Origin of the sequence: Bradyrhizobium sp. WSM2793, assembly GCF_000379585.1 — a bacterium.
Taxonomy (GTDB): Bacteria; Pseudomonadota; Alphaproteobacteria; order Rhizobiales; family Xanthobacteraceae; genus Bradyrhizobium.
Genome location: NZ_KB902778.1, coordinates 1 through 57,671, shown reverse-complemented (window position 1 = coordinate 57,671; position 57,671 = coordinate 1). Strand labels below are relative to the sequence as shown.

Below are 57,671 nucleotides of genomic sequence, written 5' to 3'. Positions count from 1 at the left end.
CGGCGCGATCAGCTCTATTCGGCGGACGTCGGTCTGAAGTATAATTTTGCGAGCAATGTGTCGCTCACGACGACCGTGCTGTACGAGGCGCGAACGTCGAACGTGCCGCTACGGCGATATAGGGACGTTCGCATCGGCCCTCGTCTGGACTTCGCATTCTGAGAGGTATCCGATCAATGCACGCAAGAAGCTTGTCGCTGTTGATCGGCATTGTTGTGGGCATCGCGGCGGCATCCGTTGCCGCCGCCGATCCGCGTGACGCCGTCGATCGAAGCCAGCGTCTTGATACCGATGCGCTTCGGGACGATGCCGCGACAAACCGTCTGACGCCGCCATCGCATCCTCTGCAGATTGCACCGCCTCCAACGGCTCCGAAAGCAAGGACGGAACGCAGGAGGAAGTCCGGCGCAAATGGTGGCGGCAGCCGCTAGCGTCATCGGTACGTTGGTAGGCATGGCCGCCTATCGGCGCGGGAGTTCGTTGTCTCGGAACTCCGCTGTCTCCGAACTCCGCTGTCTCGGAACTCCGCATTTTTAATCTCTGTTGCGCCAAATTCGAACGCGCAGAACCGCTTTCGTCGCGCAGCGCAGACGTCGCGTCGGGGATTCAAGATTTTAATCCCATGGAAATGCTACCTCTTGTTGTGGGTCAATTCCAGGGTGTATAGTCGGATCGGCTCCAAGGCGCGTCCGCGAGCCGGCGAGGGGAGATGTCCCCGAACAGGCGAGCGGACACAGGCGATGCTGTTGTCAGCGTCGCGATGTCGCCGGAGAAGAGTGAGTGCGTATCGTGAAGGTACATGTCTCCCCCGCCAGCGAGTCGCATCGAACCGGCCTCGGGAACTGGCTGCGGACAGGTTCGGAACAATCAATCGAAGCCCTCTATTGGACGTTTTCGGCTGATCTCCTCTTCGTCGTGCGTCCGTCTCCTGAAGGGCGCTTCGTCTATGAGGCGATCAATCCGGAGTTTGGGTCCCGGCTCGGTCTCTCGCCGGGAGACGTCTACGACATGGATGTGTTCGATTGCATGAACGCGGACGACGCTAGAATCGTCTGCCAGGCGCTGGGGGCGTGCGTTGCGGAAGGAGCGGAAATCAGGATCCGGCAGCGTCTCGCGTTCGGCGGCTCGCCCCGGAACGTCGAAACGGTAGTAACTCCGGTCGTTCAATCTTCGTGTGGTGGTGCGGTTCGCTTGATCGGCAGCCACCGCGCCCTGCGCAGCCGCGCGTTCGAGAGCGGGGTCGGACAGGGCAACGGGCTCGACGTGAATCTCGGCCTGGTATCGATCCAGGAAGGCATCCAGCAACGGATAGCGTCCGATCTCCATGATTCGACCTGTCAGCACCTGATTGCCGCGAGTCTCGGTCTCATGCGGATCCGAAGCAGCATCGGCGAACCGGACTTGGCCGAGCGGCTCTGCGACGAGATCGATGCATCAATCGATGAAGCCCTCCGGGAAATCCGCGCCTTTGCCTATCTGCTGCATCCCCGGAACCTCGCCGGTGAGGGCCTGAAGGCTGCGATCGAGCGGTACGCGGAGGGATTTGCGGCGCGCACGTCGTTGCGCGCGAGTGTCGACATCGTGCCGGATGTGGATCGGTTGCCTTACGAGACGAAACGAACGTTGCTGCGGGTCGTTCAGGAAGCACTGACGAACGTCTTCCGTCATGCGAACGCGACCGAGGTGGCCATCGTCATCGATACCGCGGACGGCCGGTTTCACCTGACGCTCAGCGACAATGGAATTGGGCTCCCGCCGGGTTTCGGCAGGAGCGCCGTCTCTGTTGGTGTCGGAATTCCGGCGATGCAAGCGCGGCTGCACGAGATCGGAGGTACGCTCGACATCCAATCCAGTCGCGCGCCGCGGCATGCCGGCACGGTGCTGTGTGCAGTATTTCCCTATGCTCCCCCGGCGAACAGGGCCAATCGCCGCGGGGCCACGACAAATGCAAGGGCCCGCGCAGGCGCACAATCAGCGAAAAAACACTAACCGCGGGGCGGCGGGCCGGGGTCACGGCCCAACGCCGATGCGGATTCGGAGTGCTCTGCCATGAAGCGAATTCTCATCGCGGATGATCATGAGGCGGTACGGTCGGGCTTGCGGGCGGTGCTCGAGCAACGCGTGGATTGGGAGGTGGTCGCCGAGGTGAATGACGGCGGCATGGCGGTAGCAGCCGCGATCGAAAGCCGGCCCCATGTCGCCATCGTCGACTTCTCGATGCCGCGCATGACCGGTGTCGAGGTGGCGCGGCGGATCAGAGAGTATCCGCTGCAGACGGAGGTGCTGATCTTCACGGTGCACAATTCGGGCTTGCTTGCCCAGCAAGCATTCGAGGCGGGGGCGCGTGCATTCCTGGTGAAGTCCGACGCCAACAAGCTGCTTGTCGCAGCTGTCGAAGCCTTGTTGCTGCACCGGCCATTCTGGCCCCGGAAGACCGAACTCGACCATGCGCCGCGGACCAACGGCGAGCGGCATCACGAACTCACGGCCCGCGAGCAACTGGTCGTCAAGCTGGTCGCGGAAGGATACAGCAACAAGGGCATCAGTGCGATCCTCGACCTCAGCGTCAAGACCACCGAGGCCCATCGGGCAGCCGCGATGCGCAAGCTGGAAGTGAACTCGACGGCGGGGCTGGTCCGGTACGCCGTTCGGACCGGGCTGGTCGAGGCTTGAAACGGCGATATTGGCGAGCAATACGGGCGTCGGTACCTTCGCCCGGAGATATCAGGGTTTTGTGGGATAACGATTCCATCCACGCTCCCTATGATCGTTCGACTGTGCTGCCGGTTTGCTGCCGGTATCGGCCCGGAAGCGCAAAGGTCGGCCAACGGGAACGACACGGTGAAACGCATCTTGATTGCGGATGATCATGAAGTTGTGCGTTCCGGGCTGCGTGCAATCATCGAAGCGCATTCCAGCTGGATCGTGAGCGGCGTGGCGACCGATGGCGAGCAGGCGGTCGCGCTGGCGCTCGAGACCAGGCCGGACATCGTGATCGTCGATTATTCCATGCCGGTCATGAACGGGTTGGAGGTCAGTCGCCGCCTCAAGGCACTCCACCTTGGCGCGCAGGTCCTGATCCTGACGATGCACGAGAGCGAAGAGCTTCTGACCGAAGCCATTCTGGCCGGGGTACGCGGGTTTCTGTTCAAGTCAGACGCACGCAAGCACCTCATTTCCGCCATCGAGGCCCTGCTGGACGGCAGGCCTTACTTCACCAGCATCCTGTTGGAGAGGCTGCTGCACGACTACCAGGGCAACAAGGAGAATCGGACCGACATGCTGCTGACTTCGCGCGAGCAGAGCGTGGTCCAGCTGATCGCGGAGGGGCATACCAACAGGTCGATCAGCTCCATCCTGAAATTGAGTGTGAAGACCGTCGAGACCCATCGCGCCTCGGCCATGCGCAAGCTCAGGATGTCGTCCACCGCTGAGCTCGTCCGCTATGCGATCCGCAAGAAGTTGGTCTTGCCCTGAACAGATGCTGATGTCGGCAGTCGCCAAAGGCGCCGGAGTTTGCGCCTCGACAAAGTGGTCGTGACTGCAACTGCTTACCTTTTCGGGTGCTGACACAGGTTTCGTGTCGCACGCGATGGGAAGCAAGCCGTGACTGGAACCAGCCTCTGTAGATGGGCCATCAGTTACTTCGCGGTCGCAATCGTATGGCTGCTGCTTGCGGAAGTGCTTGTTGTCGCCGGGTTCGGTTTTCCGAACCACGACATCGGCGGCCCGGACACGCTCGTCATCGTGCACATCGTCAGCATCGGCTGGTTGAGCACGGTCCTGTGTGGCGCGCTGTTCCAGTTCGTGCCGGTGCTGGTCGCAAGGCCGCTCTATGCGGAGCGCTGGACACTGCCGGCTCTGGCGCTGCTGACGCTTGGGCTGACCATCCTGCTCGCGGGCTTCCTGACGCTTGGCGGGCACTTCACCGGGCCGCCCTGGCTGCTTCCGGTCGGCGCGAGCCTGCTGATTGCTGGTTTCGCGTTGGTCGTTGCCAATCTCGGCATGACGCTCTGGTCGGCCCGTCCGCTGCTGGGGCCGGCGCGGTTCGTCGCAGCCGGGCTTGCCTGCATCTGTGTCACGGCGGCATTCGGCGGCATGTTCTCTCTGGTGCTGTCCGGAACCGCCGTCGGCACGCAATGGCCGGACCTGCTGGTGTCCGGCGTTCCGATCCACGCGATTGCCGGGCTTGGCGGATGGCTGACATTCACGGCCATGGGCGTCAGCTATCGCCTGCTGGCGATGTTCATGCTCGCGCCCGACGGCGATGCGCGGCTGGGCCGGCTGGCCTGGCTTGCCGGCGTTGGCGCGCTGGCCGTCGGAGCTGTCGGCGGCGTGCTCGCACTCTGGCGCGCGACCGGGGTGAATTTGGCACTTCTGCTGGCAGGAGTTGCGGCGCTGCTGTCGCTAATCGCCTACGGCCGCGACATGCTCGGCCTGTACAGAGCCCGCAAGCGCCGCGCGCTCGAGCTCAATACGCGCATGAGCCTCGTTGCGCTGGCGAGCCTGGTTGCGGTCGCAATCCTCGGCGCCGCGTTCGTCGCGACCGGTTCTCTCCCGTCGCATGTCGGAGCGCTCGCCTTTCTCGGCGCGTTCGGCTGGCTCACTGGCCTCGTGCTCGCCAATCTCTACAAGATCGTCCCGTTCCTGACCTGGCTCGAGACCTACGGTCCGGTGATGGGCAGAGTGCCGACGCCCCGCGTGCAGGATCTCGTTGACGAGCGCCGCGCGTTGAAATGGTTCGTGCTGTTCTTTGCCGGAAGCTGGGCGGCAACCTTGATGCTCCTGGTCGACGCGGCACTCGGCTTCCGCGTCGCCGTCGCGGTCGTGACGCTTGCGACGCTCGGCCTGGGCGAGGAGCTCATCAGGGCCCGGCGGCTTGCGGACGTGGCGGAGCCGCTGCGTCTGCCGACCGGAGCAGTCGTGCCCCAACTGTTGGTCTCGCGCAATTGAAAGGAGACTGCAATGACCGAATTCATCGACATTGATGTCCGGCCGATCCTGCGTGCAGGCGGCGAGCCGTTCTCGATCATCATGGCCGCGCTCGCGCGGCTCGCGCCCGGGGAGGGGTTGCGGCTCTATGCCCCCTTCAAGCCGGTACCCCTGTTCGACGTTATGGCGAGCAAGGGCTTTGCGCATCGGGAGGCCGAGCTCGAAGGCGGCGAATGGGAGATCCGCTTCATGCCGGACGACGGCTTGCCCGATGCGGCCGAACCGGCGCGCGCGGAGTTGAGCGGTGGCGATTGGCCGGAGCCTGTGGTTCACCTCGACAACCGCGACCTCGATCCGCCGGAGCCGATGGTCCTGATTCTGGTTGCAGTGGAGCGGCTCGCCCCCGGGCAGACGCTCGGCGCCTTGCTCAGTCGTGAGCCGGTCTTCCTGTTTCGGGAGCTGACCAAGCGCGGCCATCAGTGGCGCGGCGGCTTCACGCCGCAGAAGGATTCCTATCAACTGACCGTGAGGGTGCGCGCATGAATTTCAACGATGATGATCTCGTGGAGCAGATCAGGCAGGCGCTGAAGGTTGTGATCGACCCCGAGCTCGGCCACAACATCGTCGATCTCGGCTTCGTCTATGATGTGTCGATCGACGACGGCGCGGCGCACATCACCATGACGGCGACGACACCGGGTTGTCCCGCCGCATCATTTCTCAAGGAGGGCGTCGCCAACAGCGCGTGCCTGGTTCCTGGCGTGCGATCGGTCGACGTCACCATGACGTTCGAGCCACCTTGGCAACCCTGGATGATCGCGCCGGGCGTCAAGGCGTCGCTCGGATTTGCCGAGGTGAACTGATCCGCCGAGGCGGCCGGCTAGACGCCTTCGGCGCCCGGGCCGGACCAGATCCTTGCCGGTATTCGAAGCTTTGCAAGGTCGAGCAGGTTGATCGCCCGGGCGGCGATCTGGTCGATCACCTCATCCAGCGATTGTGGTTTCAGATAGAAGGCCGGCATCGGCGGGGCGATGATCGCGCCGATCTCGGTCGCCTGCAGCATCGCTCTGAGATGGCCGAGATGCAGCGGGCTTTCGCGGACCAGCAACACCAGCCGGCGCCGTTCCTTGAGCTGCACGTCGGCCGCGCGCGTCAGAAGGTTGTCGAGCTGCCCCCAGGCGATGGCCGAGAGCGTACGGATCGAGCACGGCGCCACGATCATGCCCGCGACCGGATACGAGCCGCTGGCGATCGCGGCGCCGATATCGGAATGAAGATGATGGCGGAAGGCGAGGGCGCGCAGCCGCGCGAGCGCATCGCTTCCCACTTCCTCGCTCAGCGTACGCTCTGCCGCGGGCGAAACCACGAGGTGCACCGCGTAGTGTGGATCATCGGCCAGAAGCTCGACGATGCGCATGCCGATCGCAGCACCCGAGGCGCCGCTGATGCCGACGATGATGCCTTGCCGCCCGCTCATGCGAGGACCGGAGCGCGCGCCGGCATGCCCGACAGGCCGAGGCTCGACCACATCGCATCGACCCGCGCGACCACGGCGGGATCCATGGCCAGCGGAACGCCCCATTCGCGATCCGTCTCCGGCGGAATCTTCGTGGTGGCGTCGATGCCGAGCTTGCCGCCGAGACCGGATTTCGGCGAGGCGAAGTCGAGATAGTCGATCGGCGTGTCGGTAAGCGTCACGAGATCGCGCGAGGAATCGCTGCGCGTCGAGACGGCCCACATCACCGCGCGCCAGTCGCGGATGTCGATGTCGTCGTCGACCACGATGAGGAGCTTCGTGTAGCTGAACTGCGGCAGCATCGACCACAGGCCCAGCATCAGCCGCCGCGCCTGGCCGGGATAGCGTTTCTTGATCGCCGCAATCGCGACGCGGTAGGAGCAGGCCTCCGGTGGCAGCCAGCAGTCGGTCACTTCAGGGAATTGCTGCCGGATCAGCGGCACGAACAGCTGGTTGAGCGCCTCGCCGATCCGCGACGGCTCGTCCGGGGGGCGGCCGGTGAAGGTCGAGAGATAGACGGGCTGACGTCGGCTGGTGATCGCGGTCACGCGCATCACGGGGAACTGTTCGACGGAATTATAGTACCCGGTGTGATCGCCATAGGGCCCCTCGGGCGCGGTTTCGGTCGCGGAGACGAAGCCCTCGATGACGATTTCGGCCTCGGCCGGGATCGCGAGCGGAACGGTGAGGCATGGTGCGAGGTCAGGCCGCTCGCCGCGCAGGATGCCGGAAAAGCGCAGCTCGGACAGCGTTTCGGGCAGGGGCAGCACTGCGGCCAGGATGGTGGCGGGATCGGCGCCGATGACGATCGCGACCGGCATGTCGCGTCCGATCGCCTTCCATTGCTGGTGATGCCGGGCGCCGCCGCGATGCGCCAGCCAGCGGATGATGGCGCGGTCGCGGCCGAGCACCTGCATGCGGTAGACGCCGACATTCTCCTCCTGGTCGGCCGTCGCGGAGCCCGGTGGCACGGTGATCACGAGTGGCCAGGTGATCAGCGGTGCCGGCTCGCCGGGCCAGCAGATCTGGACCGGCAATCTCGCAAGATCGATGTCGGGCCCCATCGCGACGCAGTCCTGGGCCGGTGCCGCCGCCCGTGTGCGTGGGCGCGTCGCCAGCGCTGCGCGGGCGAGCGGGATCTTGTCGAAGGCATCCCTGATGCCGTGCGGCGGTCGCGGCGCGCGGAGCTCGGCCATCAGCGCGCCCAGCTCTCCGAGACGGTCGGGCGTGATGCCCATTCCCCATGCGATCCGCTCGACCGTTCCAAATAAATTGGTGAGGAGCGGCATCTCCGAGGGCCGGCCGTCGGCCTTGACGGGCTGCTCGAACAATAGTGCCGGTCCGTGTGCCTCGAGCACACGCCGGTGAATTTCCGTGATCTCGTGGACGACGGAGACCTTCTCGCGAATGCGTCGCAACTGTCCCCGGCCTTCGATGAAGCGCAGGAAGTCGGACAAGTCGCGAAAGCGCGGCACATCACGTTGCAACTGGACAAGCTCCTAAAAAATGAGAGCTAGCCGGGTTGTTTTCGGTCTTCATTGTTCCCGCTCAAATACAGCGGCGTGCAATCCGTCCAGATGTGTGGCCATGAATGATCCGTCCGCCGCATCGCCCGGCCCGTTGCCGACGATTCCGCCGCTTGTCGCATTGGCCATGCGTCCGCTGCCTCTGCTGCCGCTGCAGCTCGCTCTGGGCGGTGTCCTGCAGCGGATCCATCGGCGCAACCCCGCAATATTCGACAGGCTCGGGGATCACGCGCGCGCGCGGTTCGGTATCAAGCCGATCGATCTGCCGTTCGCCTTCGTGGTCGAGGCCAGGCCGCCGCGCCTGTCGGTGGTGCGTGACTTGCCGCGTGGTCTGGATGCGCGGATCTCGGCTTCGCTCGCCAATCTTCTGGCGCTGCTCGAAGGCAGGGTCGATGGCGATGCCCTGATGTTCTCGCGTGAGCTCGTGGTCGAGGGCGATGTCGAGGCGGTGCTGGCGCTGCGCAATGCGATCGACGACGCCCAGCTCGATCTGGCCGAAGAGCTGTCCTCGCTGTTCGGTCCGCTGGGCGCGCCGGCGAGGCGGGCCTTCGAGGCTACCCGTGGCCGCGTGATCGCCTCATCCGGCCATGGCGGGCAATCGAGATGATGGAGCTGATCTGTCCCGCCGGCACGCCGGCGGCGTTGAAGAGCGCCATCGATGCCGGCGCCGATGCGATCTATTGCGGCTTCAACGACGAGACCAACGCGCGCAATTTTCCGGGGCTGAATTTCAGCCGCGACGAGCTGCGCAAGGGGATCGCGCTGGCGCATGGCCGCGGCGCGAAGATCCTGGTGGCCATCAACACCTTCCCGCGCGCCTCCGCGGTCGACATCTGGCATCGCGCGGTGGACGATGCGGCGAGCGCGGGGGCCGATGCGCTGATCCTCGCCGATATCGGATTGATGGACTACGCCGCGCGGCGCCATCCGAACCAGCGCTTGCACGTCTCGGTTCAGGCCGCGGCCGCAAATCCCGATGCTATCGCCTTCTACGCCGAGAATTTCGGGGCGCGGCGCGTCGTGCTGCCCCGCGTCCTGAGTGTGCCGGAGATCGCCGAGATCACCCGGGAATCGGCCTGCGAGACCGAAGTCTTCGTGTTCGGCGGCCTCTGCGTGATGGCCGAGGGGCGCTGTTCGCTGTCGTCCTATGCAACCGGCAAGTCACCGAACATGCAGGGCGTCTGCTCGCCGCCGAGCCATGTGACCTACGAACAGACTGCGGATGGGACGAAGTCCAGTCTGGGCGGCTTCACCATCAACCGGTTCGGGTCGAGCGAGCCTGCGGGCTATCCGACGCTGTGCAAGGGGCGCTTCTCGACCGCGCAGGGCGCCGGCTATATTTTCGAGGACCCCGTCAGCCTGGATGCCACGACGCTGCTCAAAGGCTTGCGCGATGCCGGCGTGACCGCGCTCAAGATCGAGGGCCGCCAGCGCGGCCGTGCCTATGTCGAGAGCGTGGTGCGCCATTTCCGCTATGCGCTCGCCGCGCTCGAGAGCGGCAGTGAGGCAGACATCGCAAGCCTGAAGCCGTTCACCGAAGGGCAGGCCTCCACGGTCGGCGCCTATCGCAAGACCTGGCGCTAATCTTTTCGAATAGGTGAGGTCCGGAAGATGCAACTCAGCCTCGGTCCCGTTCTGTACAATTGGGCGCCGGAACGCTGGCGCGACTTCTATTTCCGGATCGCCGACGAAGCGCCGGTCGACGTCGTATCCGTCGGCGAGATCGTCTGCTCGAAGCGCTCGCCGTTCTTCGCAGACTTCATTCCGGGCGTGGTCGAACGGCTGCAGAGCGCGGGCAAGCAGGTGTTGCTGGGTTCGCTGATCCTGGTTTCGCTGCGGCGTGAGCGCCGCCAGACCGAGGAGCTTGCGGCGGCCGAAGGCGTGCTGGTCGAGGTCAATGACCTGACCTGTCTCAGGGCGCTCGCAGGCCGGCCGCACGCGATCGGGCCGTTCGTCAACATCTACAACGAGGCGAGCGCGGCCTTTCACGCCGCGCGCGGGGCGAGGCGCATCTGCCTGCCGCCGGAGCTGCCGCTGGCCTCGGTGGCGACCATCGCAAGGGCTGTTCCCGATGCCACGATCGAAGTGTTCGCGTTCGGCAGGGTGCCGCTGGCCATCTCGGCCCGTTGCTATCATGCGCGCCTGCACAAGCTCGCCAAGGACAATTGCCGCTTCGTCTGTGAGAAGGACCCGGATGGTCTCCTTCTGAACACGCTGGAGCAGCAGGATTTTCTGACCATCAACGGGGTGCAGACCCTGTCGCACACCTGCGCCAATCTGCTGGGCGAGGCCGGCATCTTGCACGAGAGCAACGTCGGCTCACTTCGCCTGTCGCCGCAGGATTGCGACATGGTCGTCGTCGCCAGGACCTTTCGCGACGTGCTGAACGGCCGTGACGATGTCGAGGGCGGCAACCGCCGGCTTGCGGCGGCCTATCCTGGTGTGCCGTTCTCGAATGGGTTTCTGTGGGCAGAGCCCGGGCACGTCTATCGTCAGGCCCGATCAGGCGACGCGCAAGGCTCAGCGCAAATCGGGCCTCTCTGAACGGGTTCGGCGTTGGCGGGCGCTCAGAAATTCGCGGCCATTGCGGCCAGACGTCGATGGGCCCTTTCCCGCGCAGCGTCGATCGGCTGCTGCGGTCCCGTGGTTGGCCCGATCGGCACGAAGCGGACATTGTCGATACCGATGAAGCGCAGGATGTCTCGCAGGTAAGGCGTTGCCATGTCGATGCGGCCGCGGTTCATGCCGGTGGCAAAGTCGCTGCCGCTGGCGAGAATCACCAGCGTCGGCCGGTCCTTGAGCAGTGGCAGATAGCCCTGTGACGGGTCGTACCGGAACGTCAGCCCGGGCTGAACGATGATGTCGAACCACTGCTTGAGCTTGTAGGGAATGCTGAAGTTCCACATCGGCGTCGAGATCAGCACCCGATCGGCCAACGAAAACCGCAGCGCCATGCGCTCGGCCTCGGCAAAGCTGTCGCGTTGCGTGTCGTTGAAGGCTTGCCCGTTCATCCGTGCATATTTGGCCTCGGCGATGGGGCCCGAGAATTCCGGCATCCGCTCCCGCCAGAGGTCCACGACATCGAGGTCCCAGTCCGGCCGGACCTGGCGAAAGCCGTCAAGAAAGACGCGCGCGCCGGCACTTGACTCGGAGTCAGGACGTGGCGAGCAGGAGAGGTGCAAAATCTTTGCCACCGCTCATCCCAACGCCCTGATGACGGCATCTGCCCTCGTGACGATCGCGACGTTCTGCATGGCGAAATTGATCGACGCGTGGTGCCAGTCGGCGTTCATGGTCGAGCAGCAATCTTCGGGGACGATCATGAAGTAGCCCTTGTCCGCCCCGGTGCGGGCGGTGTGCTCGACCGACATGTTGGTCCAGGCGCCGGTGTTGATGATCATGTCGCGCCCGGTCGCCTTGAGGATCGTCTCCAGCCGAGTGCCCTCCCACGCGCTCATCCGCATCTTCTCGACGACGAAATCGCCGGGCCGGGGTTCGAGGCCGGAGACGGGCGCCGCGCCCCAGCTTCCGCGCACCATCGCCTTGCTGTCGACGAGGCCTTCGAACAGCGGTGCGTTCAGCGTGACGCCGGGCGCGCCCGGCTCGACGACAAACCAGACATGAATGATCGCAACGCCCCGTGCCCGCGCGGTCTCCGCGAGACGGCGGACATTCTCGACAACATGCTGCTGCTTCGCATGTCCCGGCGCACCGGAGTCGGCGAACGCGCCGCCGTCCATGACGACGTCGTTCTGGAGGTCCTGGATGATCATGGCACAGCGCTGCGGATCGAGCCGCATGTCGCCGTCAGCAAGGATAGGCGCCGCCGGCGAGGCGCTTGGCGTCGCGCCGCCGCCGCTTCGCCGGCCGCTCATGTAAGGTTCGTGCCGCGGACCGACCTTGGTCGGAATGGCATAGACCGAATGTGTCGAGGTCAGATAAAGCGTACGGAAATCCGGCCCGCCCCAGGCGAGGTTGGCGACCATCTCGGGCACCCGGACCTTGCCGAGCAGCTCGCCGCGCGGCGAATAGACCCAGACGCCGCCGGGCGCGGTGACCCAGACATTGCCGTGCTGGTCGCACTTCATGCCGTCGGGCAGGCCGGCCTCGAGCTCGGAGCGGATGCCGCTTGCGAACACCCGCGCATTCGACAGCGAGCCGTCGGCGTTGACGTCGAAGACGCGGATCAGCGCCTGCACGGTGTCGTTGACATAGAGCAGCTTCTCGTCCGGCGAGAAGCACAGCCCATTCGGCTGGTCGAACAGATTGCGCTCGACCACGAGCTTCGGTTCGCCGCCGGGCACGAGGCGATAGACGCCCTGGAAGCCGAGCTGACGCGGCCGCTCGACGCCATAGACCGGCATGCGGCCGTACCAGGGGTCGGAGAAATAGATCGCGCCGGAGGAGTGCACGCAGACGTCGTTCGGGCTGTTCAGCTCCTGGCCCTGGAAGTGCGAAGCCAGCACCTCGCGCCGCCCGTCCGGCCGCTCGCGGATCAGCGACGATGTCGCGTGCTCGCAGACGATCAGATTGAGCTCGGCATCATAGGTCATGCCGTTGCACTTGTTCGAGGGACGCTTGACCTCGACCACGCCGCGCCGCGCATCCCAGCGCCGGCGCACGTCACCCGGCATGTCCGAGAACAGCAGATAGTGATCGACCGGATGCCAGATCGGCCCCTCCGTGAAGTCAAAGCCGGTGCCGACCTGCGCGACCGGCGCATAGGGGTCGATCAGGGTTTCGAATTCGCTTCGCAAGGTGACGTGCGTCATCGGTCGATCCCCAAGATCATCTCAAGCCGGGAACCAGTTGCGTGCGGGCAGGGACTGCACGATCGGTCCGGGGACCTGATCGTGCAGGCGCCCGACGACGTTGCCGCCTTCGATCTTGGCGGGACGGTCGTGCACCGGCAGCAGATAGCGCGAATTGCTCAGCAGCTTCTTGATCGAGGCCTTCTCGGCGCGCTTGCTGGTGCCGTGGTTGCCCGTCGTGCGCGGCTCCCAATCGTGGATCTCGTTGAAGGGCGTCACGATCTGGTCGTTGAAATCGTAGATCACGTCGCCGCAGATGGTCGCAATCCCGTCGGCCGTCTCGACGATGACGTTCATCGAGCCCTCCGTATGCGCATTGGCGGCGTCGCAATAGACGCCGGGCATCAGCTCGATCGGACCGGTGATCTCGAGGTCGAGGAAGCGCAGCGCGCTCTTGGTGTGCAGCCGGTCGATCAGGTGCTTGATGTCGGGCGCCGGATATTGCGGATGCATCAGGCCGGAGACGGAATATTCGAGCTCCTTGCGGTTGAGCACGACGGTCGTGTTCATCGGAAACAGATCGTCCTTGCCGGCATGGTCGATGTGCAGATGGGTGTGGCAGACGAAGCGGACGTCGCCCATGCGCACTCCGTGGCGCGCGAGCTGGTTCTCGATCATGTTCTCGTGGTACTGCAGGCCGCGCATGCCCAGCGTCTCCATGATCTGGTTGGAGCGGTAGCCGGTGTCGACCACGACCGGATATTTCCCCCCGAGGATCAGGAAGCCGAGGGTGAGGACGCGGCGGGTGCGACCGCAGTCGCGGCCGAGAACCAGAAAGCTCGATTCCAGCTCGATATCGCCATAGTCCAGGATCTTGATCTCCAGCGCCATTCGTTGCCCTCCCTCATCTGTCTCTTGTCTGTCAAAGCCGGTAGACGCGCGTCGCCGTCGTCCTGAAGATGGCGTCCTGCTGCTCCGCGCTGAACGGCGCCGCGGCCGTGCGAAAGGCGCCGACGAGCTCGCGATAGCTGGTCCACAATTTCTCGATCGGGAAATTGGAGCCGAACAGGCAGCGCTCGGCGCCGAAGATCGCGACGGTATCCGCGAGTACGGCAGCGATGTGTGCGGGATCGTTGCGATGGATGAAAGTGCCAAGCCCGGAGAGCTTTGAGACCACGTTCGGGCAGGCCGCGAGCCGGGCCATGCCGCCGCGCCAGGCGGCGCGGCCTGCCGGCGAGAGATCCTCCAGCATGCCGGCATGCTGAAGGATGAAGGTCACGTCGGGGCAGGCCTTGGCCAGCGCTGCGGCGTCCGGCATCTGCGGGGTGAACACCTGCAAATCGAAGCTCCAGCCATAATCGGCGAGACGCGCGACGTTGCGGCGGATCATCGGATCGGCGCAGAGATCCGCCCGGGCCGCAAAGCGGTACAGCGGGTTCTCGTGCCAGTGCAGCTGCATGCGCACGCCGCGCACCAGCTTGTAACGCTTCAGGCGATCGAGTTGCGGCCGGACGTCGTCGACGGCAAAATTGGCATAGGCGACGATCGCGTGCGGCCAGCCGTGTTCGTCGGCTGTCTCTTGCAGCCAGGCGGCCTCGTCCTCGAAGCGGTCATTGGCCCAGTTGGTCTGCACATAGACCGAGCGCGTGACGCCGGTACCCTTGAGGTCGTCGAAATATTCCTGGATCGGGTAGTCGCGCCGGATCGGTTCGTAAGGTCCGAAGATGCGCGGCTGCATGGGGCCGGTCAGCCAGGGCAGGTCGGCCTGCCGCCAGATGTGATGATGGCCGTCGACAATATCGGTCACGCCGCTCTCCTTCGTCCCAGCGCCAGAATATGCGCGACGATCGACGCGCTCGAACCGCCATCCACGAGGTCATCGACGAAGCGCTCGATGGCGACGAGCGCTTCGGTCTGCGGGCGGAAGCCGGGGCTTGTCGCCAGCGGCGTCAGCCAGCTCAAGCGCCAGGCCCGCCGCGACAATTTCGCGACGGCGTCGCGAAGTGCGTCGGTCTCACCGCGCTCGAGTCCATCGGAGACGATCACCACCGCGGCGCCGCGCGCATAGCCGCCGAAGCGGGGCACGGCGAGGAAGGCCTGGAGCGCGTCGCCGATGCGGGTGCCACCGTCCCAGTCGCTGACCAGGTGCGCGGCGGCGTTCATGGCCTGCTCGCGGCGCTTCAGCCGCAGCGGGCGGGTGATGCGGGTCAGCCGCGTGCCGAAGGTGAAGACCTCGACACCAGGCGCGGCCTGCAGCAGCGCATGCGCGAGCTTCATGTTCTCCTCGGTGCGACTCTTCATCGAGCCGGAGACGTCGATCAGCAGCAGCATCTTGCGCGGACGCTGGCGCCGCTTCATGTGACGGAGCCGCAGGATCTCGCCGTCGCTGCGGACAGAGTCGCGTAAAGTGCGGCGGAGATCGGCAAACGATCCGCGACGTGCGCGCATGCGGCGATGGCCGCGCCGTCGCGGCAGGCGGCGCGGGGCCTCGCGCGCCAGGCGGCGTAGGGCGTCGGCGGTTGAGGTCATCCGAAAGTGGCGCTCGACCAGCGCCTCGCTTCGGCTCGCGGCGAGGCCTGACTCGTTGGTCTCGTCGGAGAGCAGGGGCGCCTCGTCGCCGCGGCCCTCCTCCTGGAGGCGGACTGTCTCGTCATCCTCGCCCTCGTCGTCTCGTGCGATGGCCTCGCTGCCGCGGAAGTGGAGATCGAACAGCCGGTCGAAGGTCGCGCGGCGTTCGGGCGGCGGAGCCAGCGTCGCCAGGGCGGCCTGCCTGACGTGCTCGATGTCGCGCGGGCCGAGCAGCTCGATCGCGGCGAGGAACGTCGTGGTCTGCTCCGGCGCCACCGCAAAGCCGTTCGCGCGCAGTAGCGGGACGAACGCGACGAAGATGCGCGCGGCGCGCGGAAGCTGCGGCTCGGGGTTCATGCCGTCGCCTCCGCGAGCATGGCATCGAGCCGCGGCGAGATGAAATGCAGGTCCTCTTCGTCCTTCAGCGCCACGCCGATCGAGCGCTTGAACGCGTCCGGCCAGCGCGCGCCGCCCTTGTGCAGGAGCGTCGCGGCCTCGGCCCAATCGACGGCCTCGGCAATGCCGGGCGCCTTGCTCAGGGGCTCGCGCCGCAACTTCTCCACGGCTGCGACGACGGCACGTGCGGTGGCCTCGGCGACGCTGGACGCGCGCATCATGATGATCCGCGCCTCGCGCTCCGCGGTCGGATAGTCGATCCAGTGATAGACGCAGCGCCGGCGGAGGGCCTCATGCAGATCGCGCGTCCGGTTCGAGGTCAGCACGACCACGGGGCGTTCGGCCGCGCGCACCGTGCCGCGCTCGGGAATCGAGATCTGGAAGTCGGACAGGAACTCGAGCAGGAAGGCCTCGAACTCCTGGTCGGCGCGGTCGATTTCGTCGATCAGCAGCACGGTGGAATCGGGCGCGCGGAGCGCGGCCAGCATTGGCCGCTCGATCAGGAAGGTCTCGCCATAGATGTCGATGCTCTCGTCGCCGGCCTGGCGGATCGCCAGCATCTGGCGCGGATAATTCCACTCATAGAGTGCGGCGGAGGCGTCGATGCCCTCGTAGCATTGCAGGCGGATCAGGCGCCGGCCGAGCACGGCCGCGATCGCCTTGGCGGCCTCGGTCTTGCCGACGCCGGGCGCGCCCTCCAACAGCAGGGGCTTGCCGAGCGCGAGGCCGAGATAGGCTGATGTCGCAAGGCCTTCGTCGGCAAGGTAATAGGCCGCCCGAAGCGCTCTCTCCAGCGCCTCCGGACTGTCGATGCCGACGATGTTGCTGCGAACCGCCACGACCGATCCTCTAGCGCCGCGCCTGCGGCCGCGCGCCGCCCTGGGCCTTGATTGCGCGCAACACCTTTTCGGGCGTGATCGGCAGGTCGTCGATGCGTACGCCGACGGCGTTGAAGATCGCATTCGCGACGGCCGGCAGCACCGGATTGGCGCACATCTCGCCGGGACCTTTGGCGCCGAACGGACCGTCGGGAGCGGGCCGTTCCAGCACGGCGATATCGTGCGGGCAGATGTCGCCGGGGCCGGGCATCAGATATTCGACGAAGTCGCGCGGGCCGTGAACGGGATCGGGATAATAGGGCTCCGGGGTTTCGTAGAGCGCGTGGCTGACGCCCATCCAGGCGCCGCCGACCAGCTGCTGCTCGACCAGACGGGGGTTCAGCGCCCGACCGAGCTCATAGGCAGAGTCCATGCGCACCATCGCGACATCGCCGGTCTCGTCGTCGACCTCGACTTCCGCGACGAGACAGGCATGGGCGTAGCATGTGGCCGGCGACATCTCGCCGGTCTCCGGATCGACGTTGGAGAGCGGGACGAGAAAGATGCCGCGGCCCGAAATGGTCTTGCCCTGCTTGAACTGCGCGGCAATCGCGACATCCTTGGTCGAGATCGAGCGATGCGGCGCGCCCTTGACGTGGATATTGCCGCGGCCGTCGGTTTCGAGATCGGCGGCATTGACCTCGAGTTCCTCGGCTGCCGCCTCCATCATCACCCCGCGGGCCTCTCGCGCCGCGGCCATCACGGCGTTGCCGACCCGGTGGGTGCCGCGCGAAGCGAACGAGCCCATGCAATGCGGGCCGGTGTCGGAATCCGCCGTGTCGACATAGACGTCCTCGACCGGCACGCCCAGCGTCTCGGCGCAGATCTGCCGCGTCACCGACTTCATGCCCTGGCCGAGGTCGATCGACGACAGCGCCACCGTGAACTTGCCGCTGGGATTGGAGTGCACCAGGGCCTGGCTCGGGTCGCCGCCGAGATTCATGCCGATGGGATAGTTGATCGACGCCATGCCGCGTCCGCGATGCCTGGTCATGTCAGCGTCTCCTGGTGCCGAACACGGATGAGAACCGCGTCGCGCCATGCGATGGCGAGGCCGGGCGCGGCGGGGGAGGCGGCGGCGTCGGCGGAGGCGGCTCGCGCGGCGGTTCCCGCGTCGCGGTCACCGGCGCGCGGTCATAGCTCGTGCGCTGCTGTGCAGGCGCAGCCGGACGCACACGCGACTCCGTCGGTGTCGGCGGGATCGCGGCGCGGCTGCCGCCGCCGTCCTTGCGCGAGGAGGCGCGCCTGAAATCGTCGCGGATCGGCCATTTGGCCTTTTCGGCAGCGACCTGAACGCATTCGATCAGGGCGGTGTTCTTGGCCTCGCGCCGGTGCGCCTTCATGTCGCCGTCGCGATAGGCATTGAGAATGCGAAACTCCATCGGGTCCATGCCGACGAGGTTTGCGAGCTTGTCCATCTGGCATTCGATCGCAAAGTCCATCGCGGTGACGCCGAAGCCGCGCATCGCGGTCGCGGGCGTGCGATTGGTGAAGACGCAATAGACGTCGCCATAGACGTTCGGGATGGTGTAGGGGCCCGGCAGATGCGCGGCGCATTTCACGGCGGCGTAGCTCGACAGCCGCGTATAGGCGCCGCTGTCGAAAAACGCGCGGATCTTGCGCGCGACGATGCGGCCGTCGCGCATGACGCCGTCCTTTATGTAAATGCGTTCAGCACCGCGCGGCGGGCCGTACTGCATCTCCTCCTCACGGCCGAACACGTAGCGGACCGGCCGTCCCGTCAGCATGGCGCCGAGGATGGCGAGCGGCTCGGTCAAGGTGTCGACCTTGCCGCCGAAGCCGCCGCCGACGGTGCCGCCGATGAAGTGGAACGTGTTGGAGGGCACGTCCAGAATCTTGGCGCAGGTATCGACCGAGAAGAACAGCGCCTGGGTCGAGGTGTAGACGACGTAACGGCCATTGGTGTCGGGTGCCGCAATGGCGCCGTTGGTCTCGGTGGGCGCGTGCTCGATCGGAGACATCTGGTAGCGCTGCTCCAGCACGTGGTCGGCGCTCGCGAGCGCCGCGTCGGCATCGCCGAAGCGCAGGCGCTGGTGATCGTAGACGTCGTGATAGATGAAGGCATTCTTCGGATAGGTCTCGTTGACCACGGGTGCGCCGGGCTTCAGCGCATCCTCGACGTCGAACACAGCCGGGAGTGGCTCGTAGTCGACCTTGACCTTTGCGATGGCCTCGAACGCCTCGCGCTCGCTGTCGGCGACGATGGCGAGGATCGGCTCGCCCTTGTAGCGGACCTTGTCGACCGCCAGCGACGGCTCGTCATCCTTGCCGAAGTTGATCAGGCTGAGAAGCGTGTTGAGATTGACCGGCACGTCGGTGCCGCGAATGATCCGGCGAACGCCGGCCGAACGTTCGGCCTCGGTGGTATCGATGCGACGGATCCTTGCATGGGCCTGCGTCGAGCGTACGACCTTCAGGTGCAGCATGCCCTGCAGCTTGTGATCGTTGAAGTAGCTCGACGTGCCCGTGACATGGCCGAGCATGTCCTGACGCTGGGTGCCCTTGCCGATTTCTTTTAAGTTATCGTCGCGCTCGTCAGCGAAGATATCTTTGCGCAGTTCCAGCATGGTCGCGTTCCCTTACGCGCTGACCCGGCCGCCGGCGGCGGCGAGGATGGCATTGATGATCGGCTCATAGCCGGTGCAGCGGCAGATGTTGCCGGAGATCGCCTCAATGACCTCGTCGCGGCTCGGCGAGGGATTGCGGTCGAGCAGCGCCTTGGCGGCCATCAGCATGCCTGGGGTGCAATAGCCGCACTGGGCCGCGAAATGGTCGGCGAAGGCGCGCTGCAGCGGGTGCAGGTTCGGGCCCTGCTTCATGCCGTCGAGCGTCTCGATGGAACGGCCGGCTACCGTCTCCGCCAGCGTCAGGCAGGAGAGATGAAGCTCGCCATCGATGAGCACGCTGCAGGTGCCGCAGCCGCCCTGGCCACAGCCGAATTTTGGCGTCATGTCGCCGATCAGCTCGCGCAGCGCCACCAGGAGATTGGTGCCGCCGTCGACGAAGATCGCGACATCGCGGCCGTTGTGACGAAACTGCAGGGGGATTTTTGACATGGCGATCTATTCCTGGCCTGACAGCAGGCGCCGCAGATGGACGCCGACGATCTCGCGGCGATACCAGGCGCTGCCGAGCGCGTTGTCGAAAGGCGATGTTCCCTCGGTCGCCGCGGATGCGGCGGCCGCGATGGTCGCGGCATCGAGCGAGCGGCCCTCCAGCGCGCGCTCGGCGGCACGGGCGCGGATCTGGGTCGGCGCCATCGATCCCAGCGCGATCCGGGCGCCCGCAATCCGTCCGCCGCTGATCGGCAGATGCGCCGCGAGTGTGACGACCGAGCCGCCCTTCGGCTTGATGCGCGCGATCTTGCGGTAGCGGAACGCGTCGCTGCTCGCCGGCCGGGTGCAGGAGACCGACAGCACCAGGGTTCCGGCCTGCCGTTCGCGCGCCTGCAGGAACTCTTCGATCGGGATATCGCGCGCGCCAAAGCCGCCCGCGACGGCGACGGTCGCGTCGAGCGCCAACAGCGCCACGGTGAAATCGCCGTAAGGACTCGGCGCGAAAAGATTGCCGCCGACCGTGCCCATGTTGCGCACGGCGGGACCCCCGATCGAACGGGCGGGCGCGTGCAGGAAGGCAAGGTCCCGTTCGGCAAGGATGCGCGCGAAGGTGACGCCGGCGCCGAGCGTGATGCGCGGCCCCGACGCGTCGATCCGGGTCAGCGCCTGGTCCTGGGCGCGGACCACGGTCGAGATCGCGACATCGCCTTCGTTCAGCGCGCGCATCACCAGCGTGCCGCCGCCGAGATACCGCGCGGTGCGGTCCGAGGACAGCGCCCCCGCCGCCTCGCTGGCGCTTGCAAACGTCTTCACTGTCACGGCCATGACTATGCGGCCTCCCTCAGATGCCGGCGGATTGCCTCGAACCCGGCCTGGTAAATGTCTTCCGCGACCATGTGGGTGATGCGGTCGCGATCTTCCGGCTTGGTGGTGAAGCGGGACTCCCAGTGCCAGAAGGTGCGGTCGCCGTCGGTGACCGGCAGCAGCCGGACATGGGCGACGTAGTTGAACATCGGCACCGGCGTATCGAGCAGGCAATAGCTGAAGGACTGTTCCAGGTCCGACAGTGCCAGCAATTGCTCGCGCAGCTCGGAGCCGTCGTTGAGCTTGAACCGCCTGATGCAACCGATCTTGTCGGAAGACTGCGCGCGCTCGATCGAGGACGTCGCGACAACCGGATGCCAACGATCGTGTCCGTTGAAATCGCGCAGCACGGTCCACACCGCATCGGTCGGTGCGTCCAGGATCGTGCTCTTGACGATATGCGGCACGGTCAGCCTCCGAAAACGCGCTTGAGCGCATCAAATCCGCCCTGGAACACGCCGCCGCCGATATTGCTGACGAGCTCGGTCTCGCGCTCCGGCGCGCAATCGAATTCGGCGGTCCATTCCATGAAGGTCTGGTCGCCGTCGGTGACGGGGGTCAGCCGCAGGGTTGCGACATAGTTCTCGACGCCCATCGGAGATTCCAGGATCGAATAGGTGCAGAACATGTCGTAGTCGGAGAGGCCGAGCAGCTTCTCGCGGATGCGGTCGCCGTTGCGCAGGCGGAAATCCCTGACGCAGCCGATCTTGTCGGCGGGCTCGCCGCCCTCGATGCGGCTTTCGGCGATGGCCGGATGCCAGTTCGGCAGGCCGTTGAAATCGCGCACCCGCGCCCAGACGCGGTCGTTGCGGGCATTGACGACAGTGGAGACGTAAACGCGGGCCATGGCGCGACCTCAGCTCTTCTTCCGCGGCCCGCGCTCCGCCGGCGGCTCGCCGCCCTCGGCCGCGGGCGGGGCGGCCGCCGGCTTGTCGCCGCCACCTCCGCCACCACCGCTCTTGCGGGCGGAGTCCTTGATGCCCTGCATGTCGCGGGCTTCGCGGATCAGGCCCGGCATCTTGGCGAGGCTGCCGCCTTCGACGCCGATGTCGGACAGGATGGAATCGATCAGCGGCGCTTGGACGCGATAGCGTAGCGCCGAGTCGATGACCTCGTCGGTGGCGCTGCGGCCGCCATTGCCACCATGGCCGTTGCCGTTGAGGCCGTCGACCTGGAGGATGCGGATGCCCTCGATCTTCTCCATCGGCTTGACGCTCTCGCGGACGATGCCCTCGATCCGGTCGAGCAGCTTGCGGCGGAACAGCGAGTAGCGCGCCTGATCGGTCAGCACGTTCTCGGCCTCGTTCAGCATCCGCTGCGCTTCCGCCTCGACGGCCGCGCGAACGCGCTCAGCTTCCGCGGCGATCCGGGTCTCCTCGGCCTGTTTCTCGGCGAGCAGCACCTCGACCGTCTTGCGCCGTTTGGCGATCTCGCTCTCGCGCGCGGTGATGACGCGCTCGGTGGCTTCGGTCGCGCGCATCCGCGCTTCCTCGGCGGCAGCGCGGGCCGCGGACTCTTCCAGCGATTTCTGATGGATGGCGATGGCCTTTTCCATCAGCACAGTCTCGACGTCCTTTTCGCGGTTGACCTCGAGCTTGCGTAGCTCGCGCTCACGGCCGACGCGGGCCTCGTCGAGGCCGCGATCGGAGGCGATGCGGGCGCGCTCGACTTCCTCGCGGGAGGCGATCTCGGCTTCCTGCAGGGACTGCACGCGGGCGACCTCGAGCTGCTCGATGGCGCGGCGGCGCTCGATGCGGGCGGCCTCCAGCGCCTGCTCGCGCGAGACGTCGGTGGTCTCGACCTCCTTGCGCGCGACGATCTCGGCCTGCCGGACCTGGCGGTCGGCGTCGATCCGCTCGGACTTCTTGGTCGACAGCGCGATGACGCGGTCTTCGTCGGCGATCTCGATCGCCTTCTTCTGCTCGATGTTGAGCACTTCGCGCTTCTTGGAGGAGTTGATGCGCTCGGCCTCGAGCGCCAGGTCGACCGTGATGCGCTGGCGCTCGATGGCGTCGCGCCGCTTCAGCTCGGCCGCCTCCAGCACGCCGGTGCGCTCGATTTCGAGCGAACGGGTGTCGCGCTCGGCCTGGATCCGCTCGGCCGCGACCGCCTTCTCCTGGGCGATGCGGGCCGCCTCGATCGCCTCGCGCGAGGCGATGTCGGCCTCCTCGACGGCGCGGTTGCGGGCGATCTCCAGCGAGCGCACGCGCTCCTCCTGAGCGATCCGGCTGGCCTCCGTGGTCTCGCGCGCGGCGATGCCGGCGACGTCGAGCGCCTGGTTGCGCTCGATCTCCAGCTGCCGCGTGTTCTGCTCGGCGGCGATGCGTTCGGCGGCGAGCGTCCGCTCCCGGGCGATGCGGGCGGCCTCGACCGCGCGCTGGGCCTCGATCTCGGCCTCCTGGATGGTGCGCACCTGCTGGATCTCCAGCGCGCGGGTGCGCTCGTCGGAAGAGATGCGCTCGACATTGACGATCAGCGTCTGGGCGATGCGGGCTTTCTCGGTCGCCTCACGGGCAGCGATCTCGGCCTCGTCGACGGCACGCGTGCGCTCGATCTCGCGGCGCCTGGTTTCCTCCTCGTTGGCGATGCGGGCGTCGGTGACGACGCGGTCCTGCTGGATCCGCGCCTTCTCGATGGCTTCGCGGGCGGCGATCTCGGCTTCCTCGACCGTCCGCATCCGCTCGATCTCGCGCTGACGCACGTCGCGCTCGGATGCGATGCGGGTGGTGTCGATCGAGCGCTGGTTGGCGATCCTGGTCTTCTCGATCTCCTCGCGCGCCAGCAGCTCCTTCTCCTCGATGGTGCGGGTCCGCTCGATCTCCTTCTGGCGGGTTTCGCGCTCCGAGGCGATGCGGGCTTCCGCGATCGCCTGGTCGTTGGCGATGCGGGCGCGCTCGATGGCTTCGCGCGCGGAGATCTGCGCCTGCTCGGCCTCGGTCTCGCGCAGCGCCCGTTCGCGGGCCACTTCCGTGCGCTGAAGCGCACGGCGCATCTCGATGTCGCGTTCCTGCTCCAGGCGTGCTGTCTCGCTCTCGCGCTCGATCTCCAGCGCCTGCCGCTCGGCCTCCAGATTGCGCGCGCGGATCTTGATCATCGAATCCTGCTCGATGTCGTTGCGCAGCTTCCGCTTGGCCTCGATGTCCTGCATCAGCTGGGTCAGGCCTTCGGCGTCGAACCGGTTCGACGGGTTGAAGAATTCGAGATCGGTCTGGTCGAGATCGGTGATGGCGACCGATTCCAGCTCGAGGCCGTTCTGAGCGAGGGCCTCTGCCGCGTTGGTCTTGACCCGCACGACATAGTCGCCGCGCCGCTCGTGCATCTCCTCCATGGTCATCTCGGAGGCGACCGAACGGATCGCGGAGATGAACTTGCCGGCCAGCAGCGCATGGAGCTGCCCGGGCTCCATGGTGCGGCGGCCGAGCGTGGCAGCCGCGATCGAGACGGCCTCGCGGGTCGGCTGCACCCGGACATAGAAATCGGCTTCGATGTCGACGCGCATGCGGTCGCGGGTGATCACGGCGTCCTGCCTGGAGCGGACGATGCCCATCGGCAGCACGTTCATGTTGACGGGCGTGTAATCGTGGATGAACGGCAGCACGAAGGCGCCGCCATTGATCACCACGCGCTCACCGAGGAAGCCGGTCCGGACGAACGAGGTCTCCTTGGAGGAGCGATGGTAGAGCCAGTTCACAATATAGACGCCGACCACGATCACGACGACCGCGACGATCAGCCAGAGGATCAATTCACCGACCAACATCCCCGACATCTTTTCCTCCCTCGAACCTTCAGGCGTTACCGCGCGCCGATCGCCTTGAATTGACGTACCTGCTCCGTCAGCGCCCGCTCCACGGGAAGCCGCTCCATCGAGGAGGCCCCGTAGAAGCCGTGGCAATGGCGGGTGTTCTTCATGATGAAATCGGCATCGGCGGGATCAGCGATCGGGCCGCCATGCGCCAGCACCAGGATATCCGGGTTGACGCTGAGCGCGGCGGAGGCCCAGGTGTCGATCTGCGCCGGACAATCCTTCAGCCTCAACGCGGTCTGCGCGCCGATCGACCCGCCGGTCGTCAGCCCCATGTGGCAGACGACGATGTCGGCGCCGGCGATCGCCATCGCGGCCGCTTCCTTCTCGCTGAACACATAGGGCGTCGTCAGCATGTCCTTGTCGTGGGCCTTGGCGATCATGTCGATCTCGAGCGCGTAGGACATCCCGGTCTCTTCGAGATTAGCTCGGAACGTGCCGTCGATCAGGCCGACGGTCGGAAAGTTCTGCACCCCGGCAAATCCGAGCGCCTTCAGCTGGTCGAGAAACGCGTCCATGTCGCGGAACGGATCGGTGCCGTTGACGCCCGCGAGCACCGGCGTCTTCGTGACTACGGGCAGCACCTCGCCGGCCATGTCCAGCACGATGGCGTTGGCGTCGCCGTAAGCCATCAGGCCCGCGAGCGAGCCGCGCCCGGCCATGCGGTAGCGTCCGGAATTGTAGATCACGATGAGATCGACGCCGCCGGCCTCCTCGCATTTGGCTGACAGCCCGGTGCCGGCGCCGCCGCCGACGATCGGCTCGCCGCGCTTCGCCATCTCGCGGAACCGCCTCAGGAGTGCTGCGCGTTCAAACCTTGGCATCGCTCACCTCGCTAGTCTCCGCCGCGTGCCGGTGCGGCCGAACAGGGTTCGGAACGCACCGACGATGGCGGCGGCGAAGTCGGGATCGTTGATGTTCTTGGGCGTGCGGATGAGCTGCCGATTGCCGGTCTGCCGCACGGTGCGCTCCAGCGTGCGGAACAGCGCGGCATCGGCGTCCGGATCCCAGAACGGCTGGCCCCGCGCATCGAGTGCGGAGACGCCGCCCTCGGGCAGGAAGAAGCGCACCGGGCCGTCCATCTGGTTGAGGCGCTCGCCGATCCACCGGCCGATGCGCTCGTTCTCTTCCACGCTCGTCCGCATCAACGTCACCTGCGGATTGTGGACGTGGAATTTGCGGCCGCGATAGCGCTCGGGAATGGTGTCGGGCGCGCCGAAATTGACCATGTCGAGTGCGCCGACCGAGCCGACATAGGGGATACGCGTGCGGATGATCGCACCGAAGCGATCCTCGGTTGCCGGAAACACGCCGCCCATCAGAAGATCGCAGACCTCCGTCGTGGTGAGGTCGATGACGCCGGCGAGCTGGCCGGATTCGACGAGTTTCTCCATGGAGCGGCCGCCGACGCCGGTGGCATGGAAGACCAGGCACTCGAAATCGTCGCGCAGATCGGCGGCGATCTTCTGCACCGCCGGCGTCGTCACGCCGAACATGGTGATGCCGACCGCAGGCAGGCCGCCGGCCTCCCGCGCCGTCGCGGCCCGCACATCCAGCCGCGCCTTGACCATGCCGGCGAGCGCATTGGCACCGTTGGCGAGCACCGCGCGCGAGATCGAGTTCAGCCCCTGCACGTCGGTGACCGAGTGCATCATCGTGATGTCGGCCGGACCGACATAGGGCCCCACATCGCCGGCGGCGACGGAGGAGATGATCAGCTTCGGCACGCCGACGGGAAGCGCGCGCATGCCCGGGGCAACCAGCGACGCCGCGCCCGAGCCGCCGGCCGAGATCACGCCGGCGACATTGCCCTGGCGCCGCAGCCAGCTGGCGAACGCGTCGGCCATCGCGGTCACGGCAGCGCCGCGGTCGGGGCCGAACACCGCGGCACCGCCGCGGCCGTGGTTGAGCGCGATCTCCTGCGCGGAGACATCGCAGCTGGAATGCTTGCCACTGGTCGAGACGTCGACCAGCCGCGTGCGCAGGCCGGTTTCGGCGATGATGTCGCGGATGAAGCGCAGCTCGAGGCCCTTGGTGTCGAGCGTGCCGACGACCAGCACGACGGGCGGGCCGGCGGTCTGCGCCGCCAGCGGCTCGCGCTTGCGCCGCGCGGTCTCGTCGAGCCGCGCGACCTGGGTCGAGAGTGTGCGCGCCGCCGCCTCGATGCGGGCGATCGGCACCGGCTGCGACCATCGCGTCGGCAGCGTTGGGTTGGAGACGTAGATGCGGATCGGCCCGTCGCGGCGCGGCGCCGGCACCGGTTTTGTGTCCGGGCCGGACACTGAGATCTCGAGATCCGGCTCGAGCTCGGCGTGGAGCCCGACGCCGAGCAGGCGCTGCTGGAGCTCGCGGTCGGCGGCGAGCCGCGCGGAGTCGATGATGCGATTGATGCGGCCATTGACCATGATCGCGACGTTGCGCGAGATCGCGGTGGCGACGCCGATGTTCTGCTCGATCACCAGCACGGACATGTCGCCGTCCTCACCGAGCCGCAGCAGCATCTCCTCGACCTGCGCCACGATGACGGGCGCAAGCCCCTCGGTCGGCTCGTCCATGATCAACAGATGCGGATTGGTGAGCAGCGCGCGCGAGATCGCCAGCATCTGCTGCTCGCCGCCGGAGAGCTGGCCGCCGCCGTGGTCCCTACGCTCGGCGAGGCGCGGGAAGGTGTCGTAGATGCGCTCGACGGTCCAGGCGCCGGAGCGCATGCCGCCGGCCAGCCGCAGATGCTCGTCGACGCTGAGCGAGCGCCACAGGCGGCGGCCCTGCGGCACGTAGCCGACGCCGAGCCGCGCAATCTGGGCGGAAGGCCGCCGCGTGATGTCCTCGCCGCGAACACGGATCGATCCGCCGCTGACGCCGACCAGTCCCATGATCGCCTTGCACAGCGTGGTCTTGCCCATGCCGTTGCGGCCGACGACGGAGAACACGCCGCTCTCCAGCGTCAGGTCGACGCCCTGCAGGGCGTGCGAGTGACCGTAATAGACGTCGAGCCCGCGGACCTCGAGCGCGGCGGCGGAGCGGCGGGCCTCATTCATGGCCGCCTCCGAGATAAAGCTCCTGAACCTCGGGGTCGGACTGGATCTCTTCCGGCAGGCCCTCCTTGAAGATGCGGCCGTTGTGCATCATCGTGACGCTCTCGACGACGCGCAAGGCGACGTCCATGTCGTGCTCGATGATGATGTAGCCGATATGCGCCGGCAGCGAGGTCAGGATCTCGATCAGCTCGGCCCGTTCGGTCGGCGACAGGCCCGCGGCCGGCTCGTCGAACAGGACGAAGCGCGGGGCGCCGGCGAGCGCGAGCGCGATCTCGAGCTGGCGCTGCTGGCCGTGCGCGAGCTCGGCGACGCGCTGGTCCTTCACGGCGGCCAGATGCACGGCCTGGACGAGGTTGTCGGCCGCATGCATCAGGGCATCGTTCTGTCCCGGACGCAGAAACGAGAAGCGCCCGCGCGAGACGCCGCGGCAGGCGAGATAGACATTGTCCTGCACGGTGAGGCCGGGGAACAACGCTGAGATCTGGTAGGTCCGGCGCAGCCCGCGGCGGATGCGTTCATAGGGCGGGAAGTGGGTGACGTCCTCGCCGAAGAAGCGGATGGTGCCGGAGGAGGGCGCGAAGTCGCCGGTGATGCAGTTGAACAGCGTGGTCTTGCCTGCGCCGTTGGAGCCGAGCACGGCGCGGCGTTCGCCGGGCCGCACGGTGATGGTGACGTCGGTCAGCGCCGCGAGCGCGCCAAACAGCCTTGTCACGCCGCGCAGCTCCAGCGCGGCACCGGCGCCGACGGCCGAGAGGCGCTGCGCGACGCTATCCATGACCGCGTCCTCCGCTTTGGCGGTCGGTGCGGGAGCGTTGGCTCTGGCGCCAGCGCTGCCATAGGCCGATGACGCCGTCCGAGGACCAGAACACGATGGCGAGGAACCCGAGCCCGATCAGCAGCCGGAAGCGGTTGCCGTCGAGGCCGAGCCTGACCAGGAAGTCGAGCGCGAAGGTGCGCAGCAGCACGAAGATCAGCGCGCCGATGAAGGGGCCGATCGGACGCGTGATGCCGCCGACGACGGCGATGATCAGCACGTCGATGCAGGCCCCGACGCTGACCGAGCCCGGCGAGATCTGGCGGTAGTTCCAGACCTGGAGCACGCCGGCAAGTGCGGCCACGAAGGAGGCGAAGGCATAGGCGGCGACACGGTGCGCATTGACGTTGAAGCCGAGCGCCGCCATGCGGCGCGGATTGTCGCGTACGCCCTGCAGCGCAAGGCCGAAGGGGGCACGCGAGATATATTCGACCGCGAAATAGCAGAGCGCGGCAACCGCGAGCACGACATAATAGAAGGGAATGTCGGCGCGCCAGTTCACGCCCCAGAAGTGCGGCGTGGCCACGGTGTTGATGCCGGTATGGCCGTTGAAGATCGCCCAGTTCTGGTTGGTGAAATAATAGAAGGCAGCTCCAATCGCGAGCGTGATCATGATGGTGTAGATGCCTTCGGTGCGCACCGCGAGCGCACCGCCGAGCGTGCCGAAGGCGGTCGCCAGCGCCAGCGCCATGGGCACCGCGAGCCACCACGGCCAGCCCAGGCTGATATTGGCGTTGCCGCTGACGCCGAACACGGCGACCATGTAGGCCGAGAAACCCGCGATCGTGAGCTGCATCAGGCTGACCATGCCGCCATAGCCGGCGAGGAACATCAGGCTGAGCGCCATGATGCCGAGGATCAGCGTGGTCGCGAAGATCTCGATCAGGAAGAAGCCGCTCGCGATCAGCGGCATGATCAGGAGAATGATCGCGACGATCCAGGCGGCGGGATTGTTGATCTCCGGCCATGTCCGCGCGGGGCGCTGCGCGACATCGGCGGGACGAACGGCAATGCGGGCATCGTGGGTGAGCGACATGTCAGCGCCTCGCCAACAGGCCTTGCGGCCGGATCGCCAGCACCAGCACCATGATCAGGAAGGTCACGACGATGGCATAGGTCGGGATGTAGACCGAGCCGAGCTGCTCGGCGAGGCCGATGATCAGCGCGCCCAGCGCCGCGCCGGGGATCGAGCCCATGCCGCCCACGATCACGACGACGAGGGAGGCGAGCAGGAAGCGGATGTCCTCGCCCGGGGATAATGACTGGAAGGTGCCGCCGACGACGCCGGCAATGCCCGCAAGTCCCGCACCGAACGCGAACACCGCCACGAAAACGAGCTGGATGCGCACCCCGGTCGCGGCGAGGATATCGCGGTCGTCGACGCCAGCGCGGATGATCATGCCGGCGCGGGTGCGATTGAGCGCGAGCCACATCACCACGCCGATCACGACGGAGGCGGCGAAGATCACCAGCCGCACCAGGGGATACCGGAGATAGACCGGCTCGCCCGATGATTTGATCGCCGTGACCAGCGGCAGCTCGATGGGGCCGATCAGCCAGTTCGGCGTCTGGATCTGGTAGAAGTCGCCGCCACAGGCCCAAAGCATGAGATCGGCGAACACGATCGAGAGCCCGATCGTCACCATGGTCTGCCTGAGGTCCTGGCCCTCCATCCGGCGGAATACGATCAACTGGAGCAGGACACCGACCAGGGCGGTGAGGATGAAGGCGACGATGAAGCTGAGCAGCCAGGAGCCGGTCGCCGTGCTGATGGCGTAGCCGACATAGCCGCCGAACAGATAGAGCGAGCCGTGCGCGAGGTTGACGTTGCGCATCAGGCCGAAGATCAGCGTGAATCCGCTGGCGACGAGGAAGTAGAGTCCGCCGAGCGTGATGCCGTTGAAGACCGCGTTGAGGAAGACGCGCTTGCGGCCGATGGCCTCTTCGAGGCCGGGCGGCCAGACCGCGAAGACCAGCCAGAGCGCGACGGCAATGGCAATGATCGAGATCAGCGCCCAGGCCGGGTGGCGTTCGACAAAGCGGCTCATGTGCGCCACCCGCTTGGCCAGGGCGCATCCCGAAGGCCCACCAAATACAGGTCAGGCAGCCTTGCGCCGGCCGCTAGCCTCGCCATGAACGTGCGCTCCCGTCGGTCGCGACCCTCTTTCGGGATCGCGTTGCCCGCATCCTAGCGGGGCTGCGAGGACGACGTTTGATTGTGAGTATCTTTTCGTGGCCCGCTCAGGCGCGCAAAATCTTGGCCGCGCGACGATAATCGGTCGGGGCCATTCCCACATTGGCGGCGAAGAAGCGGGTGAAGCCGCTCTGCGACGAGAAGCCGAGATCGAAGCCGATATCGGCGATCGGCGTCTCGCTCGCCACCAGCGCTTCGAGCGCATGTTCCATGATCAGCGTGTTGAGATAAAGGTTCGGCGTCACGCCGGTCTGGACGCGGAACAGCCGGTAGAAATGCGGTCGCGACAGTCCTGATTCCCGCGCGATCGTATCGAGCTCGATCTCGGCGCCGGGGCTCTCCGACATCATCTTGATGCATTTGCGCACGCGGAAATCGGTGACGGAGCCGTTTGCGCGTGGATCGCGCGCGATCTCCGCCTGCTGCCAGCTTTCGTCGTAACAGATGTCGATCAGCCGCCGCAGCTCGGAATCCAGGCTGGAGAGTGATGGTGCGCCGCACACGAGCGCGGCCGTCCGCCTGATGTGCTTGTCCAGCGCCGGCGTGCGCCGGAACTGGGTGCGGCCGAAACGCATCCGGTGGGTGCCGGAGGCATCAGGCGCAAACCATTCGGCGTTGACATAGAGCACGAAGAAGATCGCGCCGCCGTCGAGATCGGCGGGCAGGAAATTGTGCGGCTCCCAGGGATTGACCGCGACGACGGACGTCTCGTTGAGATCGTGGTGTCCGTCGGAGACGTCGATGCATGCGGGCATGCCGCCAACATGGAAGATCAGATGACCTTCACGATGGGCGTGAATATTGAAAGGGCGGTTCAACTGATAAACCGTCGCCCGGCCGAACCGGCCGTGGAAGACGGCGAGCGCACGGCTCATGCCTTCCCCTCCCGAATGTTCTTGTCTTTTCGCTCAGCGTTCAACAACGCCGACGAGATTGCAAGAGCGGAGAGCGACCGCGTCAGCAAGTCGCTCCCCGGGTTGCGCATCGCAGGGGTGATGCGTCAGTATTTCTTACATTCCGGCACGGTGCGGCTCGGCAGCCCGATCTTGGAGAATACGGCCGGGTCGTAGCCGAGTGTCTGGTTCACGTTTGGGATCACCTTCACGACCTTGCTGAACAGCGCGCCCTTGCCGTCGTCGACCACCTCGGTGACGAAGTTGGTGCCGATCGCTTGGCGGTTGGAGTCGAGCTTGATCTTGCCGTTCGGCGCATCGATCTCGATCTTGGCGAGGGCTTCCTTGTACTTGGCCTGGTTGTTGGAGAGATCGCCATTGACCTGACGCAGCGCCAGGATCAGCGCCATGGTCGAGTCATAATAGTTGGTGGCGAGCAGCGACGGGCTCGGGAAGCGTTTGTTGGGCGGGAAAGCGTCCTGATAGGCCTTCACGAATTTCTGCCAGCCCGGATCCTCCCAGGTATCGGCCTGGCCGCTCGCCGCGATGGTGCCGACCAGGGCGTTCTTGGCGTTGCCCTTCGACGACAGGATGGTCTGGTCGATCATGATGGAACCGCCCATCAGATGCGCCTTGCCGCCGGCCTGCTGGTACTGGTTGAGGAAGTTGACGGCATCGGCGCCGCCAAGCCCGAGATAGATCGCGTCGACATCGTCCGGCAGTGCGGCGATCACCGAGGCGAAATCCTTGGTGCCGAGCGGCACCCATTGCCGGTTGGTGACCTGTCCGCCGGCGCCGCAGAACTCGAGCACGAGGCCGAATACCTGCGTGTAGATGAACGAATAGTCCTCGCCCACGGTTGCGATCTTGCGATACTTCTTTTCCTCATAGGCATATTTGCCGAGGCCGACCTGCCACTGCGCGCCGTCCATGTTGTAGCGGAAGAAGTTCGGGGCGGGATCGACATAGGTCGTTTCCTGCGCGCCGGAGGCCGCGTTGATGAAGGTCAGCTCGGGATGGGTTTTCGCAAAGTTCTTCACCGCGATGCCCTCGTCGCCGGAGAGCGGCGAGAGCAGGATCTGCACCTTGTCCTGCTCGATCAGCTTGCGCACGGCGCGTACCGCGCTGTCCGGCGTCGCGTCGGTCGAGGCGACGATGAATTCGAGTTCCTTGTCGCCGACCTTCTTGCCAAGGACGTTGAGGGCCGTCTGGTGGCCGCGCATGCCGTCCTCGCCGAGCACCGTGTACGTGCCTTCGAGGGTTGCGGTCACGCCCACCTTGATTTTTTCCTGGGCGATCGCTGCGCTTGAAAGAAACAAGCTGCTCAGCGCGAGCAGTCCCACACTGCATTTCGACATTGTGCTCCTCCCTGTGTGTCGTCTTTTGTCGCCGCGTGGCTCTCCGCCCGCGGCTTTGATGGGAAAGCTAACCGAAGTCGGATGCGGTGCATGCGTTGGCGCCCCCTTTGGTTTGACGGGCAGTCTCATTTTTGAATGGTGCGGCGCAAATGGTTTCGCGGTGCAACAGACGGTCACAGGAACGCTTCCGGCGGGGCTCCGTTAGCGGAGCAAATTGCTGGAGTTGTCCATGATCGAATACCCCAAGCCGCCTTATCCTTCGCAACAGCAGCCGATGCCCGGTTCGACGCGTGCGATGAATCCACGTCCCGATCATGGCGAGGAGAGTTACAAGGGCGCCGGACGCCTGGCCGGGAAAAAGGCGCTGATCACCGGAGGCGACAGCGGAATCGGCCGCGCGGTTGCGATCGCCTATGCCCGAGAGGGCGCCGACATCGTCATCTCCTATTTGAACGAGGACGAGGATGCAGCCGAGGTCAAGGCGCTGGTGGAGCAGGCCGGACGCAAGGTCGTCCTGATTCCCGGCGACATCAGCAATCCCGAGCACTGCCGCGGCATCGTGCGTCGCACCGTCGACGAGCTCGGCGGCATCGATATCGTCGTCAACAATGCGGCCCATCAGGCCACGTTCAAGGACATCGCCGACATCAGCGACGAGGAGTGGCAGCGTACGTTCGCGACCAACATCCACGCCATGTTCTATCTGACCAAGGCTGCGGTCCCTCATATGAAGCCGGGAGCTGCGATCATCAACACGGCGTCGGTGAACTCGGACATGCCCAACCCGACGCTGCTGGCCTATGCCACGACCAAGGGCGCCATCCAGAATTTCACGGGTGGGCTGGCGCAGATGCTCGCCGAGAAGGGCATTCGGGTCAACGCCGTCGCTCCAGGTCCGATCTGGACGCCGCTGATCCCGTCGACGATGTCGGAGGAAAGGGTCAAGAATTTCGGCAAGCAGGTCCCGATGCAGCGCGCCGGCCAGCCGGCCGAGCTCGCAACCGCCTACGTCATGCTGGCCGATCCGCTCTCGAGCTACACGTCGGGGGCCACGTTGGCCGTCACCGGCGGGAAGCCGTTCATCTGATTGGATGCGCCTCGTCAGCGTCTGCGACGTTGAGAGCAGCGCAAGAACCGTGGCGGCGCCGGAGGCCGGGCCCCCACGTCCTGGCCAGCAGATCGATCAGGCGGCGTTGGACGCCTTGGCGTTGACTCCCTTGCGGAGCGCCACCGTGTTCAGCTTGGTGTTGGCCGCCTTCTCTTCGTTCAAATTGGTCGTGAGGAAGCGCACGATGTCGTCGTGGCCGAGCTCTTCCGCCCAGGCGATCAACGTGCCGTAGCGGCAAATCTCGTAGTGCTCCACGGCCTGCGCGTTGGCCACGATCGCGGCATCGAGCACCGCCTTGTCCTCGATCTCGCCGGCGGTCGCGTCGGCTTCCTCGATCAGGCCGTCAATGGCCGGACACTGCGTGCCGCTGGGCTCCTTGCCGAGCTTGGCGAACACCTTGTCGAGCCGTTCGACCTGCTTGTTGGTCTCGTCCAGATGAGCCTTCAGGCCGGCGGCGAGATCCCTGTTGGTCGCCTTGTCGATCATCTTCGGCAGCGCCTTCAGGATCTGCTGCTCCGCGTAATAGATGTCCTGCAGCCCGTGCAGCAGCAGGTCTTCCATCGATTTGATGTCCTTAGTGAAGAATCCCATAAAAGACGCCTCCTTTTCACAATGATGACACTGGAACGCTGCGCGGCCGCAGCTGTTCCATTCCCGTGTGCAGATCGGGAGAGCCGAATGAGCGATGGAATTGATCATCTTGCAGGCCTGCTCGGACGTGCGGCGATGGACGTGTGGGGCGACATGCCTCGCGACATCCAGGAAGCGCTGTTCGAGTCCGCCATGAAGGGACGCGAGAGCGAGCGCGAGGAGCTCGCACGGCTGCTGCACGAGCGCCATCCGCGCACGCTTCATCCGGCCCGGCCGGGATGATGCAGCGGGTGGAACGATCGTACGCGCCGCTGATTGGTAAACTGAGTGACGCGTCGCCGAATGGTTCGCATGGGGCCGCGGGAGGCGCATCGCTCGACCGTTGGAAAATTTGTGAGTCGATCGCCGTGACTGAGGTAAACATCGGAAAATGGTACGACCCGATCTCGGAACGGTGGATCGTGCCGCGTGAAGCGCGCGCCATCGCCGGCTATGGTCGGTCCGGCGCCGAGAAGGTGCCGGAAAGCCACGAGAGACGCGAGGCGCAGCGGATCTGGGAGCTGTTGGTGGATTGCTGCGCAGGGGAGTGATGCCGAGCCTCAGGCGGATTTGGGCCGAAGCCAAACTGTCGTGGTCCCCCCTTTAATCGAATAGTTGTGGTCAGATCGATCCCGGGCGCTCCGCGGCACCTTTGAAACCGCTGAGCCTTTCGTTCCTCGCGGTGCGGCCGATAGCTCCGGGCTTGGGCGAACGCCTCCTGCAACGACCTCTGGCATCGCGGGGCAGCCCAGCGTTTCCGTCATCGCTGATCTCGACGACCTCACGATCGGATCGGTATATTACCACCCCGATTACCAGGCCGGACGCCGGAACAAGGATCACGCGATGGACGATACTATTGGCTTTCCCGATCCCGGTCTCGACCTGTCGGATGGCTTCAAGCCGCACACCTCGCATTGGGGCGTGTTTTCCGCGCGTCAGGGCGCGGCCGGGCTTGAGGTCAGGGCCTATGCGGGCGACCCCGATCCGAACGGCATCATCGACAATTTCCCTGGTGCTCTCCGCCATCAGGCGCGCATATCCCAGCCGGCGATCCGCCGCGGCTGGCTCGAGCGCGGGCCGGGTCCCGACGATCGCCGCGGCCGCGACGAATTCGTCTCCGTGAGCTGGGAGAAGGCGCTTGACCTGCTCGGCGACGAGCTGTCGCGCATCCGCGATACAAGCGGGCCTGGCGCTGTGTTCGGCGGTTCCTATGGCTGGTCGAGCGCCGGCCGCTTTCATCACGCCCAGAGCCAGGTGCATCGCTTCCTCAACATCGCGATGGGCGGCTATGTGCGCTCGGTGAACTCCTATTCCTCCGGCGCGTCCTCGGTGCTGCTGCCGCAAATCCTCGCCGGCTACGAGGACATCACCAAGCGCAACGTCACCTGGGAGCAGATCGCCGATCACACCGACATCGTGCTGGCCTTCGGCGGCATGGCGCTGAAGAACTCGATGGTGGCCGGCGGCTCGATCAGCAAGCATGTCGAGCGCGGCGCCATGGCGGCGGCCCGCAGGCGCGGCTGCGAGTTCATCCTGGTCAGCCCGCTTCGCGAAGACCTGCCCGTCGAGGCCGGCGCGGAGTGGATGACCTGCGTGCCGAGCACCGACACCGCCTTGATGCTCGGCCTCGTCCACACGCTGGTCAGCGAAGGCCTGCACGACCAGGCCTTCCTCGATCGTTACACGGAGGGATGGCCGGTCTTCCTGCGCTATCTCACCGGCGAGAGCGACGGGCAGGCAAAGCATGCCGAGTGGGCCGCCGCGATCTCAGGCGTCGAGGCGGAGACGATCCGCAAGCTGGCGCGCCGGCTCGCCGGAAAGCGCGCACTGATCACCGTCTCTCATTCGCTGCAGCGCGCCGAGCATGGCGAGCAGCCGGTATGGATGGGCATGGTGCTGGCGGCGGCGCTCGGCCAGATCGGCCTTCCCGGCGGCGGCTACGCCTATTCGCTCGGAGCGATCGGCTATTACGGCCGCCGCGTCAACGACGTGCCGGGGCCGACGCTGGGGCAGGGCCGCAACGGCGTCGCCGATTTCATTCCGGTGGCGCGCATCGCTGACATGCTGCTCAAGCCGGGCAGCACCTATCGCTACAATGGCGAGACGCGGACCTATCCGGACATCCGCATGGTCTACTGGGCCGGCGGCAACCCCTTCCATCATCACCAGGACATCAATCGCCTGCGCAAGGCATTTGCGAAACTCGATACGTTTGTCGTGCATGAGCTTGCCTGGACCGCCACCGCCCGTCATGCCGACATCGTGCTGCCGTCGACGATGACGCTCGAGCGCGAGGACATCGGCTATTCCAGCAACGACCCCCTCATGGTGGCCATGCACCGGATCGCCGAGCCGTTCGGGCTTTCGCGCGACGACTACGGCATCTTTGCCGATCTCGCCGATCGTTTGGGGGCCCGCGAGCCCTTCACCGAGGGACGCACCTCGCGGCAATGGCTCGAGCATCTCTACGAGCCGACCCGCGCCTCGCTCGCCAAGCGTGGCCTGGAAGCCCCTCACTTCGACGAGTTCTGGGCGCGCGGCAGCCTGGTCGTTCCGCAGCAGCCCGATGACGGCGGACGGCTGCGCCGCTTCCGTGAAGATCCGGTCAATCACGCGCTGCCGACGCCGAGCGGGCGCATCGAGATTTTCTCGCAGAAGATCGCCGGCCATGGTGATGCGGATTGTCCGGGGCATCCGGTCTGGCTCGACAAGACCGACATGCCCAGGCCCGGGGCGCCGTGCTTCCTCGTCGCCAACCAGCCGGTGACGCGGCTGCACAGCCAGCTCGACTTCGGCGGGCATTCGCTTGGCTCGAAACATCGCGGCCGCGAGGTCGCACGGATGAACCCGCGCGATGCGGACGCGCGCGGCATCAAGGACGGCGACATCATCCGGCTGTTCAACGATCGCGGTGCGTGCCTTGCCGCGGTCCACCTCACCGAGGGCATCGCGCCCGGCGTGGTGCAGCTTCCGACCGGCGCCTGGTACGATCCGATGGATCCGGAAGACGAGGCGCCGCTCTGCGTTCACGGCAATCCGAACGTGCTCACCCGCGACATCGGGACCTCGTCGTTCGCGCAAGGCTGCACCGGGCAGCTGACGGTGGTCGAGGTGGAGAAGTTCACCGGTAATCTGCCGCCGATCCGCGCGTTCGATCCGGTGTAGGGTGTCGTAGCCCGGATGGAGCGCAGCGTTGCGCCAAGAAAATGGGGCCGTCCTGTGTGGGAGCAGGGACGGCCCCGAGAGGCTCGCCGGCCCCGGGAGGAGGAGGGCGCGAGCCGCCGGATGCCTAGGCCGCGGCGCTGGCGGTCCAACCAATCTGCGGGGAAGGACGACGCCGCGGCGGCGCTTCGACCTCGAGCCGCTCACCCCTGCTGGCGAGGCGCCAGCGCGCCGGTGATTGACCGCTGATGCGTTTGAACACGGTCGAGAAATGCGCCTGCGTGCTGAAGCCCACGGCAAGCGCGATCTCCGCCAATGGCCGCTCGGTGCTTGCAAGCAGCGTCTTCGCCTGCTCGGTGCGATGATTGAGCAGATATTCGCGGGGACGGTAACCGGTCGCGGCGCGGAATTGTGCCGCAAAGTGCATCCGGGACAGGCCGGCGACATTGGCAAGCTCGGACAGGCTGATGCCGCGGTGGAAATGATCGGCGATATATTGCTCGACACGCCGCAGCCGCCATTTCGGCAAGGCATTGACCCTGGCGCGCGGCAACTCGATCCGGGTGAGATGCATCGCCAGGGTCTGGCCGATGCACTGTGTGAAATGCCGGTCTGCGGCATCACTTTGCTCGATCAGCGCCTTGGCAAGCTCGGCGGCGAGCGGATCGCGCAGCAGCACGAGGTCATTGAGCCCGTCGGCCGCAACGACATGGGCCGGAAGATGATCCGTGGAGATGTAGACGTGGAGGAAGGCGCATGGCGACTGGAATTGCACGCCGAGAGATTTCGACGGAGCGGTGACATAGAGCGTCCCCGCCGGCATGGTGCCGTCGAAAATGATCTGGCGGTCCCGTGTCAGCTTCGCGCGCGTGGTCTTCAGGGCGATGCCGATGAAATAGCGATCGTCCGGCGTCGTCGTTTCGTGCGACGAGCTGCTCCGCGAGTCCTCCCATCGCGAGATCGTGATGTCCTGGATCGCGTCGTCCACAGTGCGATCGATCTGACGCCAGTGGCTCTCCCTGGCGATCACCTGCGTCGGGCGAAGCACCTCGTGATCCCGCGAGTCGGCCGGAAAATCGATCCAGGCATGGGCCGCGTGCAAATTGTTCGACATCGCTCGTCCTCTCCTGGCTTTGCCGCGGTTTGCAACGACCGGCAAAACGCGCAAACCCAATGCTGTCCATGCTCGGAGGATAGGCGTGAGTTGGCCAGGACGCCCGTTAGTGGTGATTAGGATCTGTTAGATTTTGTGCGCGTGCACCAGGTGCGACAGCCCGCCGCAGACGTTTGATTAAGTCCAATTTGTCAGAGATTTGCCCGGCTGCCCCTGTTTGAGGGGACCTCAAGGAGCATCGCGTGGCGCGCAGGCCCTTCGCTGGACCTCGCATCGGTGCCGGGTATAGTCCCTGCGCGTTTCGAGGAAGCAGTCGTCAAGATGAGCAAGATGTGACCGACCTCTCGGCAGGACATGGCTCCCGCAGCGGCGGCGCCGGAACAATCCTTGATCTCGATGCCGTCTCGTTCGGGCCGTTCTCGCTGCGGTCGCGGCTGCTGGAGAAGGACGGCGTGCCAGTCAAGCTCGGCAGCCGTGCGATGGATATTTTGCGCCTGCTTGTCAGCCGTGCCGGCGAGGTGGTGCCAAAGAACGAGATTCTCAGCTACGCGTGGTCCGGCCTCTCCGTCGAGGAGATCAGCCTGCGGGTTCATGTCGCGGAGCTGCGCAAGGTGCTCGGCGACGGCAAGGACGGCGTCCGCTACATCACCAACATTCCGAGCCGGGGTTATTGCTTCGTCGCGCCGGTGCAGCGTGGTCCACGCGCGGAGCCGCCGTCGCTCACGTCGCGACCAGCCGAAAAGGCGACGTCGTCACCGTCTCTGCCGCATCGTTTGGACCGGATGGTCGGACGGGACGAAATCGTGGCCGAGCTGGCGCCGTGCTTGCTCCGCGATCGTTTCGTTACGCTGCGAGGGCCTGGCGGCATCGGCAAGACCACCATTGCGGTCGCGCTCGCGCATGACCTGTGCGACAGGTTCGAGGGCAACGTCCATTTCCTCGAATTCGGACCGCTCAAGGACGCCGCGCTGGTGGCGAGCACGGTTGCCGCCGCGCTGGGTCTCGTCGTGCATCACAATGATCCGAGTGGCAGCATCGTCAGTTTCCTGCGCGGGCGGCGGCTGCTCCTCGTTCTCGATAGCTGTGAGCACGTCATCGACACGGTCGCGCGTCTCGCGGAAGACATCTATCGCGAGGCGCCCGGCGTTGCCATCCTCGCCACCAGCCGCGAGTCGCTGCTGGTGGCCGGCGAGCAGATTTTCGAGCTTGCTCCGCTGCCCGGCCCGCCGCAAGGCACGCGCCTCAGCGCCGGCGAGGTGCTGAATTATCCGGCGGCGCGCCTGTTCGTCGACCGCGCCAGTGCGGCGGGGCACCGCGACGATCTCACCGACGAGGATGCGGAAGTCCTGGTGCAGATCTGCGGCAAGCTCGACGGCATCGCGCTCGCGATCGAACTTGCCGCCGCGCGCGTCGGGCTCTACGGGCTGCGCGAGATGGCGGCGCTGCTCGACAGCCGCCTGCAGCTCGAATGGCGCGGGCGGCGAACGGCGCCGCCGCGGCAGCAGACGCTCGGTGCCACGCTCGACTGGAGTTTCGGCTTGATCGGCGAGAACGAGCGCAACGTGTTCCAGCGGCTCGCGGTCTTCGCAGGTCACTTCACCCTGAAAGGCGCAATAGCGGTGGCGGCCGAGGAGGAAACGCCGGAGGAACGCGTCATCGACGCGCTGGAGCAGCTCGTGGCCAAGTCGCTGGTGTCCTCGCAGCCGGACGGCGCATCGCGGCGCTATCGCCTGCTGGACGCAACGCGTGCCTATGCCATGCAGAAGCTGGCGGATGGCGGTGAGGCAAGCGTCATCGCGCGCCGTCACGCTTGCTATGTTCAACGCACGCTCGAAGCCGGGCTGACGGCGCAGGGTGGCAGCGGCCAGGTGTTCCGCTCGCAGGAGCGCGCGGGCCTGCTCGCCGATGCCCGCGCGGCGCTGGCCTGGAGCTACGCCAATGATGACGGCGCTGATTTGCGCGTGCCGCTTGCCGGCAGTTGCACGGGCCTGTTCGTCGAGCTGAATTTGCTGAATGAGGCGCGCATCTGGTCCGATCGCGCGCTCGCGATGCTCGACGACGCCGATCGTGGCGGCCGATGGGAGCTCGAGCTTCAGTCGACGCTCGGTCACGCCTTCATGTTCACCGAGCGCAACAGCGAGCAGGCGGAAGCGGCGCTCCGGCGCGGACTAGAGATCGCGCAGGCGATCGGCGACCACGCCAACACATTCAGGTTGTTATCGCGACTGAACATGTTCTATCGCCGGACCGGCGGCTACCGGCATCTGGTGCCGACTGCGCGTCACGCCGAGCGGATTGCGCGCCTGATCGGCGATACCGCGGGCATTGCCGGCAGCAAAGCGCTTCTCGGCGTGTCCTATCACCTCGCCGGCGACCAGGCCGAGGCGCAAGCTCATCTCGACGAGGGCATGCGCGACGACGCGGCGCTGCGGGGCACGCAACCCGGACATTTCGCCTATTCGCGCACGCCGCAGATTCCGCTGGCACGCGTGTTGTGGCTGCGCGGCTATCCCGATCGCGCGCTCGAATGCGTCCTCCCGCTCGTCGGCGCGTCAGCGCCGCGCGACGTGGTGATGCATTGTATCGCGCTGTGCTGGTCCGCCTCGGTGTTCGGTTGGGTCGGCGACTGGTCCGCCGTCGAGACCATGAGCGCTCGCCTGGCGACGCATGCGAGTATGCACGGGCTCGTCCCCTATGAGGCCGTTGCGACCGGCTTTCGGGCGCAGACCATGATCGCCCATGGCGAGGCCATTGGCGGCATCGACTTGTTGCGGAGCGCGCTTCCGCGTCTGCACGCGGATCGCTACGAGCTCTATATGTCGGCATTCGCCGCGGATCTGTCTTCCGGGCTGGTCTCATTGGGGCGCTTGGCGGAAGGCGCTCAGGTCCTGCACGAGACCATCGACCGCGTCGAGCAGGAAGGAGGTGCCTTCGACATGCCGGAGCTGCTGCGTCTGCGCGGAGAGCTCGAGGCGCAGAGTGGAAACCTGGACACGGCCGAGGCAAGCCTTGTCGCATCGGCGGAGCTCGCCGAGCAACAGGGCGCGCTGTCCTGGCGGCTGCGAACCGAGATGTCGCTGGCGCGGCTGCGCGAGCGGCAGGGTGTACGAGATCCGCGCCAACAGCTTGCCAAGACCTATGCGCGGTTCACCGAGGGGTTCGACACCGCCAATCTCAGGGCCGCACGGCTCATGCTGAATCCGCCTTCCGCCTGATCAAGCCGAACAGCGGCGGCGCCTCCGCAGCGATCCGCCACCCGGTTGCTGTCAGCCCTTGTGTCCGTCCAGTCGCGCAAGGAAGCCGCGAACGAGCGCAGCGATTTCGTCGGTGGCTTCATCCAGCGCGAAGTGCCCCGCTTCCAGGATGTGAACCTCCGCATCCGGAACGTCGTCGCGATAGGCCGAAGCGCCGGCGACCGCGAACGACGGATCGTATTTGCCCCAGACCACCAGCGTCGGCGGCCGGGTCTTGCGCAACCATTCCTGCCATTTCGGATAGGAGGCGACGTTGGTCCGGTAGTCCAGGAATAGCGTGGTCTGGATCTCGGCCTGTCCCGGACGCGTCAGGAAGGCGTATTCGTCGGTCCAGGTATCGGGGTCGTAACGTTCGGGGTGCGGGCTGGAGCCGAGATGCCGCTGGCGCGTCGCCGCCAGCGAGGTGAAATTGGCCTTGAGCGCCTCGAGCTCGTGGGCCGGATCGGCCCAATATCTGCGACGCGCCTCCCAGAGCGAGCTCAAGCCCTGCTCGTGCGACACGGCATTCTGGATGATGATCCCGCGGACACGTTCAGGATGCGCCAGCGCCATGCGGAAGCCGACCGGGCCGCCATAGTCCTGCATGAACAGGACGTAGTTGCTGAGACCGAGCTTCACCGTAAGCTCGCCGATCACGCCGGCGATGTTGTCGAACGTATAGTTGAAATCGGACGGCGGCGGCGCGCTGCTGTTGCCGAAGCCGGGATAGTCCGGCGCGATCACGTGATATTTGTCGGCGAGCAGCGGCAGCAAGGGCTCCCACATCCGCGACGAGGCCGGAAAGCCGTGCAGCAGCAGCACGGTCGGGGCGTCGGCGGAGCCGGCCTCGCGATAGAAGGTCTTGAGACCGCCGATATCGATGGTGTGATAGCTGATCGAGCGCCGGCTCGATCGCAATTCCTGTGCCGATGCCTGTACGACGGCGCAGGCCATTGCGGCGGAGAGGGCGAGTGCGGCTGGAATGCTCATGTCGTTGCTCTTGCATGTAGCGTGAGGATTTGTAGGAAGTGCTGCCGCGGCGTCGGGAGCCGCCAACTCAGGCATCTCCCGAGACATGGCCGCAGCCAGGATTTACGAAGCCTTCGCCATCGGCTTGCCCGCGAGAGCAGCCAGCAGGGCCTGCGCGGCCGGACCCGACGAGTGCGGGTTCTGGCCCGTGATCAGCAGGCCGTCGCTGACGACATGAGGCGCCCAATTGGCCTTCTTCGAGAAGGTGGCGCCGAGGCGGAGCATCTCGTCCTCGACCAGGAACGGCACCACCTTGGTGAGGCCGACTGCTTCCTCCTCATCATTGGTGAAGCCGGTCACCTCCTTGCCCTGCACCAGCGGCTTGCCGTCCGGCGTCTTGACGTGGCGCAGCGCGGCGGGGGAATGACAGACGATCCCAACATGCTTGCCGGCGGCAAAGAAGGACTCGATGAGCTTGATGGAGTTCGGGTCTTCGGCGAGATCCCACATCGGGCCGTGGCCCCCGGGATAGAACAGCGTGTCGAAGTCCTGCTGCCTGACGCTGTCGAGGCGAAGGGTCCTGTCGAGCTGCGCCTCCGCGGCAGCGTCCTGCTCGAAACGCACCGTCAGGTCGGTGCGGAATTCGGGCTCGTTGCTCTTGGGATCGAGCGGCGGGCGGCCGCCCTTGGGCGAGACCAGCGTGACCTCCGCACCGGAATCCCTGAAGATGTAGTAGGGGGCTGCAAGCTCTTCGAGCCAGAAGCCCGTCTTGCGTCCGGTGTTGCCGAGCTGATCGTGGGACGTGAGAACCATCAGTACCTTCATGACTGTCTCCCTGAGGGCGTTCGTATGTTGACGCATTCCACGCGCGTGGTTGCGTCGCCTGGGTTTCGTTCGAGCACGTCATTCGTTGCTCGCAAACCCAATCTGCGCTCAAGGCGGGCTGTTGGCTCGTTATGTATTGTTAGGCGTTGAGAGCGGTCATGTCGGCCGTACCGCCGCTATTCGAAGACGGCGTCGAAGATCTCGACGTCCATCAGCACCGGCTTGGCAATCACGGTCCCATCGGGCCGCAATGTCTGCGCGCGCCGAAGGGTCGGCACCACGATGCCGCCGAAGCTGTCATGTGCCCAGGAGGAGTGTGCGACCTTCATCCCGAAGAGATCGTGATCTGTCCGCCGCTGCAGGGCGCTCTCGTCGAAATAGAAGATCTGCTCGGGCGCGAGCGTCATCAGGTGAGCCGGGAAGCGTGCCCGCAGCCGTCGCCAGGTTTCGGCATTCTCCTGCCAGGGCGACAGCTCCTCGATCACGACATCGGGGTGGGCAAGCAGGAATGGAATGGTCAGATAACTCCAGATCGCGACGCCGCAGAAGAAGACGAGATGCAGCTCATCCGCGAGCGCCGGTGGATCGACCTCGGAAAGTGCAAGGCCGGGATTAGGCCAGGACCGCAGGACCTCACCATCCAGGCTCTCGATCGTGATCGCATCCGGTTGAAAGGAGCCGGAGTGCTCACCCCCGGTGATGCCGGTGAAGCGCACCGATTGCGTCCGGGTCGAGCCTTCAGCGGTCACGTCCTTGAATTCCCGGGCGTGGCTGGCACTGGAGAACAGCGTCCCGCCAACGGAAATGTGGAGCGTGAACCGGTTCAAGCTGTCCCAGCGGGCCATTCCGCCGCTGGCATCGATTACATCGTCAAGAAGCGCCATGTCCCGCCACATCCACCGTGCAGTGTCTCCACCATGGCGGGGCGCATGCGGCTTGGCGTGTTAGAAGTTGTTAGGAGTTGCGAGCGAGTAGCATGGCAGTATCTCGTTGAAGATACTCTCAATTCAGGGTGCCCAGCAGCTCCCTGGCAGCGATCAGATCGCGGGTCTGCAGGCCCTCCTGGTAGCGCGCAACGAGGGGGTTGAGCAAAGCGCTAGCGTCAGCGGCCTTGCCGGCCCGCTCCCAGATGCGGCCGAGGCTGATCGCCCCGCGAAGCTCCCAGCCGACCGCGGATTGACGCCGGGACAGATCGAGCGATTTGCGCAAGGTGCTCTCCGCCTCTACAGCGTTGCCAGACTCGGCGAGGATGTCACCCTTGATCCTGAGCATCTCCGGCATGTCGAAGGATTCGCCGTGATCGGGAATCTGGGCGATCGCCTCGTTGATCGTCTGCAAGGCCTCGTCGGGCTGGTTCTGGGAAGCGAGCCCCTCCGCGAGCGCCGTCGCAAACACCGTCGTCATGATGCGGTGCCGTGTCGCGTACAACGTGGCCTGACTGCGCCGGAGGTGCTCGATCCCGGCCGCGACGTCGCCGCGGCGCAGCAGCAACTCGCCCTTCTGGCCGATGCCGACCGCGTGATAGGGGCCGAGGAAGTGCCGCGCGGAATGATCGATCAGCCGCTCGATCAGGATTTCGGCACTGGCCCAGTCGCCCACCCAGAGGAACACGTAGATCGTCCAGATCAGGGAGATGCCGAGGGTGAGCGGCTGCTCGAGCAGCTCGGCCTCGCGCACCGTGTATCTGGCCACCTCGACCGCTCGCTCGGGCCGGCCCGTGAGCCAGAGCCCGCGCGCCAGCGCAACCAGCGCCACGATGCGGTCGTCATAGCCGAGATGCCCGATATTCAGCCGTTGCGAGCCGGGATTGTGCACCATCGCGCTTTCGCAGAACCGAACCGCCTTGTCCTGGTTGCCGATCAGATGATGCGCGACGCCGCGCATCCAATCCACGTTCAGCGTGGCGGCGGAATCATTCAGTTTGCGCGCAACGCCCTCGCCCTGTTCGCTGGTCTCGAGTGCGCCGTGAAAATCTCCGACCCTAGTGAGGTAGATGTGCAATCCGCGCAGCAGCCAGAGCTGCCAATGCAGGTCCTCGAGCTGGCGGGCAAGCTCGAGACTGCGCGTGAAGGCCGACCGGACCGCTTCCGTATTACCTTGCGTGAACATCACGGAGACGCCGAGCGCGGCCTGCAGGGTCATCTCCTGCCGGCTGTCCACGGCGCCCGTGTCGAGGGACGCCAGCGCCTGCTGGGTCCATCGGTAGCATTCCGTCAGCAATGTCAGTTCGAGGAAGAACTGCGCGGCCGAGGCCGCCAGATCCACGCCGATCGTCCGGTCGCCGCCGTCCGAAAAGCTGTAGGTCAGCGCAGCCCTGACATTGGGCAAATGGTCGGCATAGGGAAGGAAGCCGCCCGCGCTCTGCATGCCCGTGGATTTCAGCGCAATGTCGCGCAGGAAATCGCGGAAATATTCGGCGTGGGCGTGCGCGACGCGGTCCGCTTCGCCGTTCTCGACGAGCTTGTGCGCCATGAAGGCGCGGGTGGTGTCGAGCAGGCGATAGCGCAGCCGCCGCTCCGCCGGCGAGGTCGCGATCAGGGATTTGGAGAGCAGGTTCGAAATGGCTTCCACACCTTCGCCCTCGCTGATGCCCTGGCAGGATGCGATCGCAAGCGCGGCTTCCAGCGTGAACGGCCCGACGAACACCGACAATCCGCGCAGGGTCGCGCTCTCGGTCGGCGGCAGCAAATCGTAGCTCCAGGCGAGCGCCGCGCTCAGGGTCTGGTGCCGCGGAATCGCGGTGCGCCGTCCCCGCCACAGCAGCGAGAAGCGGCTGTCCAGCAGTGATGCGGTCCCGGCAATGCCATAAGCGTTCACACGTCCGGCCGCGAGCTCGATCGCCAGGGCAATGCCGTCCAGCCGCCGGCAGATCTCTGCAACGAGCGGCGCATCCTCCTCGGTGAGCTCGAATTCGCTCAGGCTCTCGGCAATGCGTTCCACGAAGAGCTGGCTTGCGGGATAGGCAAGGATGTCGGCAATGCCGAGGCCTTCGCGCTGCGGCGGGCAATCCAGCGGAAACAGCCGGTGGACGCGCTCACCTTCGGTGCGAAAGGATTCGCGGCTGGTGGCCAGAATATGCAGCTTCGGCGCCTCGCGGACCATGCGTTCGGCCAGAGGGGCGAGTTCGTCGAGGATATGCTCGCAACTGTCGAACACCAGCAGCATGCGCCGGCTGCGCAAGACCGTCAGCAGGCTCGGCACGGGATCGTCGGCATTGACGGTCAGGCCCAGCGCGGCCGCAATGGTGCCGGGAACGAGCCGGACATCCGTCAGCGCGCCGAAATCGACGAAACATACCTGGTCATCGAAGCCGGCGAGCTCGCGATGCGCGACGGCAAGCGCGACCGACGTCTTGCCGATCCCGCCCGGGCCGACGATTGTGACGAAGCGATGCTGGGCAAGCTCGGCCGAGATCTTCTCGACCGCATCGTTCCGCCCGATCATCTTGGCGAGCGGCGCGGGCAGCGAGCGGGGCGAAGCGTCGGGCAGGCTGGTCCGGCTCTCCGAAGGCGCAGCCCGGAGCAGCGGGGCCGCGAAGCAATAGCCACGTCCGGGGACGTTGATCACGTAGCGGGAGCCTTCGCCGGCATCGTTCAAGGCCTTGTCGTTCAAAGCCTTATCGTTCAAAGCCTTGCGCAACGTCGTGATGTGGAAACGCAGGCTGCCTTCGTCGACGTTCACATCGGCCCAGATGCGCTTGATCAGCTCCCGCTTGTCAACGACCTCACCCGCACGCTCGGCGAGAAAAATGAGGATGTCGAGCGCACGGCCGCCGAGGTGAAGCGGGACGCCGTCCTTCTCGAGCAGCCGCGACTTCGTGAACAAGCGAAATGGCCCGAAGGCAATGACCGAATCTTGCTCGTTAGTGTCCGGCACGGGCCAACAATTCCAGTGAAAAGGCTGAAGTCTGCAGTTTTGGTCTAACAGAACGAGACGTCCAGTAAACTGGCCGAAAGTGGCGAAATCGCGTGGCGATCATCGCAATCGCCTGATCACGCGAGGAGCGTCGCAAATCTAACTTAAACGCGAGTGGTCCAGCGAGCGATCGGGACAATCCGGCAATGCGCTGGACCGCGATGGCGGATCTGGATCTCGGTCGTCGCGACGGTGATCATAACAGAATCTTGCAACGTCTAACGAGCAAAGCACGCGAACAGCATCCAGTATGGCATTCGCGTTAGATGCAATTTTCAACGGGAGGCTATGATGTCCGCGATCGGCGCTCGGCCGAACGACCATCTCGTTCGCTCTCAATTTGTACCTGGTCTCGATGATCAGTCGCGTGACTGGGAGCTCGTGCTGCGGGAATCCCACCATCGCATGAAGAACACGCTGACGCTGCTGGGTGCGTCAGTCCGTCGCGATTTCACGCGCGCGGGCACGGGCGATGTGTCGCTGGCGGTGGACCGGTTCGAGCGGCGCATCGTCGCCTTCGGCAGGCTCTATCAACTTTTGTCCGATCATGACGATCTGCCGGTCGTCTCCGCAGCGGCCTTCTTCGAAAGCCTGTGCGAAGCGATCTCCGAGGCTGTGCTGGAGCCGGCAGGCATCCGCTGCGAGGCTGCAATCGAAAACGGCTCGTTGCCGGCGGCGCAGTGTCATCGGCTCGCGCTGATGCTGACGGAGCTGGTCACGAACGCGGCAAAGCATGCCTTCCCGAGCAAGAAGGGTGCGCTGATCCGCATCGGCCTGGCCCGGCGCGGCGGCGCCTGGCTCTGCACGGTGGCCGACAACGGCATCGGTGCGACCGGTCCGCTCCAGGGCACCGGCAGCCGGATCCTCGAAGGGCTCGCACGCAGCATCCAGGCGCGGCTGCAGGGCGAGGCGGGCGAGGGCGGCACCCGGGTCACCATCGTGATGCCGATCGCTGCGGCGTGAGCCCTCCCTCACAACGGCTAGCGGACTCTAACACCCCATAACGGGTAAAAATCTCTCGTTTGCGCGACAGTCCTGACGTTCGGAGCGGGTGTCGATCCCGGACCCGCGGCTTGAAACAAGGAGTTGGACATGGCTGTGATCGAGCTGAATCGCCAAGCTGAAACCAAGCCCTCGAAATCTCATGGAGTTGATTTGAAGCTCGAGGTCCTCGTGATCCCGGTGTCCGATGTCGACCGCGCCAAGGCGTTCTACACGCGCCTCGGCTGGCGACTGGATGCCGATTTCACGTCAGGCGACGACTGGCGCGTGATCCAGTTCACGCCGCCGGGCTCGGCCTGTTCGGTGATCTTCGGCAGGAACGTCACGTCGGCCGCGCCGGGCTCGGCGCGCGGCCTGTATCTGGTCGTCTCCGATCTCGAGGCGGCACGACAGGATCTGCTCGACCGCGGCGTCGAGGTCAGCGCGCCGTTCCACGGAGCCGGCGACCTTCATGCCGGGCCTGACGAGCCATATCTGTTCGGCAGCGTTCGAGTCAGTGGTGCTGACCCGAAGCGCGGCAGCTATGCTTCATTCGCCGCGTTCAGCGATCCCGACGGCAATGGCTGGCTGTTCCAGGAAGTCACGACACGATTGCCCGGACGCATCGCAGGCGACGGCACGGCATTCGCCTCAGCGACCGATCTGGCCGCAGCGCTGCGTCGCGCGGCGCTGGCGCATGGCGAGCATGAGGCGCGGACCGGCGGACACGACGAGAACTGGCCGGACTGGTACGCCGACTACATCGTCCGCGAGCAGGCCGGCCAGCCGCTGCCGACTTGAGCTGCAGCGAAAGGCATCTTCCGATCCTGGCCGACACGGCGCGCGATGACCTGGTCGTCGCGCGCCGTGTCGTATTGCGCGGATGTCATCGCACTCTTGCGCCGACTCGCAACGGCTAACGCAGGCTAACAATGCATAACGAGCAAACTGCCGGGGCCTGCGCCAACCTCTCTGCACGCCAACCGACGCGTCGATTTCGAACTCGGTCAGCGTCACCGACCAAAGCAAGGGAGATCCAACATGACCGCGCAAGCCCGAACCGAGAGCCTCAATCCCGACCGCCGTCAATTGCTGAGCCAGGCCGCGATGACCGCGGTTGCCGCCAGCGTGTCGAGCCTGTTGCCGCTGCATCCTGCCAAGGCTGCCGCAGGCGGCGCCATCCGGCCCTTTCAGATCAGTGTGCCCGAGCAGGATCTGCTCGACCTGCGCCGGCGCCTGGCTGCCACGCGCTGGCCGGATCGCGAGATCGTCACCGATCAGTCGCAGGGCGTGCAGCTGACGACGGTGCAACAGCTCGTGCGTTACTGGCAGAGCGATTACGACTGGCGCAAGGTGGAGGGCCGGTTGAACGCCTTGCCGCAATTCGTCACCGAAATCGACGGCGTCGACATTCACTTCATCCACGTCCGCTCGCGGCACGAGAACGCACTGCCGATGATCGTCACGCATGGTTGGCCCGGCTCGATCATCGAGCAGATGAAGATCGTCGGTCCGCTCACCGATCCGACCGCGCACGGCGCCAAGGCCGCGGACGCGTTCGACCTTGTGATTCCCTCGCTTCCCGGCCACGGCTTCTCGGGCAAGCCGACGGTGCTCGGCTGGGACCCCCAGCGCATCGCGCGGGCCTGGATCGTGCTGATGAAGCGGCTCGGCTACAGCCGCTATGTCGCGCAAGGCGGCGATTGGGGCAATGCCGTGACGGAGCAGATGGCGCTGATCGCGCCGCCGGAATTGCTCGGCATCCACACCAACATGCCCGCGACCGTCCCCGACGACATCGCCAGGGCGCTTCAACCCGGCGGAACGCGCCCGGCGAACCTCTCGACTGAGGAGCGCCTTGCCTACGACCAGCTCGATGATTTCTACAAGCATGGCCTCGGCTACGCGATCGAGATGTCGAACCGGCCGCAGACGCTCAATGGCCTCGTGGATTCGCCCGCGGGCCTCGCGTCCTGGATGCTCGATCACGATGCGCGCAGCGCCGCGATGATCGCGCGCGTGTTCGATGGCCGGACGGAAGGGCTGTCGCGCGACGATGTGATCGACAACATCACGCTCTATTGGCTCACCAACACCGCGGTCTCCTCGGCGCGGCTGTACTGGGAGAACAAGCTGGTGTTCTTCGCGCCCAAGCAGGTCAAGATTTCCGTCGCCGTCAGCGTCTTTCCGGACGAGATCTACGCCGCGCCGCGGAGCTGGGCCGAGAAGGCCTACCCCAAGCTGATCCACTACAACCGCCTCGACAAGGGCGGACACTTCGCGGCCTGGGAGCAGCCGGCGCTGTTCTCTGAGGAAGTGCGGACCGCGTTCCGTCCGCTGCGGCAATCGATCTGAGATGCGAACCCATACATCAGGAGTGCAAGCAATGAACCGTCCCGAACGCACCTTCACGACCCAAGACATCCACCTCGAGCGCCGCCTGCCGTCCTACTGGCGTGTCACCTTCGACATGCCGCCGGTGAATATTTTCGGTCCGAAGCAACTGCCGCTGCTGGGCGACATCGTCACCAGGATCGAGACCGATCCGGACGTGAAGGTCGTGGTGTTCGACAGTGCCGTCGAAGGCTTCTTCATCACCCATTACGATTTCCTCGCGCCGTTGGAGGATTCGCTTCGTATCCCGCCCGGGCCGACCGGCCTCGAGGCGCTGCCCGACATGCTGGTGCGCCTCAGCCGCGCGCCGGTCGTCTCCATCGCCGCGATCCGGGGCCGCGCGACCGGTGTCGGCAGCGAGCTCGCGCTCGCGAGCGACATGCGTTTTGCCAGCCGCGAGAAGGCGATCCTGTCGCAATGGGAGGTCGGCGCGGGCCTCGTGCCCGGCGGCGGGCCGATGGCGCGGCTGCCGCGCCTGATGGGCCGCGGCCGTGCGCTCGAAGTCCTGCTCGGCGCCGACGACATCCATGGCGATCTCGCCGAACGCTACGGTTACGTCAACCGGTCGTTGCCGGATGCCGAGCTCGACGGTTTCGTCGAGGCACTCGCAATGCGCATCGCCTCGTTCGACAAGGAGGCGATCGCCGAGACCAAGCGTCTTGTCGATGTCGCAAGCCTGCCGCCGGACGCCGAAATCAAGCCGGAGTGGGACGCGTTCCTGGCCTCGCTCGGCCGCCCCGCGAGCCAGACCCGCATCAAGGCGCTGATGGCGCGGGGCTTCCACCGCGCCGGGGACGTCGAGAACCGGCTCGGCTTCCACGTTGGTCAAATCGGCAGCTAACGGAACCGTTGCGACACGCGGCCGGTTGGAGCGGCGGCAGGCGGTCACGCCGATGCCGCCTTCCACCGGTACAGAGCGCCGGTGCGCAAAACAAACGAGGAGAGTTGAGATGATCCGCAAAGCGAAAGCAGTATGGAAGGGCACCGGCCGCGACGGCACCGGCCATCTGACGAGCGAGTCCGGCGTGCTGGCCGAGACGCCCTATTCGTTCAAGACCCGCTTCGAGAACGAGAAGGGCACCAATGCCGAGGAGTTGATCGCTGCGGCCCATGCCGGCTGTTTTACGATGGCGCTGGCCTTCGGGCTTCAGATGGCAGGTTTCACGCCGGACGAGCTCTCGACCGAAGCCGCGGTGACCCTGGAGCCCGAAGGCAAGGGCTTCAAGATCAGCAAGTCCGCGCTGACCTTGCGTGCCAAGGTGCCGAACCTCGACGAGGCAGGTTTTGCCAAGTTCGCCGGCGAGGCCGAGAAGAACTGCCCGGTGTCGAAGGTGCTCAACGCCGCGATCACGCTCGACGCCAAGCTGGGCTAGCGGCGAGGGACAGTTCGTGCCATCCGGGTGGACGACCCGGATGGTCGTACAGGGTATGCCCGGCTTTCGGCAGGGCTGCGGAAGGCATAGGATGTGGCAGATGCAGGACCGACAGAACGGTCAATTGGGAGCGGACAAATGACGACGGAACGCGCAGTTTTGGCCGGAGGCTGCTTCTGGGGCATGCAGGATCTGATCCGCAAGCAACCAGGCGTGATCTCCACACGCGTCGGCTACACCGGCGGCAAGGTGAAGAACGCGACCTACCGCAACCACGAAGGCCACGCCGAGGCGATCGAGATCATGTTCGATCCCGCCAGGACCAGCTACCGGGCCATGCTGGAGTTCTTCTTCCAGATCCACGATCCCACCACGCTCGATCGCCAGGGCAATGACCGAGGCACCAGCTATCGCTCCGCGATCTTCTATGCGAGCGATGAGCAGAAGAAGATCGCCGAAGACACCATTGCCGACGTCGAGGCGTCCGGCCTGTGGCCCGGCAAGGTGGTGACCGAGGTTGCGCCCGCAGGAGAGTTCTGGGAGGCCGAGCCCGAGCATCAGGACTATCTCGAACGCTATCCTGACGGCTACACCTGCCACTTCATCCGGCCCGGCTGGAAGCTGCCGCGCCGCGCTGCTGCGGTGGGAGGCTAGATCAAGACGCCAGGCGCCGTCAGGCCCGCGATCGCGCGATCAGATCGCGGGCCATGCGCATGTCGGCGATGGCGGAGCCTTCGGCAAACTTCCCGCAGACATTGTCGAGAACCACCCGCGCTTCCGCGCCCCGGCCGGCTCCGATCATGGCCCGCGCGAGGCTGGTCGCGCAGCGGAGCTCCCAGAAGCGCGCGCCCTGCTCAACGGCAATGTGGATGGCCTCGCGAAAGTGCGCCTCGGCGTCTGCTGAATGCCGCGCGCTCCTGAGCATCAATTCCCCCTTGATGCGGAGCAGCTCCGGCAGATACCAGCGCTCCTGCCGGTCGTTGCAGCGGGTCAGGACGTCCTCGATCGTGTCGAGGCCACGGTCGACCTGGTCGGCTTCGAGGAAGCACGCGGCGAGCTCGCCGAGCAGCGGCAGAAAGCGCGGCAGGAAGCGCGCATCGCCGGCGCGGTTGAGCTCTTCGCGCAAAAGCGGCAGGCCGGTGGCGATGTCGCCGCGCCTGGCCACGACCGCGGCGTTGAAGGCGCGTGCCCATAGGCCCCACAGCCGGATTCCGTGGCGCTCGGTGTGTTCGAGCAGCTCGGCGCCGTGGCGCTCGGCGGCCTCGAAATCGCCTGACCAGAACGCGATCGGGCAGGCGGCCTGTCCCAGCACGCTGCAGAAGGTCAGCGCATGGCCGTTGGCGCGGCCTTCCTCGATGTTCTCAGCGGCGAGAGCCTGGGCCTGATCGGCGAGGCCCTGAAGCCAGAGGATGCGGGCCCGGAAATATTGCGTCGATATCCTGAGATCGAGCGGGAAGATTTTCGGCTTCGCCACCAGCACATGCAGCGAGGCGTTCACCCGGTCGATGCGCTGCCGCGCGTCGTTCTGGTCCCCGAGATAGTGCAGCGCGACGGCCATCAGGCGGTCGCCCAGCATGAGATCGGTGCTGTCGGGCGAATTCGCTGCCACCTTCGCAAAGCGCTCGGCGAGCCCGCGGGCCTTGCCGAACTGCCCGTTGTTGAACTGGTCGATGCACAGGCCCCAGAGTGCGCGCAGCCGGAAGTCCTTGTCGTCGAGGCTCTCAGCCAGCTCGAGCGTCGTCTCGAGGATCGGGCGCGCCTCGCGCGCGCGACCCTCGCCGTACATCAGCGACCAGCCGAGTGCCGACAGGAGCTGCATGCGGATGCGGTCGTTGTCGCCGTCGTCTCCGAGCGCCGCCAGTGCCGTTCTGCTGCGCTCGCGGCATTCGGCGAACAGCGACAGACGCACCCACAGGGTGACCGCGGCGGCCGTCAGCGCAATGCCGAGCCTGCTGTCGCCGTCGGGCGCGAAGGCCCAGTCCAGCGCCGCGCGCACATTGTCGAGCTCGCCGCCATAGGTGCTGAGCCATTCGGGCAGCGGCGTCGACGTGTCGGCCCCCGCGCGCTCGAAGAAATCGCGAAAATGCTCCGCATGACGCCGCGCGAACTGCCTGGTTTCACCGAGCTCGTTCAGTTTCCCGAGCGCGTAGGTGCGCGTGGTGTCGAGCAGGCGATAGCGCAGCGCCCGCGAGCCGGATGGCGAGATCAGCGATTTGGTGACCAGGCTGTCGATCGCCTCCAGCGTCTCCGAGGTGCTGAGGCCGTCGCCCGACGCGACCGCGGCGGCCGCCTCCGGCGCGAACGGCCCTGCGAACACCGACAATCGTCGCAAGGTGGCGCTTTCCGCCGGAGACAGGAGGTCGTAGCTCCAGTCGAGGGCGGCGGCGAGCGTCTGGTGCCGGGGGACGGCGGTGCGCCGTCCGCGCCATTGCAGCGAGAAACGGCTGTCGAGCAGGGAGGCGGTGCCGGCGATGCCATACGCATTGACACGGCCCGCCGCGAGCTCGATCGCCAGCGCAATGCCGTCGAGCCGCCGGCAGATGCTGGCGACAAGCGGCGCCTCTTCCGCGCTGAGCTGGAACGGCCCGGAGCTCTGCGCGATGCGCTCGACGAAGAGCTGGGCGGCGGGATAGGCAAGAACTTCCGCGACGTCGAGGCCCTCGCGCTCGGGCGGACAATCCAGCGGAAACAGCCGGAATATCCGCTCGCCTTCGCTCCGGAACGACTCGCGGCTGGTGGCGAGAACACGAAGCTGAGGCGCTTCGCGAACGATGCGCTCAACGAGAGGCGCCAGCGTATCAAGCACATGCTCGCAGCTGTCGAAGATCAGCAGGGCCGGCCCGGTCTTCAAAAATGTCAGCACGGCCGGCGTCGGATCCTCCGCGCTGACGGTCAGTCCGAGGACGGAGGCGATGGTTGTCGGGACATGGCTCGCATCCCGCAGCGGACCGAAATCGACGAAGAAGACGCGGCCGTCGAAATCCGCCGAGCGCCGATGCCCGACCGTGACGGCGACCGCCGTTTTGCCGATGCCGCCCGGGCCGACCAGGGTCATGAAGCGATAGAGCGTCAGGCCGTTTGAAATCTTCTCGATGACCTCCTCGCGTCCGACCATCTTCGCAAGCTGAGTGGGCAGCGAGCGAGGAGGAATGATCTCGGCGGCGGCTGGCGCGACCTGCGAGGCGATTTGGGCGAACGGGGCGACAAAACAATAGCCGCGGCCGGGCACATTGAGGACATAACGGGCCGATTTACCGGTATCGCCGAGCACCTTGCGCAACGCTGCGACATGGAAGCGCAGGCTGCCCTCGTCGACATTCACGTCGGCCCAGATGCGCTTGACCAGCTCTCTCTTGTCGATGACTTCTCCGGGGCGCTCGGCAAGCAGGATGAGAATATCGAGCGCGCGGCCGCCGACATGAAGCGGCTCCCCTTCCTTCTCCAGGAGCCGGGACTTGGGAAACAGCCGAAATGGCCCGAATGAAATGGCCGAGTCTTGGTTGTTATTGTGAGCTGGCACGTGCCATTGCCCCCCGCAACGGGAGTCAAAAGGTATTGTTGTGGTCTAGCAGAACGAGGCGTCCAGTAAACTGGCCGAAAGCAGCATGGCTGGCAGACCTGCGCAGATGGCGTGGGTCGGCTTCGGCCCCGCCTGAATCATGCCGGAAATGGAAGGGGTTAGGTCGCCGTGGTCTTACCCGGGTCCTTCGTGACGATGTGCGCCGACAGCGTGACCAGACCCATCAGCGCAGCCAGCAGCCAGAACGCCAAGGGCAATCCGGCAAAACGTGCGACGAAGCCGACGCCGGCGGGCCCGATGAGAATCCCTGCGTAGCCCGCGGTCGTGATCGCCGCGACCGCAAGGCCGGTGGGCATCACCGTTTGCCGCGCCGCCCGGCGGAACAGCACCGGCACCAGATTCGACGCGCCGAGCCCGATCAGCAGGAATCCGCCGATGGCGACCGCCGCAATGGGCGCCGTCAACAGGACCACGAAACCGGCGATCGCGATGAGGCTGCCCCAGAGCAATGTCGCGCGATCGCCGATGCGCGCAACGACGGCGTCGCCGCCGAGCCGGCCCGCAGTCATCGCGATCGAGAACACGATGTAGCCGGCGCCGCCTTGCGCCTCGGTGACCAGACCTGCGCCGATGACGAGCAGCGCGCCCCAATCCAGCATCGCACCTTCGACCAGGAAGGTGATGGCGCCGAGCAGCGCGAGCAGCAGCACCGATCCGTGCGGCAGCACGAACAGCGGGCCCTCCTGCATCTGCACGGAGCGAAGCAGGCGCGGCGAGGTCGCGACCATCGCGATCAGCATCAGGACGGAGCAGATCAGCGTGCAGGCGAGCGTTCCGAATTGCAGCGAGAGCAACGCCGTCATCAGCGCGGATCCGGCAAAGCCCCCGATGCTGAACAGGGCGTGGAAGCCGGACATCAGCGGGCGGTGCGCGGCGCGCTCCACCTCCACGGCGTGGATGTTCATGGCGACGTCGATCGAGCCGAGCGCGGCGCCGAATGCGAAAAGCGCCAGCGCCAGCGTTGCGGGCGTAGCCGCAATCGCGAGCAGGGGCAGAACCAGCGCCAGACCGAACCCGCCCGCGATGATGATCGGCCTGCTGCCGTAGCGCGCGCTCACGATCCCAGTCACCAGCATCGCGATGACCGAGCCGATGCCGAGGCTGAGCAGTAGCAGTCCGAGGACGCCATCATCGACGCCGAGCCGCGTCTTCGCGAACGGCACCAGCGGCGCCCAGCACGAGATGCCGAAACCCGCAACGAGGAAGGCAAGCCGGGTCGCAAGGCGGGTCGAAGGCCGGTCGGCGGAAGACATGGAAACTCCGGGAAAGCGGGGCAGGGCGATCGACAAGCCCGACGATTGTCGCGACTTTATGTCTGTGGTGCGCATGAGGTGCCGCGGCCGCAGGGGCACTTCCGTCGTCGCGTTCGATCGTTGGAACCGGTTCTGACCGCAACGCGCGCGGCCGTCTCGATACCGTCACCCTGAGGTGCTCGCCCCTTCGGCGAGCCTCGAAGGGCGACGGCCCGACTGTGGCCGTTCATCCTTCGAGGCTCCCGACGCGATGCTGTGCGCATCGCGCCACTCGCACCTCAGGATGACGGAACTGGCGAGGTCGCCCTGTATCGCCCTCTGTCAATCCACTTCGCTAAGAATATTCCACTTTACCGAAATTCGGTTTCGGCGTATGTGTCGTCCATCCCGGCTCACCCAAGAGGGGCGACTATGTGGTCGTCACTGTCGCGAGCCGGGTCTGCGGTGGACGCGGCAGCGTCGGCACGAGAGGCGCGGGCAGGGCGGGTAGTCCCTGTGAGCCCGAGGCTTCGTGCGGACGA

Annotated in this window: 52 protein-coding genes (1 of these 52 running past the window's edge); 22 read left to right on the top strand and 30 right to left on the bottom strand. The window is 65.9% G+C overall.

The features are described 5' to 3' along the window. The 8 genes from A3AS_RS0113385 to A3AS_RS0113350 form a co-directional block, all read left to right on the top strand. Positions 1–162, top strand: the end of a protein-coding gene (locus A3AS_RS0113385; RefSeq protein WP_018318090.1) for an outer membrane beta-barrel protein. Its footprint begins 660 nt before the window's first position; only the last 162 of its 822 coding nucleotides appear in the window; its start codon lies beyond the left edge, outside the window; the stop codon is at positions 160–162. 29 nt (positions 163–191) lie between these two features. Next, complete coding sequence (locus A3AS_RS47180) at positions 192–431, top strand: hypothetical protein (protein WP_157644267.1); 240 nt, start codon at positions 192–194, stop codon at positions 429–431. Between the two features lie 349 nt (positions 432–780). Continuing rightward, positions 781–1,989, top strand: coding sequence for an ATP-binding protein (locus tag A3AS_RS0113375; protein ID WP_018318088.1), 1,209 nt, complete (start codon positions 781–783; stop codon positions 1,987–1,989). A gap of 60 nt (positions 1,990–2,049) precedes the next feature. Then, positions 2,050–2,673 carry a response regulator transcription factor gene (locus tag A3AS_RS0113370; protein WP_018318087.1) on the top strand — a complete coding sequence of 208 codons (624 nt, stop codon included), beginning with the start codon at positions 2,050–2,052 and terminating at the stop codon, positions 2,671–2,673. A 168-nt stretch (positions 2,674–2,841) separates the two neighbouring features. Continuing rightward, a complete protein-coding gene (locus tag A3AS_RS0113365; protein WP_026201965.1) occupies positions 2,842–3,477 on the top strand; it encodes a response regulator transcription factor in 636 nt (211 codons plus the stop codon). A 129-nt stretch (positions 3,478–3,606) separates the two neighbouring features. After that, complete coding sequence (locus A3AS_RS0113360; RefSeq protein ID WP_026201964.1) at positions 3,607–4,953, top strand: hypothetical protein; 1,347 nt, start codon at positions 3,607–3,609, stop codon at positions 4,951–4,953. A gap of 12 nt (positions 4,954–4,965) precedes the next feature. Then, positions 4,966–5,475, top strand: a complete 510-nt coding sequence (locus A3AS_RS0113355; RefSeq protein ID WP_018318084.1) for a DUF2249 domain-containing protein — start codon at positions 4,966–4,968, stop codon at positions 5,473–5,475. Beyond that, on the top strand, positions 5,472–5,795 hold the full coding sequence (locus tag A3AS_RS0113350) for a metal-sulfur cluster assembly factor (protein WP_018318083.1): 324 nt from the start codon (positions 5,472–5,474) through the stop codon (positions 5,793–5,795). Before A3AS_RS0113355 ends, A3AS_RS0113350 begins: the two co-directional genes overlap by 4 nt. 17 nt (positions 5,796–5,812) lie before the next feature. Here the strand turns inward: A3AS_RS0113350 and A3AS_RS0113345 are convergent, their stop codons facing one another. Both A3AS_RS0113345 and A3AS_RS0113340 read right to left on the bottom strand, forming a co-directional pair. After that, positions 5,813–6,409, bottom strand: coding sequence for a UbiX family flavin prenyltransferase (locus tag A3AS_RS0113345; protein WP_018318082.1), 597 nt, complete (start codon positions 6,407–6,409; stop codon positions 5,813–5,815). Beyond that, positions 6,406–7,935, bottom strand: a complete 1,530-nt coding sequence (locus tag A3AS_RS0113340; protein WP_026201963.1) for a UbiD family decarboxylase — start codon at positions 7,933–7,935, stop codon at positions 6,406–6,408. The genes A3AS_RS0113345 and A3AS_RS0113340 overlap by 4 nt, the downstream gene beginning before the upstream one ends. 100 nt (positions 7,936–8,035) lie before the next feature. Here A3AS_RS0113340 and A3AS_RS0113335 point away from each other — a divergent pair, with 100 nt between their 5' ends. From A3AS_RS0113335 to A3AS_RS0113325, 3 genes are read left to right on the top strand one after another with little or no spacing between them, the layout of a single operon-like run. Next, positions 8,036–8,581 carry an SCP2 domain-containing protein gene (locus tag A3AS_RS0113335; RefSeq protein WP_018318081.1) on the top strand — a complete coding sequence of 182 codons (546 nt, stop codon included), beginning with the start codon at positions 8,036–8,038 and terminating at the stop codon, positions 8,579–8,581. Further along, positions 8,581–9,558, top strand: a complete 978-nt coding sequence (locus A3AS_RS0113330) for a peptidase U32 family protein (RefSeq protein ID WP_026201962.1) — start codon at positions 8,581–8,583, stop codon at positions 9,556–9,558. The genes A3AS_RS0113335 and A3AS_RS0113330 overlap by 1 nt, the downstream gene beginning before the upstream one ends. A gap of 27 nt (positions 9,559–9,585) precedes the next feature. Beyond that, positions 9,586–10,518, top strand: coding sequence for a U32 family peptidase (locus A3AS_RS0113325; protein ID WP_018318079.1), 933 nt, complete (start codon positions 9,586–9,588; stop codon positions 10,516–10,518). Positions 10,519–10,541: 23 nt separating this feature from the next. Here the strand turns inward: A3AS_RS0113325 and A3AS_RS0113320 are convergent, their stop codons facing one another. From A3AS_RS0113320 to A3AS_RS0113225, 20 genes are all read right to left on the bottom strand, one after another. Then, positions 10,542–11,168, bottom strand: coding sequence for an FMN-dependent NADH-azoreductase (locus A3AS_RS0113320; protein ID WP_018318078.1), 627 nt, complete (start codon positions 11,166–11,168; stop codon positions 10,542–10,544). A gap of 3 nt (positions 11,169–11,171) precedes the next feature. After that, positions 11,172–12,746, bottom strand: a complete 1,575-nt coding sequence (locus A3AS_RS0113315; RefSeq protein ID WP_018318077.1) for an isochorismatase family protein — start codon at positions 12,744–12,746, stop codon at positions 11,172–11,174. A gap of 21 nt (positions 12,747–12,767) precedes the next feature. Beyond that, positions 12,768–13,616: an N-acyl homoserine lactonase family protein gene (locus A3AS_RS0113310; protein ID WP_018318076.1), complete on the bottom strand. Its 849-nt coding sequence runs from the start codon at positions 13,614–13,616 to the stop codon at positions 12,768–12,770. A gap of 31 nt (positions 13,617–13,647) precedes the next feature. Next, complete coding sequence (locus tag A3AS_RS0113305) at positions 13,648–14,532, bottom strand: amidohydrolase (protein WP_018318075.1); 885 nt, start codon at positions 14,530–14,532, stop codon at positions 13,648–13,650. After that, on the bottom strand, positions 14,529–15,650 hold the full coding sequence (locus A3AS_RS0113300) for a VWA domain-containing protein (protein WP_018318074.1): 1,122 nt from the start codon (positions 15,648–15,650) through the stop codon (positions 14,529–14,531). Before A3AS_RS0113300 ends, A3AS_RS0113305 begins: the two co-directional genes overlap by 4 nt. Next, a complete protein-coding gene (locus A3AS_RS0113295; RefSeq protein WP_018318073.1) occupies positions 15,647–16,528 on the bottom strand; it encodes a MoxR family ATPase in 882 nt (293 codons plus the stop codon). The genes A3AS_RS0113300 and A3AS_RS0113295 overlap by 4 nt, the downstream gene beginning before the upstream one ends. A gap of 10 nt (positions 16,529–16,538) precedes the next feature. Next, positions 16,539–17,561: a xanthine dehydrogenase family protein molybdopterin-binding subunit gene (locus tag A3AS_RS0113290; RefSeq protein WP_018318072.1), complete on the bottom strand. Its 1,023-nt coding sequence runs from the start codon at positions 17,559–17,561 to the stop codon at positions 16,539–16,541. A 1-nt stretch (position 17,562) separates the two neighbouring features. Continuing rightward, positions 17,563–19,155 carry a xanthine dehydrogenase family protein molybdopterin-binding subunit gene (locus A3AS_RS0113285; RefSeq protein WP_018318071.1) on the bottom strand — a complete coding sequence of 531 codons (1,593 nt, stop codon included), beginning with the start codon at positions 19,153–19,155 and terminating at the stop codon, positions 17,563–17,565. A 12-nt stretch (positions 19,156–19,167) separates the two neighbouring features. Next, a complete protein-coding gene (locus A3AS_RS0113280; protein WP_018318070.1) occupies positions 19,168–19,644 on the bottom strand; it encodes a (2Fe-2S)-binding protein in 477 nt (158 codons plus the stop codon). Between the two features lie 6 nt (positions 19,645–19,650). Further along, complete coding sequence (locus A3AS_RS0113275; RefSeq protein ID WP_018318069.1) at positions 19,651–20,469, bottom strand: xanthine dehydrogenase family protein subunit M; 819 nt, start codon at positions 20,467–20,469, stop codon at positions 19,651–19,653. A 2-nt stretch (positions 20,470–20,471) separates the two neighbouring features. Beyond that, positions 20,472–20,915 (bottom strand): SRPBCC family protein, encoded by a 444-nt coding sequence (locus tag A3AS_RS0113270; RefSeq protein ID WP_018318068.1) that lies wholly within the window; start codon positions 20,913–20,915, stop codon positions 20,472–20,474. Positions 20,916–20,917: 2 nt separating this feature from the next. After that, positions 20,918–21,355 (bottom strand): SRPBCC family protein, encoded by a 438-nt coding sequence (locus tag A3AS_RS0113265; RefSeq protein WP_018318067.1) that lies wholly within the window; start codon positions 21,353–21,355, stop codon positions 20,918–20,920. Between the two features lie 9 nt (positions 21,356–21,364). Next, a complete protein-coding gene (locus tag A3AS_RS0113260) occupies positions 21,365–24,277 on the bottom strand; it encodes a flotillin family protein (protein WP_018318066.1) in 2,913 nt (970 codons plus the stop codon). 26 nt (positions 24,278–24,303) lie between these two features. Beyond that, on the bottom strand, positions 24,304–25,137 hold the full coding sequence (locus A3AS_RS0113255) for a phosphoenolpyruvate hydrolase family protein (RefSeq protein WP_018318065.1): 834 nt from the start codon (positions 25,135–25,137) through the stop codon (positions 24,304–24,306). Between the two features lie 3 nt (positions 25,138–25,140). After that, a complete protein-coding gene (locus tag A3AS_RS0113250; protein WP_018318064.1) occupies positions 25,141–27,351 on the bottom strand; it encodes an ABC transporter permease in 2,211 nt (736 codons plus the stop codon). Further along, positions 27,344–28,126: an ABC transporter ATP-binding protein gene (locus tag A3AS_RS0113245; protein ID WP_018318063.1), complete on the bottom strand. Its 783-nt coding sequence runs from the start codon at positions 28,124–28,126 to the stop codon at positions 27,344–27,346. The genes A3AS_RS0113250 and A3AS_RS0113245 overlap by 8 nt, the downstream gene beginning before the upstream one ends. Continuing rightward, positions 28,119–29,201: a branched-chain amino acid ABC transporter permease gene (locus A3AS_RS0113240; protein WP_018318062.1), complete on the bottom strand. Its 1,083-nt coding sequence runs from the start codon at positions 29,199–29,201 to the stop codon at positions 28,119–28,121. The genes A3AS_RS0113245 and A3AS_RS0113240 overlap by 8 nt, the downstream gene beginning before the upstream one ends. A 1-nt stretch (position 29,202) precedes the next feature. Next, a complete protein-coding gene (locus A3AS_RS0113235) occupies positions 29,203–30,213 on the bottom strand; it encodes a branched-chain amino acid ABC transporter permease (RefSeq protein WP_018318061.1) in 1,011 nt (336 codons plus the stop codon). Between the two features lie 193 nt (positions 30,214–30,406). Beyond that, positions 30,407–31,234, bottom strand: coding sequence for an AraC family transcriptional regulator (locus A3AS_RS0113230; protein ID WP_018318060.1), 828 nt, complete (start codon positions 31,232–31,234; stop codon positions 30,407–30,409). Positions 31,235–31,359: 125 nt separating this feature from the next. Next, entirely contained in the window at positions 31,360–32,610 is a 1,251-nt protein-coding gene (locus A3AS_RS0113225) for an ABC transporter substrate-binding protein (RefSeq protein ID WP_018318059.1), read from the bottom strand. Positions 32,611–32,839: 229 nt separating this feature from the next. Between A3AS_RS0113225 and A3AS_RS0113220 the strand changes: the two genes are divergently transcribed. Next, positions 32,840–33,697, top strand: a complete 858-nt coding sequence (locus A3AS_RS0113220) for an SDR family oxidoreductase (protein WP_018318058.1) — start codon at positions 32,840–32,842, stop codon at positions 33,695–33,697. Between the two features lie 96 nt (positions 33,698–33,793). On the opposite strand, the gene A3AS_RS0113215 is transcribed toward A3AS_RS0113220, so the two are convergent. Beyond that, the gene (locus A3AS_RS0113215) at positions 33,794–34,309 is read right to left on the bottom strand and encodes a ferritin-like domain-containing protein (protein WP_018318057.1); all 516 of its coding nucleotides are present in this window, start codon (positions 34,307–34,309) and stop codon (positions 33,794–33,796) included. A gap of 87 nt (positions 34,310–34,396) precedes the next feature. On the opposite strand from A3AS_RS0113215, the gene A3AS_RS0113210 reads away from it, so the two are divergent. The 3 genes from A3AS_RS0113210 to A3AS_RS0113200 all read left to right on the top strand — a co-directional run bounded on the left by A3AS_RS0113210 (position 34,397) and on the right by A3AS_RS0113200 (position 37,516). Further along, positions 34,397–34,591: a hypothetical protein gene (locus A3AS_RS0113210; RefSeq protein ID WP_018318056.1), complete on the top strand. Its 195-nt coding sequence runs from the start codon at positions 34,397–34,399 to the stop codon at positions 34,589–34,591. Further along, a complete protein-coding gene (locus A3AS_RS49010; protein WP_018318055.1) occupies positions 34,588–34,899 on the top strand; it encodes a hypothetical protein in 312 nt (103 codons plus the stop codon). Before A3AS_RS0113210 ends, A3AS_RS49010 begins: the two co-directional genes overlap by 4 nt. 295 nt (positions 34,900–35,194) lie before the next feature. After that, positions 35,195–37,516: a molybdopterin guanine dinucleotide-containing S/N-oxide reductase gene (locus tag A3AS_RS0113200; RefSeq protein WP_018318054.1), complete on the top strand. Its 2,322-nt coding sequence runs from the start codon at positions 35,195–35,197 to the stop codon at positions 37,514–37,516. A gap of 124 nt (positions 37,517–37,640) precedes the next feature. Here the strand turns inward: A3AS_RS0113200 and A3AS_RS0113195 are convergent, their stop codons facing one another. Beyond that, positions 37,641–38,627: a helix-turn-helix domain-containing protein gene (locus tag A3AS_RS0113195; protein ID WP_018318053.1), complete on the bottom strand. Its 987-nt coding sequence runs from the start codon at positions 38,625–38,627 to the stop codon at positions 37,641–37,643. Between the two features lie 332 nt (positions 38,628–38,959). Here A3AS_RS0113195 and A3AS_RS0113190 point away from each other — a divergent pair, with 332 nt between their 5' ends. Next, on the top strand, positions 38,960–41,842 hold the full coding sequence (locus A3AS_RS0113190; RefSeq protein WP_018318052.1) for a winged helix-turn-helix domain-containing protein: 2,883 nt from the start codon (positions 38,960–38,962) through the stop codon (positions 41,840–41,842). 51 nt (positions 41,843–41,893) lie between these two features. Here the strand turns inward: A3AS_RS0113190 and A3AS_RS0113185 are convergent, their stop codons facing one another. The 4 genes from A3AS_RS0113185 to A3AS_RS0113170 form a co-directional block, all read right to left on the bottom strand. Beyond that, positions 41,894–42,850 carry an alpha/beta fold hydrolase gene (locus A3AS_RS0113185; RefSeq protein ID WP_018318051.1) on the bottom strand — a complete coding sequence of 319 codons (957 nt, stop codon included), beginning with the start codon at positions 42,848–42,850 and terminating at the stop codon, positions 41,894–41,896. A 102-nt stretch (positions 42,851–42,952) separates the two neighbouring features. After that, positions 42,953–43,654: a type 1 glutamine amidotransferase domain-containing protein gene (locus A3AS_RS0113180; protein ID WP_026201960.1), complete on the bottom strand. Its 702-nt coding sequence runs from the start codon at positions 43,652–43,654 to the stop codon at positions 42,953–42,955. A 176-nt stretch (positions 43,655–43,830) separates the two neighbouring features. After that, on the bottom strand, positions 43,831–44,538 hold the full coding sequence (locus A3AS_RS0113175) for a hypothetical protein (protein WP_018318049.1): 708 nt from the start codon (positions 44,536–44,538) through the stop codon (positions 43,831–43,833). Between the two features lie 118 nt (positions 44,539–44,656). Next, a complete protein-coding gene (locus tag A3AS_RS0113170; protein ID WP_018318048.1) occupies positions 44,657–47,530 on the bottom strand; it encodes a winged helix-turn-helix domain-containing protein in 2,874 nt (957 codons plus the stop codon). 330 nt (positions 47,531–47,860) lie between these two features. Here A3AS_RS0113170 and A3AS_RS0113160 point away from each other — a divergent pair, with 330 nt between their 5' ends. From A3AS_RS0113160 to msrA, 6 genes are all read left to right on the top strand, one after another. Next, positions 47,861–48,532: a sensor histidine kinase gene (locus A3AS_RS0113160; protein WP_026201959.1), complete on the top strand. Its 672-nt coding sequence runs from the start codon at positions 47,861–47,863 to the stop codon at positions 48,530–48,532. A 129-nt stretch (positions 48,533–48,661) separates the two neighbouring features. Beyond that, entirely contained in the window at positions 48,662–49,351 is a 690-nt protein-coding gene (locus A3AS_RS0113155) for a VOC family protein (RefSeq protein WP_018318045.1), read from the top strand. Positions 49,352–49,591: 240 nt separating this feature from the next. Further along, complete coding sequence (locus tag A3AS_RS0113150) at positions 49,592–50,905, top strand: epoxide hydrolase family protein (protein ID WP_018318044.1); 1,314 nt, start codon at positions 49,592–49,594, stop codon at positions 50,903–50,905. Positions 50,906–50,936: 31 nt separating this feature from the next. Further along, positions 50,937–51,785 carry an enoyl-CoA hydratase/isomerase family protein gene (locus tag A3AS_RS0113145; RefSeq protein WP_018318043.1) on the top strand — a complete coding sequence of 283 codons (849 nt, stop codon included), beginning with the start codon at positions 50,937–50,939 and terminating at the stop codon, positions 51,783–51,785. A 109-nt stretch (positions 51,786–51,894) separates the two neighbouring features. Continuing rightward, entirely contained in the window at positions 51,895–52,317 is a 423-nt protein-coding gene (locus A3AS_RS0113140; RefSeq protein WP_018318042.1) for an OsmC family protein, read from the top strand. A gap of 138 nt (positions 52,318–52,455) precedes the next feature. Next, a complete protein-coding gene (msrA, locus tag A3AS_RS0113135) occupies positions 52,456–52,971 on the top strand; it encodes a peptide-methionine (S)-S-oxide reductase MsrA (RefSeq protein ID WP_018318041.1) in 516 nt (171 codons plus the stop codon). A 19-nt stretch (positions 52,972–52,990) separates the two neighbouring features. Here msrA and A3AS_RS0113130 read toward each other — a convergent pair whose 3' ends face one another. Next, positions 52,991–55,837: a winged helix-turn-helix domain-containing protein gene (locus A3AS_RS0113130; RefSeq protein ID WP_018318040.1), complete on the bottom strand. Its 2,847-nt coding sequence runs from the start codon at positions 55,835–55,837 to the stop codon at positions 52,991–52,993. A 158-nt stretch (positions 55,838–55,995) separates the two neighbouring features. After that, positions 55,996–57,150 (bottom strand): MFS transporter, encoded by a 1,155-nt coding sequence (locus A3AS_RS0113125; RefSeq protein ID WP_026201958.1) that lies wholly within the window; start codon positions 57,148–57,150, stop codon positions 55,996–55,998. Between the last annotated feature and the right edge of the window lie 521 nt (positions 57,151–57,671).

Bases quoted from the DNA above. Each gene is read 5' to 3' on its own strand.
- A3AS_RS0113330 (WP_026201962.1), top strand. From the start codon at position 8,581: ATGGAGCTGATCTGTCCCGCCGGCACGCCGGCGGCGTTGAAGAGCGCC.
- A3AS_RS0113325 (WP_018318079.1), top strand. From the start codon at position 9,586: ATGCAACTCAGCCTCGGTCCCGTTCTGTACAATTGGGCGCCGGAACGC.
- A3AS_RS0113200 (WP_018318054.1), top strand. From the start codon at position 35,195: ATGGACGATACTATTGGCTTTCCCGATCCCGGTCTCGACCTGTCGGAT.
- A3AS_RS0113175 (WP_018318049.1), bottom strand. From the start codon at position 44,538: ATGGCGCTTCTTGACGATGTAATCGATGCCAGCGGCGGAATGGCCCGC.
- A3AS_RS0113235 (WP_018318061.1), bottom strand. From the start codon at position 30,213: ATGAGCCGCTTTGTCGAACGCCACCCGGCCTGGGCGCTGATCTCGATC.
- A3AS_RS0113145 (WP_018318043.1), top strand. From the start codon at position 50,937: ATGAACCGTCCCGAACGCACCTTCACGACCCAAGACATCCACCTCGAG.
- A3AS_RS0113185 (WP_018318051.1), bottom strand. From the start codon at position 42,850: ATGAGCATTCCAGCCGCACTCGCCCTCTCCGCCGCAATGGCCTGCGCC.
- A3AS_RS0113125 (WP_026201958.1), bottom strand. From the start codon at position 57,150: ATGTCTTCCGCCGACCGGCCTTCGACCCGCCTTGCGACCCGGCTTGCC.
- A3AS_RS0113160 (WP_026201959.1), top strand. From the start codon at position 47,861: ATGTCCGCGATCGGCGCTCGGCCGAACGACCATCTCGTTCGCTCTCAA.
- A3AS_RS0113150 (WP_018318044.1), top strand. From the start codon at position 49,592: ATGACCGCGCAAGCCCGAACCGAGAGCCTCAATCCCGACCGCCGTCAA.
- A3AS_RS0113355 (WP_018318084.1), top strand. From the start codon at position 4,966: ATGACCGAATTCATCGACATTGATGTCCGGCCGATCCTGCGTGCAGGC.
- A3AS_RS0113240 (WP_018318062.1), bottom strand. From the start codon at position 29,201: ATGTCGCTCACCCACGATGCCCGCATTGCCGTTCGTCCCGCCGATGTC.
- A3AS_RS0113195 (WP_018318053.1), bottom strand. From the start codon at position 38,627: ATGTCGAACAATTTGCACGCGGCCCATGCCTGGATCGATTTTCCGGCC.
- A3AS_RS0113140 (WP_018318042.1), top strand. From the start codon at position 51,895: ATGATCCGCAAAGCGAAAGCAGTATGGAAGGGCACCGGCCGCGACGGC.
- A3AS_RS0113255 (WP_018318065.1), bottom strand. From the start codon at position 25,137: ATGCCAAGGTTTGAACGCGCAGCACTCCTGAGGCGGTTCCGCGAGATG.
- A3AS_RS0113265 (WP_018318067.1), bottom strand. From the start codon at position 21,355: ATGGCCCGCGTTTACGTCTCCACTGTCGTCAATGCCCGCAACGACCGC.
- A3AS_RS0113180 (WP_026201960.1), bottom strand. From the start codon at position 43,654: ATGAAGGTACTGATGGTTCTCACGTCCCACGATCAGCTCGGCAACACC.
- A3AS_RS0113315 (WP_018318077.1), bottom strand. From the start codon at position 12,746: ATGACGCACGTCACCTTGCGAAGCGAATTCGAAACCCTGATCGACCCC.
- A3AS_RS0113245 (WP_018318063.1), bottom strand. From the start codon at position 28,126: ATGGATAGCGTCGCGCAGCGCCTCTCGGCCGTCGGCGCCGGTGCCGCG.
- msrA (WP_018318041.1), top strand. From the start codon at position 52,456: ATGACGACGGAACGCGCAGTTTTGGCCGGAGGCTGCTTCTGGGGCATG.
- A3AS_RS49010 (WP_018318055.1), top strand. From the start codon at position 34,588: ATGATGCAGCGGGTGGAACGATCGTACGCGCCGCTGATTGGTAAACTG.
- A3AS_RS0113300 (WP_018318074.1), bottom strand. From the start codon at position 15,650: ATGAACCCCGAGCCGCAGCTTCCGCGCGCCGCGCGCATCTTCGTCGCG.
- A3AS_RS0113230 (WP_018318060.1), bottom strand. From the start codon at position 31,234: ATGAGCCGTGCGCTCGCCGTCTTCCACGGCCGGTTCGGCCGGGCGACG.
- A3AS_RS0113220 (WP_018318058.1), top strand. From the start codon at position 32,840: ATGATCGAATACCCCAAGCCGCCTTATCCTTCGCAACAGCAGCCGATG.
- A3AS_RS0113260 (WP_018318066.1), bottom strand. From the start codon at position 24,277: ATGTCGGGGATGTTGGTCGGTGAATTGATCCTCTGGCTGATCGTCGCG.
- A3AS_RS0113310 (WP_018318076.1), bottom strand. From the start codon at position 13,616: ATGGCGCTGGAGATCAAGATCCTGGACTATGGCGATATCGAGCTGGAA.
- A3AS_RS0113250 (WP_018318064.1), bottom strand. From the start codon at position 27,351: ATGAATGAGGCCCGCCGCTCCGCCGCCGCGCTCGAGGTCCGCGGGCTC.
- A3AS_RS0113225 (WP_018318059.1), bottom strand. From the start codon at position 32,610: ATGTCGAAATGCAGTGTGGGACTGCTCGCGCTGAGCAGCTTGTTTCTT.
- A3AS_RS0113215 (WP_018318057.1), bottom strand. From the start codon at position 34,309: ATGGGATTCTTCACTAAGGACATCAAATCGATGGAAGACCTGCTGCTG.
- A3AS_RS0113370 (WP_018318087.1), top strand. From the start codon at position 2,050: ATGAAGCGAATTCTCATCGCGGATGATCATGAGGCGGTACGGTCGGGC.
- A3AS_RS0113350 (WP_018318083.1), top strand. From the start codon at position 5,472: ATGAATTTCAACGATGATGATCTCGTGGAGCAGATCAGGCAGGCGCTG.
- A3AS_RS0113155 (WP_018318045.1), top strand. From the start codon at position 48,662: ATGGCTGTGATCGAGCTGAATCGCCAAGCTGAAACCAAGCCCTCGAAA.
- A3AS_RS0113285 (WP_018318071.1), bottom strand. From the start codon at position 19,155: ATGCTGGAACTGCGCAAAGATATCTTCGCTGACGAGCGCGACGATAAC.
- A3AS_RS0113335 (WP_018318081.1), top strand. From the start codon at position 8,036: ATGAATGATCCGTCCGCCGCATCGCCCGGCCCGTTGCCGACGATTCCG.
- A3AS_RS0113290 (WP_018318072.1), bottom strand. From the start codon at position 17,561: ATGACCAGGCATCGCGGACGCGGCATGGCGTCGATCAACTATCCCATC.
- A3AS_RS0113280 (WP_018318070.1), bottom strand. From the start codon at position 19,644: ATGTCAAAAATCCCCCTGCAGTTTCGTCACAACGGCCGCGATGTCGCG.
- A3AS_RS0113210 (WP_018318056.1), top strand. From the start codon at position 34,397: ATGAGCGATGGAATTGATCATCTTGCAGGCCTGCTCGGACGTGCGGCG.
- A3AS_RS0113275 (WP_018318069.1), bottom strand. From the start codon at position 20,469: ATGGCCGTGACAGTGAAGACGTTTGCAAGCGCCAGCGAGGCGGCGGGG.
- A3AS_RS0113345 (WP_018318082.1), bottom strand. From the start codon at position 6,409: ATGAGCGGGCGGCAAGGCATCATCGTCGGCATCAGCGGCGCCTCGGGT.